Genomic DNA, 53,093 nt, shown 5'->3' with positions numbered 1-53,093 from the left:
GACAAGATGCTAAATCTAAAAAGGGGCGCTCTCAATGAGCGTCTCTCCAGTGGTCTAATCGGTTATAGGCTTTGCCAGAAATGGGTTAGGTGTCGATCAAAAGTCGACCGATCTAAAATAACATACTTTTCACGTGCTACCTTCCGCACCGTGATCAAACCCGCCTCCTGTAAAATTTTAAAATGGTACGAACCGGACGTCTTGCTAATCTGCATCGCCTGACTGATCTCACCACAAGAAACCTCGTGGGCCAGTTGACTCAGATACTTAACGATTTCCAAACGAATTGGATCAGCTAGTGCCTTAAAGACTTTGATGCTCTCTTCAGTTGTCTGCGCTTGTTTTTTCATAACCCTTATCCTACTAGACTTATTTTTTAACGCAAGTGGTTACTCGTGATTTTTGCGAATCACGACCTTCTCACTAGCATTCTCAACGCAAGCTGTGTAAATTTAACGTAAACCATCGACCAGAGGAGGGAATCACAATGTCACTCGGAACCACGCTCAAACGCGTTCGCAAGCAACAAGGCCGCTCGCAGAAAGATGTCGCAACTGGCATCTGTGCACAATCCATGCTATCGGCAATTGAAAATGATCGGTACACGCCCAATGCAAAATTGCTGGTCGCACTGTGCCGCCGATTAGCCATCTCACTCGATGAGATCAGCTTAGCTACAGACTTTGCCATCAGTGGAGATGACGACCTGAACACACGTATGCAGGCGCTCTGCAACCAACACTGTTATCAGGAGCTCCGGGACTTTCTATTCGCACCCGAAACGGTCGCCGCCGTGACCACAGCACAACAGACCCAGGCCTATTACTATTACCTTGGCGTGGCCCAGCTACACGTTGATGCCAAACTGGATGACGCCAAGCAGAACCTGCAATTTGCGATGACCATGACAGAAGAACGCATGCCCACAATGCTGCCCCGCCTAGCCATGGCATCGCTCGCCACCGTTCAAGCCAAACAGGGCCTCCGCCACAGCGCCACCCAATTGAGCGATCAGGCACTCGCCGCCATTGAACAAGCCCCCTACGAAGAGAACAGCAACATCATTTTCTACCTCGCCGCGTTAACCGCGTACTTTTTACAAAATGCCACGTTGGCTACCCAGCGACTATTAACAGGCATTGCCTACATCACTGCCCACAATTCTCATTATATGCTGGCCAACAGCTATCGCCTGCTGGCGGAAATTGCCGATCGTGCCGGACGGGAGAACGAAGCTACCGACGCACGTCAAAAGCAACAATTCTTAACGGATCTCTTTCACGAGCAAGTACCGAAAAAATTTTGAAAGTATCAGTATCCTGATTTTTAAAGCAAACAATTATCGGTTAAAGTAAGGCCATCCAATCAAGGAGGCCTTTTTATGTCAGAAATCCTATTTCAAAACCACGTACTCACCCGTGCACCCCAGCAGCGACTACAAACAATTCTTAGCAATCCAGAAACTTTGCGCCTTTGGGACAACGAGATTACGCAGATCGCCGCGGTAGGCAATGGCGTCGACATCACTCGGCAAGCACCCGCACTCAATACGCACGAACATCTGACTGTTACCGCGTCAGCCAACCAAGTCATTTACCACAGTCAGGACGGAAACCTCGCTTATCAGTTAACTTTCACGCTATCTGGGGTTGATAACCAGACAACCCTCACGGAAACGCTCACCGTACCCGCTACTGCTGGGAACCTTGTTCCACTCAACCTGCTAGCCCCCATTGCCAAACACGCTTTTGCACAAAAGCTAGCGGCATTGGTCGCCCTTGCCGAATCGGATTGGGAGGTGAGTGACTGATGCGCGCCATTACACAAACATCATATCAAGGTATCGATGCGCTAACCTTAACGTCATGCCCGATACCCCGACTAAATCCGCTGGCCGTTCGTATCGAAACGCGCTACACACCCATCATGCCCTACGACATTCTCACGGAGACGGGACAGCTAAAAGCCTTGCGCCCTGTCAAATTACCAATTGTCATCGGCTACGGCTTTGGTGGCATCGTTCGTGAGGTCGGCGGTCTACGCAATTCTCAGTTGCTAAATCGTCCCGTCATCGGCATCCAACCAACCGGCAGTCATCAGGAACAAGTCCTGTCGACGTTGCCACCACTCTTGTTTCCGGTTCCACAGAATGTCTCGCTGGCGGACGCGACCACCCTCATCGGTGGTGCGGATGCTGCCTACTTTGCCTTCAAGAAGAGTCAACTGCGAGCTGGTGAAACCACCTTAGTCACTGGCGCGAGCGGCAGCGTTGGCACTTACTTTCTACAACTGGCTCAGTTCTTTGGTGTGCACACCATCGCCATTGGCCATTCCAGCCGTCACAAGCTTTTGCAAACACTGGGGGCAGAACAGGTGCTCGACTATGATCTCCCACTCGACCAGCAGTTAGCTGAGGCACCTGCCGTTAGCCAAGTGATTGATCTGGCCGGTTCAACCGCACTGCTCGACCAACTGACGGCTGCGTTGGGACCAGTCAAAATTCTTTCATTGGCGCAGCAACAGTATCGCACACGACCGCAGCAGTCCTTTAGTTTCGTAAGTGGTGCCATTACTCCGAGTGATTACCGTTGGCTACTAACGCAACTCGCCCAACACAAACTCAGGGCGGTAATCCACGAGCAATTCCCGTTCACCGCTGTCAAGACAGCGCAACACCACCTGTTGTCGGAACACGCGGCCGGACGAATTCTATTAACCTACAATCAGGAGGCTTGACAAGAATGTTATTAACGATTGATTGGAATCACCTGTTACCACAACTTCTCTCACTATGGCTCATTGGCTGGGGCGTTCGCGCCCTATTAGTTGGGGTGATTGTCGGTGGCCTGTTCTGGCTGTTTAAGCGCAGTCACTGTCGGTGAACCCCAACTACTAGCACCTTGACACATCCGTCCAAAGGGTCAGGCCTTCGTTATACATGAAAACTAACCTTAACATTCCAGTCCTTTGGCGTGGCCTTACTTCAAAGGTAATGATACGATACGGACGTTAAATTGGGTGTACCTTTCGCTGAAATAAGTTATTTCTGGAGGGGATAATTATGCGTATGGTTCGACAAAACACAACCGCACAGTATCTTTTATTTGGATCCACGCTAATTTTGATGGGACTTACAATCGTCTTGTTTAAACCCGTTGCCTTGGCAGTCATCGGTTTCCTTTCCCTGGCAACGCTGACGTTTCACTTCGACCTCTTTGCCTCCACCCACGACCGACACTTTCTGAACGAAGCTGATTTCATTCTTCAACTCGTCTTAGTGGTAACCACATTGACCAAGCTCTTCTTGGTGGCACGACCACATTTAGTTTAGTCAAATATCTCATCAGACTGAATCTCAAGCGCCGACTTTTCCCAACCTTAACATGCCCGTGTCATCGCGACAATGGTTATCGTATATACCCACTTAGCTGTTGGCGTCCGAACTGGATTCGTCAATAATAGATTCGAAACAGAGATCTAATCTACACGAATAAAGGCTCATTCATCGCTCTAACAACGATGGATGAGCCTTATATATTTGAATTTCAGTCTAATTTATTTCGTAACAAGTCGCTGACGTGCGGCATCCAGAATTGGTTGCGCCAAACCTAAACGTTCGGCCAGCCAGATTGCTTCACTTGCGCCGACTTGATTCAGCAACAAGCGATACGTTGGCTCCAACGTCTGCGGATCGAAGGCCATCGTGGCCGTCATAAACGTCGGGCAATCAACGGCATATTCCTTGATCGCACTAAAGTGGGTCGTGGCAATGATGGTTGCCTTTCTTTGACGAAGATATTCGATGATCGAGATACTCAGTGCAGACCCTTCTTCCGGATCAGTCCCGCTCCCAATTTCATCCAATAAGACCAACGCGTTCTCCTTAATATTATCCGTCATATCAACCAGCGTCGTCATTTCAGCGGCAAACGTACTCAGTTGAGCCGTAATACTTTGGTTATCGCCAATGTCGACCCAAAACTGACTGAAGACTGCCATCTGGGTTCCAGCAGCAGTTGGTAACTCAAGGCCAACCTGAATCATCAGGGCAAATAGCGCGATAGTCTTCAAGACAACCGTCTTCCCACCCGAATTGGCTCCAGTGATCATCAGTCCCTGCTGCGGTGTCAGTTCAATATCGAGCGGTACGGCGTTCTTGAGCAAGGGATGACGACCCGCAACGATCTTAATGTGCTGATCCGTATTTAACTCGGGTAAACGACTAGCCGTTTCCAATCCATACTGACCACGTGCCATGATCTGGTCGAACTGGCTGAGTAGCTCCTGATTCTTAGTCAACGCGTCCCAGTTATCCAGTACGTCCCCAGTCAAAGTTACCAACAATTGGTAGACTTCGGCACTTTCATCGGCAATGAGTTCTGCGAGGACGGCGCCCTTCTTAGCTGCCGTGGCTGGCTCGAAGAAAATGGTTGAACCGGTCGCCGACTGATCGATGACCTGCCCCTTGAATCGGTTCTTTTCACCGGCCTTGAGCTGCACGCAGACCCGCTCATTTCGCGTGATCAGCCGGTTACTCTGCACGGAACGGGGATGCTTCTGAACGAACTGTGTCAGCGCCGTCTGAACCTGTTGGCGTTGCTTTACAACTTTCCCACGAATCTCGGCCAGTTCCGGCGTTGCGTTGTCGGCAATTTGGCCGTAGATGATCATATGCTCCAGCTCTTGTTGAAGACTTCCCAATTGCGCGGTGGATTGCATGAACGCTGCCAGATGTGGTGCTAACTGCTGGTGTGTGTGTAAGATGGCCTTTAGCCGCCGCAGATTAATCAAAAAGTGATTGATCTGGTCTAGCTGTTGCGCGTTCAACATGAGGCCCTGATCAAGCTTGGCCTGTAACGCCGCTAGTTGATCTAGGTCAAAATAAGTAAACGTCACATCATTGGCCAGTAGCCGGTGGGCTTCCGCCGTTAACGTTAATTGTGTGTGAACAGCCATCAATTCGGTTTGATTGGCCGTTTCCTGTAGTGCTTTGGCTGCCCGATCACTGTGCGTGTACGTGGCAACTGTTGCTAAAATTTGATCTAATTGGGTAATTTCCTTTAAATTCATTTACTCTCCTTGCAGCAAACAGCATGGAGAGACCTTCAGTTATTGGCTTGTCGGTCCTGCTATTTGCTATGACTTGCACGATCTCGTGCCGGACACTTCACGGCAATTTCGCACACTCATTAACGTCACTCCTCGTCCTTATTTACTGTGTTAACCGTAACATACGCCGAGTCTTTGAGCAAACGCAGGTCCACTAGTCTACGCGATACCAGAGTCATCACCCCGCTACCCGTTTCTAAATCTCTGCCTCATTCTCTTCGTTCAACTTGTCACAGTCGATGATCAGCTGGCAAACTTCCTTCTCTGGTGCTAACTTCATCGAATACTTGCGGCCGTATTCAATCATGGTGTGATGCGCCTGATGCAATTCTGCCGGATTCAAAACGCTGACAATCTTATTCTCCACCTGTAAAGGTGAGGCCGACTGCTCTACAAAATGAAGGCGCTTGGAAATAGCCGAGACGTGGGTATCCACGGCAAATGTCTCCTGACCAAAGACATCGCTCAAAACAACGTTGGCCGTTTTCCGGCCGGCACCGGGCAAAGCCATGATACCCTTACGATCAGTCGGCACCACGTCGTTTAAGTTCTCGTGAACGATGCGCGCGGTCTTGATGATATTCTTAGCCTTGTTGTGAAATAGACCAACGCTTTTAATAATCGTTTCAACGTCGCCCACATCTGCCACCATTAACGCCGCAGGATTCGGATACTTGGCGAACAAGGTTGGCGTCACCTTATTGACCGAGACGTCCGTAGCTTGTGCACTCAAAATAACGGACACCAAAAACTGGAAGGGCGTCCGAGCATCCAGTGACGACCCCACCGGTCCAATGTCGTCTTCCATTTGATGAATGGCCCAGACAATCTGTTCGTCTTTTAACATAAATAGCCTCCCGCTTCTATCGTTCTGTAGTTGTCCTCTTAATAGTACTGCAAAGGATCCGCATATAGTTATTTTGTTTGAATTTCGAGGCTTACCATCTTTGGGTAAATGACGATGGTCTCGTCATGCGGCAAGGCAACTGGCTAACGGTGGCCCTGTGGGTGGTCGGCATTGCTGGCTACCTTGTCGTCGACCGTCCGTGAACGGGTAGCTCAACGTGCTCCACCTGGACGCCTCCGCTGCTGCTTCAGCGAAGTTGCGTCTGGCTACTCGCTCGGCGCCAATACTCAGCAGGGACGCGGGCCAACGCAACCTTACAAGCCGAGAATCGTTATGATTGTCACGAACGCCAGCGAGCACTTCGCAACAAATAAAGCTAAATTTTGCAAAACAAAGGAGCTGTGACGGACGTCATGGCTCCTTTGTTTTCGTTAGTCGTATTTTAACTCATCCAACAGTTACTCATTGTATCAAATTATGCTGAATCGTTTGGCCCTGATGTGCCTGATTCAAAGATTCCTGTAACCAGCCACGATTAGCTGAATTTTCCAGTACATATTGATTTTCGCGCATATTGTGATAAGTCTCTGCTGACATGAGAACCGCATTTCGATGATTCTTACGTGCGATGGTTAAAGGTTCAAGATTTTCTGTCACCTGATCCAGATAGTGCTTCGGGTTCTTACAAAAATTACGATAGGTGATAACTTTCATACTCGTGTACGCCTCTCCTCGTCGTTGAGCTACCCAGTCTATCTCTAGCAGTCTCATTATGCGGCCATGTCTGCAATAAAACAACTATTCTCTACGACCATCCTTCAGACGTAACAGATAATGTTTTACTTTTCATTCTTAAATCGTGCCGTCAGCTTCTTCTCGCTCGCCTCAAGCAGGTCCTGTGCGTCAATATCGTAAAGGCTACTGAGCACTAGAACCAAGTCCAGCGTATCCGCCAGTTCTTCCTTCAAATTCGCCCGTTTCTCAGCAGACGTTGCGGCTTTTTCACCGGGATGGTCGCGGCCAATTTCGTTCGCACGAACTGCTCGTGAGACCTCACCCACTTCCTCCGTGAGAATCGCCACGTGAACAAAGGGGGAATACTGATACCAATTGCGATGTGTATAGAAATCGACAAGCCACTGTTGATGATCATTGATTGTCAAATTGTCTGTCTCCTTTAGTTTAAGAATTTGCTAATTATATTGGTTGCCACGCAATTAATCATTAAAACTTGAGCCCTAGTCAAATGGAAACATAATGCCATTTTTCTTCAAATATCTAAAGTAAGGCATTATGATTCCTTTTCCCTGTTAAAATGTCCATTTCAATCCCGAAACCAACTACTCTCCAGTCTCACCCAATCGTTTCAACTCCACCGTCAGTAACGCTCATTCCATTATCCGCAAGCTGGCTTCTTCGCCACCAACGCAAACGTCAGTGGAATCTTCGGCGCATCAGCCGGCAGTTCAAACCAACCGTCGCGTTGTACCAAATTTGGTAGCGCTGGCCACTCCGTTCGTGGATACTCACCTAGAAATTCAATGGTCAATCCCGCTGTCAGGAGGGCTGTGGTGATTTCTTGAAAATCATGATTCCAATTGTGATTTGTCGTATGTTGCACGCGATGAGTTGAGTGGTCGGTATATGAGCCATCCTGTTCGTAGGTCAACGTGCCGTCGTTGAAGTAATCGGCGTGAACGACCATCGACTCGAAATCTAAGGCATTTAGAAAAGGATGATCATCACGAATCATAAATGTGCCGCCAGCCTTCAGCAACGCCGCAATCGACTGGGCCCAGTCCGTCAGATTCGGCAACCATGTAATCGTCCCCATACTGGTGTCCACGACGTCAAACTTTCGTTGAATCCGCTGACTGGCAAAGCGGGCATCGCCCTGCACGTATGTAATTTCCGCCCGCGCTCGTTGTGCAATCTCTCTGGCATACGTCAGCGATTGTGATGAAAAATCCAAACCCGTGACGTGGGTAGCGCCGAGACGTTGCCAGGACAGCGTATCCGTTCCAATGTGACACTGCAGATGAAGCAGGTCGCAGCCCTTAATCGTGTTGTCAGGTAGCCATTTCCGCAGAACGGCATAGTCATGCTGAACGGTCACCGTCGTTTCGTCTGGGGTTGCCACCAAGTGATCGACATCGTAAAAGTCCGAGATCATGTGGACCTTAGCACGGTCGTTCCAATTGGCTTGATTGTCTCGCAACTCACTTTGATAATCTGACTGATCCATACCTGCCACCTCCTCAATTAATTTGTAGTTATCATACCACGCAGACAGAGTGCCAGCGACACCCGTCGTCCACTTTCTCAGTCGAAATCTCCCACGCCGTACACCGAAGCCGCGAAAGAATGTGCTGTTTCCTTGCCCAAAAACTTATGAATTTACTAAAGGGCCAAAGAAACCTTAAAAACCCTGGTATTTTTCCCACAGACACGTCATTCTGCGGTAGTCTAGGAACATGTTGAACGACACGTATAAATGGTTAGCATCTTTCGGAGGTGATTCGATGCGCTGGGAACCCCTATTAATTATCTTACTCATGACCTGCTTGAGCGGCCTGCTCATCGTCACAACCACACACAAACATCGATGGTTCGCCCTGCTGACTTTAGCCTACTTAACTGGCTTAGCAGCAATCCTATTTACCCCGATTTCTTTCTCTGGCACTGGCGTCTACATTATGCCCGTTGGCTTCGGCCGCGTGAACTTAACGAACCTAGATGCCTTTAATCTCGGCTTTGCGGAAAACATTCTTCTGACCCTGCCACTGGGTCTCCTACTAAAATGGCTCGTCCCGAAGCTTTCCATCTGGGGGGTTGGGGTACTGGGTCTCTTCACCGGTAGCAGCATCGAAACCATTCAGTATATTCTCTCACAACACTGGCTGATCAACCGGAGTAGTGATATCAACGATGTCCTCGCCAATGCCATCGGTATCGTGATTGGTGGCGTCCTGGTTGCCATCTATTACCGCGTTCGCGTTGGCCATCGCAACCGACAACGGCAGCGTGCAGTTGCCTAATGTGAAAGTTAAAGCCAAGTCCAATTCGGTTAATACCGAATCAGGGCTTGGCTTTTTGCTTAGCAAATGGTGTCCCTACTTACTACTAATGTAATTTTCGAAAAATCTGTCTCATCTTTTTTAGGAAAAATGGAAGAATCGTTTTAACGACATAATTATAAATTTGTTAGACTTTTACGTTGAGCATCTAATTCATCAATCAATTATCCCTACGGATTATCTAGACCGCAATAAGGACTAATCTTGTCGTCAAATGCATAGTTTGCCACAACTAGCTTAAAATACAAACTACTCTTCGTGCATCCATTCATCAAAATTCGGTGACTTTGTCGCATCATAATTGCCCGCCGCATCGAAATCAACGTGTTCAACTGGAATTCCAGCAATTAAGGCTTGCCAATCAAGAGCAGACAGGAGCTTTTCAAGGCACAATTTTCCTTCGGCATTCAGTGTGGCCTGCAAGTGATCGCCACTCGAAAGTCCCATCTTTTCTCTAAACGTAGCCGGTATAACTACTCGACCTTCACTAGACATTTTTATAATTTTAGCATCACTATTGGAATTCATAATAGGTCTCCTATTCTTTCAATCATTATTATCAATAATTCTAAAAAATCACGCCATCCATTCAGACAGCGTGATCTACTCATTTATTCATTCATTGACGATGAGGTTGCCTTGGTCTTGCGAAAGACGAACCATTTGCTGAAGAAGTAGTTTGCCAAGACAACAATAACTTGGTCAACCAACTTAGTCAGCATTTCATTTTGCGATAATAAGGATACCCCAATCCACATGATACCTTCATCCATAATCAGCGTGGCCGCTCTGACGGAGAAGAATGTAATGATCTCGCGCCACAGGGCTTCAAACGTGGTGAAATGGGAATGGAAGACCCATACCCGGTTCGTCACGTACGCAAATAGTACGGAAACAAACCACGCCATCGCCGTTGCGATTTGGTAGTTCCAGCCCCACATTGTCGCCGTCACGAAGAAGACGACCAGGTTAACTAGTGTGGTGAGCCCTCCGAAAAATAGGTACGCAATGACGCTCTTATACTTGTCATAGAGTTGCAGTAATTGCTTCATAAATATCCTCCCCGAAATGGCACCTCGTCAATCCTTGTTATAACTGAAAAAGCAACGGGAAACAAGGCAAATCCCCGATTCAATAGAAAAAGTTAAAGGTTCACGTACTTGACCATACATTCTCTAGGGACCAGTTTGGCTGTGGTGTGGGTTTAGCAAGTGAAATTGGTGTGGTGTTTTTTTTGAATAGACTAAGTTAAAGTAATTTATTTAATCTTGCCTATCTCGCCCCATACCAACTAAAAACACCATCCCAGTTTCTCAACCGAAATGGTGTCCGTTTTCTCTAAAGGTTTAAACGTTTTTGAATTAAGTTAACGATATGACTCTTGAATAGCGCATAGAGCAACACGACTTGAATCGGGGTCATAATCACCTGTTTTAAGAGCCGCACGGGGAATAGTCCCCAGAATGGGGTCTTATACATGATAGCCACCCACAACGTGTTCAGCAGCGCGTTAACCACCACTGAGATGATAACCTGTGCGATGATCAACCGCGGCCAGCTCACCGGCTTTCCATACAGGAACAGCGCATAAATCAGTGAACCCAATACCGCCGAGATCGTAAACCCGATAAAGAACGGGCCACCCGACATCAACGTACCAATCACATCGACCACTGCCGCCGTCATCATCCCCCACCAGGGGCCAAATAACCGGGCGACCAGTGCCGCGACCAGAAACGTGAAGCTAAACTTCAAGAATGCTGGTCCCACCGAAAAACTCTTGATCACCAATTGTAACGCCATCAATAGGCCCATCGTGACCAAACTCAACGTGCTCAGCTTAGGTAGCCGAGTCTCTACAGTCATCTTCAATTCAGACATCTCCTAAGGGAGTTGCCACATCGCTGCGGCCAATGCGGAAATAAAATCGCGGGCCAATTGCCCTTCGTCCGGTGTTCACATTGCGTTCCACCAGCACTTGACGCTTTATTTCCTACTCCGTAAATTTAATTACAGCGAATAGCTTACCATAACCGCATAGAAGATGCACGCTTTAAGCGCGATCGAAATCTTTTAACCAAGCTAAGGCCAAAGCCTTTTCCCCTAAGTGGGTCCCGATGACCGGTCCAAAGTACGACCGTTCCACCGGAATCTCGGGGTATTGCGTGGCAATCTTGTTAGCCCAAGCCTGCCCACCCTCGGGATCGTTAGCATCTAAAACTAACGCTCGGAGTGGATAGTCGACCTTGGACTGCGCCTCGACGAAGAGGTCCTCCACGCGGGCTAACGCCTTCTTACGCGACCGAACCTTTTCGAAGGCGACAATCTCGTGGGTCTCGTCGTCAAAGGTCAATAATGGCTTGATCCGTAGGACACTTCCGATGAACCCAGATGCGTTGGACAACCGTCCACCACGCACCAAGTTCTGCAGGTCATCAACCACGAAGTATTCGCCAATTGTTGACCGCAAGTCGTCGAGTCGGGCGATGATCTCGTCTGGCTCGGCACCCTTTGCGGCCATGCGTGACGCTTCAATCGCTAAGTAACCCATTAATTTAACGGTAATTTGTGAATCATATGGAATGACCTTGATGTTTTCAATCGTTGGTGCCAACGCCTTTAACTGGTTGACGAACCCAGAAATTGTGCTGGCCAAATGAATGCTGATAACCGCATCGTACCCCTCGTCAGCCAACTGATCATATAAGTTGATCATTTCACCTAATGGCGGTTGGGACGTGCTGGGGAAGGACTTGGAATTTCGTAATCGCTCGTAAAATTCGCTCGTGGTAATATCAACATCTTCATCATAGGAGCGACCATCAATGATCACCGGAATAGGTACGACGTGAATGTGATACCGCTCGACCTCTTCTGCGGACAAATAGCTGGTACTATCGGTGACCACAGCAATCTTCATGTTTGTACACCTACTTTATCTTTCGTTTAGGACTCATTTCCCCCACAATTAAACCGCACCATTAATCACTACTCAGTGAGCAGGATCAACTGGTACGGCCAGCAGAATAACAAAAAAACAGAAGTCCACTGGGGGTCAAAATTAAGTTTCAAAAACTAGAATACCATAATTTTGACGAGACGACTAGGATTTACCCGTCGCCGACCGTGGAATTGTGAGAAAAATTATCAGACCAATTACAAACAAGATCGACAGCGATGCCGCCCCAATACGGGATTGTCCCGTCATTTGGGTAATGACCCCAACCAAAATGGGGCCCAGCACTGCCGAAAACTTTCCCAAAATGTTATAGAAACCAAAGAACTCACTCGACCGCTCCTTAGGGACCAACCGACCGAAGTAGGACCGAGATAGGGCTTGAATCCCCCCTTGACTCGTCCCAACCAGCACGGCTAGAATCCAAAAGTCCGTAGTCGATTTTAGATTCAAGGCATCCACACAGATTACCAGGTAAACCATAATCGCAATGAGAATCCCCGTCCGCGTACTCGTCTTACCGGCTAGCCACCCGTAGAAGATGGAAAACGGAAAAGCCACCAGTTGGACGACCAGCAGTACCATGATCAACGTGGTACTGTTAATGCCAATGTCTAAGCCGATGGAGGTCGCCATGGTAAAGATGGTATCGACCCCATCGATATAACAGAAGTAAGCAATCAGGAACCAAGCTAAGTATTTATGTTGCCGCAGATGAATAATGGTCTGCCAGACGCGATGCCAGCTCTGCTTCAGTGGCGCTGACGCGACGTCTAAGGCGTGACGTTGGTGCACGTTACGCTGGAACGGGATGAAGAAGACGATCCACCACACGGCCGCTAAGGCGAACCCCCAGCGCGCAACAGCCAGACTCGACAGCTGACCAAAGCCATTGGTGAACTCGAGAACCATAAACAGGAGAAAGGCAATCACGCCCCCTAAATAGCCAAAGCCGTAACCCACGCTGGACAACCGGTCCATTTGCCGATCATCACTGACATCAGTCAAAAAGCTATCATAGAAAAGATTACCACCCGAATACCCTAAAATCGACAGAATATAGATCAACAGCAACCACTGCCACTGCGAGGACGGCAACAGGGCTAACCCCAATGTCATCACCATCCCCAGACTGGCAAATCCAGTCATCAGACGCTTCTTGAATCCCCGGTAGTCGGCCAACGCTCCCAGGAAGGGCGCCAAGATGGCCACGAGTAGCGTTCCAAAACTATTGGCATAACCCCAGTAGGCCGTGGCATTCGCCGCCGCAACCCCACTGCTCTCGGCAACACCCTTAAAGTAGATTGGCAGGACTGCCGTGGTCACGATGATGCCGTAACCAGAGTTGGCCCAGTCGTAGAAAACCCAACTCCACTGCTCCTTATTTAACGTCATCGTGGCCCTCCTTAAAGGCCGCGGTCAAAGCTTGGCCCGGTAATTTTTCAGGGAACTGCACATTCAGGAGTTTCGCAAAGGTTGGCGCCTCAGCGATCAGCCGTGCCTCATCAATGATTTGGTTAGGTTTAATCGCCGGTCCGTTCAGTACCAGCGTGGTAAAATAATCCGGCTTATCCGGATCATACCCGTGAACTCCGTGATAGCGGTCCGGTTGCCCGAGACTCTCTGGGTCAACCGCCTCCACCACATCAGGACGACCGGTCTCATCCGTAAAGTAATATCCAGCATCCGCCTCTACCATGAACCGGCAGTGCGGGTCGGCACCGCGTTTAGCTGCCGTGCGACCATCGATCACCCGGGCAACCCCGGGAGTCTCTTCGAGCACTTGTTGCAGGTGCTTGCTATCCGCAAAGTTGCGGGTATACACGTAAGTACTCCCATCGCAGGACTTGGCCCACACGTGCCAGTCGTTCTTAACCGTCCCGTTGGCTGTAGGCGTCAACCACCCACGTTTAGCAAAAGCCTGATTCAAGTGAATCATGTGATCCACGTTGATCTGGTAGTGATCGCCTAGAATGGCAAAGTTCGTAGCCGAGAAGGTTCCCGCCGCAATCGTCGCATCAATCAACTTGCCGACTCGAGCATCTAGACGTTTCAGAGCCGCCATCGCCTCTTCCGACCGAACCCCGTAACGATGGCGCATGCTATCCATATCGACCAGGTGAATCAGGGTCAACGTCGGCTTCTTATGGACCAGTGTGTCAATTGCACAGGCCGTGATAAAGTCATCCAGCTCTGGTTGTTGAATTCCCCGCCGCAAGTGACCGTAACGCTGATTCATCCGCAGCAGAAAGGCCGGACTGCTAGCCTTTAACGAAACGAGCACTTGATTCGTCCAGATTCGGTTGGGAAAGATCTCTGCTAGGTTATAAGTAATTTTACTTCCAGCCGTAACGGGCCACAAGAAAGCCGCGGTTTTCTCGTGCTTTTGTCGTACAAGATCATACAGCGTTGGCACCTTCACATCACGTTGATACCAGTACCAATCTGGTGACTGCCGTTGCGGCTGCATTTTGGTATTATTCACGATACCGTGAACCGCCGGGTACTGCCCGGTAATGATCGTGGTATGTGAGGGATAAGTCAATGTCGGATAAATGCCCCGCACCTTTCTAACTCGGGTTCCCGTGACCACCAGGCGCCGCAGGTTGGGCAACTCTTCTAAGTGTTCATCCAAGTCTCGACTCCCCATTGCATCTAAAGAAATCACAACTAATCTTTGCTGAATAATCATTCACTCCTTATGCTCAAACGTCCTCAAGGTTCCTTGACGGTACGTTGCCGGTCCATACTCTTATCGAGCCGGTTTAATAATATTTGTAATAAATTGCGTTCATCGGTTGACCAATGTTCAAAAACATCATCGGATAAGGTCTCAAACGCCGTATTGATTGTGGCGGCCGTTTCTGTACCGTTATCCGTTATTGTATATACCAACTGTCGTTTGTCTCGCCCAATGGCTTTCTTGGTGACCATGTCTTTGGCAACCAAGCCCTTCAGTTGACGACTCAAAGTCGAGGTATCCAACTTCGTTTGTTGGGCAAGAATTTCTTGGGTATTTTCACCGCCGCCAATGTGGTCGAGTAACTGCCACTCGGAAACGGTCAGGTGATGCTGCTTGGTCATCCGCTGCAGCAGCGTTTGCTGCACCTTATTGATGGCCATTAACGCGGCTAGACTGGATTTCATTTTGCCCTCACTCCTTTGCTTGTATTGTACAACGATTTGCTTGCTAACCACAAGTCAATTTGATGACGATTTTATCTTAATATTATTGGGATTATAAGGGATCTTCTTTGCACTTAATCCACCGGCCAGTTATACTTAAAGTTGCGTCATTTTTAGGAATCCATCTGTGACCGAACGCTTATCAGCTTCAACTTAGCTCACGAATAATCCTTCGCCATTATCCGGATTCTTATTCATCCGTGAGCCCGCACAGACAGCTCCCCCACCATCACAAATCTCTTTTAAAAATAAAATTTTCACTAGAAAGGTGTTGTTTCCATGTCATTTGACGGATCCTTTACCCACGCAATGGTTCAGGAACTCAGCCAAAATCTGACGACCGGCCGCGTTAGTAAGATTAACCAACCTTACGATAACGAAGTCGTCCTGACGATTCGCACCAACGGCCATAATTATCCGATCCTTCTTTCGGCTAATCCAACCTACGCGCGGATCCAAGTGACGCAGATTCCTTACGTCAACCCACCCATTCCCACCAACTTCACGATGATTCTCCGGAAATACCTGCAGGGAGCCATCGTCAAAGGCATCACCCAGGCCGCTAACGACCGGGTCGTTCACCTCCACTTTACGTCGCGTAACGAATTAGGGGATCAGCAGGAACTGCTCCTGATCATCGAAATCATGGCCCGGCACAGTAACGTCATTCTCGTCGACAGTGCCAGTGGTAAGATCCTAGACGCTATCAAGCACGTCGGCTCCGATCAGAACCGTTACCGGTTACTGCTCCCGGGTGCACAATACATCACCCCACCGAAGCAGGACCTCGACAACCCCTTCGATGGTCCCCGGGCCGATCTCGCCCAAACCTTACGCGACTTCCCCAACGAAGAGGTTCTCGCTCAAACCTTGCAACATCAATACCAGGGACTGGGCAAGGATACGGTCGCCGCACTGTCAACGGTTCTACACGAACCCGGCGACGCTGACCAACATTTCCGTGACTTCTTCGCTCGTTTCGACGCGCCACAACCCACGCTGACCATTTCGCCAAAGGGCAAGACCAGCTTTACCGCCTTTCCTTATCCGACGGCTGGCACGCAACACACCTCTGAAAGCCTGTCCGCGCTACTGGATGCCTATTATCAGGACAAGGCCGAACGGGACCGTGTTCAGCAACAAGGGAGCGTCTTGATTCGGGTCGTTCGTAATGAACTTAAGAAGAACCGCAACAAGCTCAAAAAATTACAGCGAACGCTAGCCGAGACAGAGAACGCCGATGACTACCGCATCAAGGGTGAAATCCTCACGACTTATCTCAACCAAGTTGACCGTGGTCAAACCGAAGTTTCCCTACCCAACTTTTACGATGAGAATAATCCACTGAAGATCAAGCTCAGCAATCAACTCTCTCCAAACCAAAATGCGCAAAAGTACTTCAAACGGTATCAAAAGGCTAAAAATGCGGTGATCTACGTTAACGAACAGCTTAAAATTACCCAGGCCGATGTGGACTACTTCTCTAACATCATGGCCCAGATCGAACTGGCCGCACCTAAGGACCTCGTCGACATTCGCTTGGAGCTCCAACAAGGTGGCTACCTCCGCGACCACGATCACCAAAAGAAGAACAAGAAGCAAAAACGGCAAAAGGTCAGCAAGCCAGATCGGTTCACTGCCAGCGATGGCACCAAGATCTCTGTTGGGAAGAACAACCTGCAAAATGATCAACTCAGCCTGCACACGGCTAAGCGAACCGACATCTGGTTGCACGTAAAGGATATGCCGGGGTCTCACGTCATCATTCACGACGATGACCCTAGTGAGGCAACCATCATGGAAGCCGCTAATCTAGCTGCTTACTTCTCCAAGGGGCGGGCCTCCAGCAACGTTCCCGTGGACTACCTGCCAGTCAAGCGTCTGCATAAGCCTAACGGTGCCAAACCCGGTTACGTGATCTTTACCGGCCAACGGACCGTTTACGTCACGCCTGAAAGTGACTTAGTCGAAAAGCTAGCAGATAATTAGCTTAATTGTACGATACAAATAATTTCCAAATAAAAAGTACGCCATCAATTAACGTTGATGGCGTACTTTTTGCTAGTTACAATTTCTTTTTTATTCCCGAAGAATACCGGCTGTTAAATCGTCCGGTTAATAATCTTATCGAGCTGTTCGGTATCGCTCAAATTACTCAGAGTTAAGGCCTCACTCGACCCAAAGGCAATTGTGGCCCCCATTTCCTGATCGGTCGTTCCCGGCCGGTTCAAGACGTGGAGCTGCTGGAATGGGAAGACGGCGTTCATTAAGGCGACACGCTTACTATTCAGGTCAATCTTAATGGCGGCCAGTTCCTTCTCGTCCAGCGTTCCGATGTGTTGTCGGGTGAGCATTCGTACCCAGTTGACGCCGGTGACTTTACTCAGAAAGGCCATCTCCGTCAAACGCGTCGGTCGGATGCCAACGACCGTCAGTTGTTGACTGTCCTTGCTCTTCGGTGCAAATAACACTTGCACCATCCCCGTCAGCTGATGCTCGCTAACGGCTTCCTTAGCTTGTTCGACCAACTTCAGTCGATCAGCTTTGGCCCGTTCAGCGGGCATCCGAAAGGCGGTGACTTGGGCGATATCCTGATTCATCCCCGGGGCAATCATGTCCATGACCCCCACCGCAATCTTGTGTTGCTTGTGGACGAACAGACTCACACTGATGGTCGCTGTCTTCGGTTGTGACTTACTACTCTCCTGATCTGGGGGCAGCACATGCAGATTCAAGTTCAGCTTACCCAGCTCACGTGTCAGGTAATGCCGATTTCCTGGAACAATGACGATGTCGGGGTGCTCGACCTTGATCACGTTGAGCACGTCACCCAGTTGAATGGGATCGACGTACTGCTTATCCGTGAATTCAGGGGCAATCCCGATGGCATTTGGATTGGTATTCATCAGGATCGTGTGATACCCCGCTCGCTTCAGCTGCTTGAGCATTTCAGTTGTGAAATACTCCGCTGCGGAGTTGGGACCGAGCTGATTACCACCACGTCCCAGTACCAATGCCGTCCGGTCGCCTAATGGTTTGCTTTCGTTCTCATACTCAAAGGTACTGTAGTAGCCACTAGCATGCTCGTCAAACTCCCCAGCGGTAGGCTCAATCATCTTGTAGGTCGGCTTGATATCCGCCTCGGCAGACAATCGCCGAATGGTTGCCGTATCCGTCTGCCAGATGCGGGCAATCATCCCATCCCCAAACCCGTAGTAGCGGGCATCCTTGAGTGTGTCCACGTCCAGGGGATTTTCCTTGATTTGTTTCTCGATTTTCAATAAATGTTGGAGCTTAACGAAGTAGAAGACATCGATCTTGGTCAGTTCACTCAGTTCATCGGGGGTGTACCCGCGCCGAAGTGCTTCAATCAGCACCAGAATCCGGTTAGCCAACGGATGAATCAATTGACTGATCATTTCCCCGTCGGTTAGGTTGCTGACGCTGGGTAGCACATCTCGAGGCGAGAACTGCGAACTCCGCACGGACTTTAACATAGCCTCTTCGACAGACCGGCCCACACCAACCGTGGACCCAACCGCCTTCATGACGGTATCCAAGTGTTGATCGGCATCGGGTACCTCCTGGAAGGGCCAGATTGGGATGCGCACGCTGACATGGTCGATGGTCGGCTCCATGATAGCGGTCTGCTTAACAAAGCGGCTCGGCAATTTGATGTCGACGAGTCGTTGACCGATCAGCAGAGCGCCGGTGACCAGCGCCAGTGGATAACCGGTCGTCCGCGCGGCCAAGGCCACCCCTCGCGTAAAGTACGGGGCAATCTTAGTCACGTAGAAATGCTGATTATTTGGATTCAACGCAAAGTGAATGTGGATGACTCCCACAATTCCCAGTTCGGTTGCAATCCGAAAGGTGGCGTCCCGCAGGTCTTGGTACTCCCGGTCATTCAACGTTTGTGGTGGCGTCACCACAATCGAGTCTCCCGAGTGAATCCCAACGGTGTCGATATTTTCCAACCCTGCGATCAGGATCTTGGTATCGGCCACATCGCGAACCGCAACCATTTCAATTTCCTTGTAACCAACGACACTGCGTTCCAGCGTACATTGGTCAAATCGTGACTGAGCGAACCCCTGATTCAGGGCGTCCAGCATGTCATCGACATTTTCACAGATTGTGCGGTTGGTATCCAAGCGTGGTGCCACCGGCTTTACAATCAGTGGAAAACCAATCGACTCAACCAACCCCAGAGCCTCGTCTTCTGTAGACACGACCTGTGCCTCGATGACTGGCTCGTGAATCTCCTTGAGCGTGGCGTTTAAGGCGGCTGGATTGTTAATCTGCCGTAGAGTCGCAGCGGGCATCCCTAAAATAGTGACGCCAAAACGACCAATATCACCATTTTCAATGAGCTCCTGAGTGATTCGAATACCCAGCAGGCCACCCAGCGTCGGTAAGATGGCATCCGGCTGGTCACGTTCAATGATGTGTCGCACGTTAGCGGTCGTCACCGCCTGGACGTACATGTTGGTTGGCTGAATTTCTTCCAGCGCCACGGAGAATGGATTGTTATCGATCACCAGCGTCCGGACGCCGTGTTTCTTGAAGCCCGTAATGATCTGGACGGTGGCACTGTCGAGCTCGGTCTCATGACCAATTTCCGTCGGACCACTCCCAATGATCAAAACTTTTTGTAAGTCATCCAAGTTCTGCAAACTTATCCCTCCCGCCGTGCTGTCATGGCTTCCATGAATTCATCAAACAGGTCCCGACTCTCATGAGGTCCCGGTGCACCATCCGCGAAGAACTGCACGGAGAATGCTGGGTAGTCACGGTGTCGCAGTCCCTGAACGGTGCCGTTGATCAGGTCCACGTAGGTGGTGATCAGCCGGTCACGGTCAATCGTCTTGGCGGTGACGGCGTATCCCTGACCCTGCGTGGCATAAATAATATCGTTCGTAATGATCCGGCGAATGGGATGGCTACTGCCGTGATACTCCACGGGCAGTGCCTCTAATTTCGCCCCATTAGCCAGCGCAAAGAGCTCGTGGCCCAAGCCAATAGCGAATAACGGAATCTCCGCTTGAACGGCTCTAATCATCTCTAAGACCCCTTCACCGAGGTCTAAGGGTGAACCAGGCCCCGTCGACAGGAGCACCCCATCCGGATCCAAGTTCAGCACGTCTTGAGCACTCGCTGTCCATGGTAGAACCGTGACGTTGCACCGGCGCTCGGACAACTGCCGTAAAATCCCGTGTTTCAGCCCAAAGTCGATCACGACCACGTTCTTACCGGTATCCGGGTTGGGATACGGTTTGGGCGTGGCGACCTGATCGACCTGGCGATTCGTCAGCACCGTGGCGTTGAGCTGATCAAAGGCGTGGGCGTCCGCAACGTCCACGATACTCCCCTTGACCGGCCCATCCATTTTGCGGAGCTTACGAATCAGGTGGCGGGTATCGATGCCACTGATCCCCGGAATGTTGTGTTGTTGTAAAAATTCATCAAGCGACAGCCGGGACAGGCGGTTGGTCGAGATGTTCGTGACATCGCGGACCACCATCCCCTTAGCCGTGGGCAGAATCGACTCGTAACTATCGTGGTTGATCCCCACGTTACCAATGGCTGGCTGCGCAAAAATGATGATTTGGTTGTGATAAATCTGATCGGTGATTGTTTCCTGATAGCCTAAGAGATTCAAGTTGGAAATGACTTCGCCACTCGTTGTCGCGCCGGCACCAAATCCTTCACCGGCGTAGGCCGAGCCGTCTTCTAAAATCAAATAGCGTTTTTCCATGCTAAATCGGCCCCTTCGTCAAGTCTATGCCTGTTGGATTTCCACGGCGTCGCGGTCGTCAATCTCACTGACGGAGACCTTGATCCGTTCGCGCTGAGAGCTAGGAATATTTTTGCCCACAAAGTCGGCCCGAATTGGCAGCTCCCGGTGTCCACGATCGACCAAGACGGCCAGGTTAATAGACTTCGGCCGGCCAAGATCCATGACGGCACTCATTGCGGCCCGAATGGTGCGACCCGTGTACAGAACGTCATCGACCAGAATTACTTTTTTGCCGGCGACTGAAAAGTTGATGTTCGCTGCAGATACCGTAGGATCGGTCGCAGCGTCGTGTTCGATATCGTCGCGATACGACGTAATGTCGAGGTCGCCGACTGGTACCGTCACGTTCTCCAGTTGTTGTAAGCGGCTGGCAATTCGTCGTGCTAAATACACGCCACGCGTCTTGATGCCTAGAATAACGAGGTCATCGACACCCTTGTTTCTTTCAATAATTTCATATGTGATTCGGGTCAGGGCCCGTTGCATTGCCATTGCGTCCACAACTACCTTTGCCATCTTAAATTCCTCCTTAAAGTTTCACGCGTTCATGTGCAGGAAACGGGCAGATCTCTTCGGCAAAATGGTGAAGAAACCCGCCCGCCTAGCTACCGGCAAACCCGCTTATCTCGTACATTTAGTTTAAAAAGCTTAGATTACTTTGTCAACCGGTAAACCGGCCTCGTGCCGTAGCTTATTGACGACCGCCATAAAGTGCGGCGGAACGGGCGCAGTGAAGTCTAACTGCTCACCCGTTGTCGGGTGGACGAACCCTAATTCGCGAGCGTGCAGGAACTGACCTTCACCCTTTAGCGTCTTCTTAGGGCCATACAACGGATCACCCGCAACCGGATGGTTAATGTACGCCATGTGCACGCGGATCTGATGGGTCCGACCGGTCTCCAAGCGACAGGAAACCAGCGTGTAGTTGCCGTAGCGTTCCAATACGCGGAAATGAGTCACGGCAGGGCGACCATCGGCCACGACGGCCTGCTTCTTACGGTCCTTAGGCGCCCGACCAAGTGGCGCGCGAATTACGCCCTCTTCTTCCTTGAAGTTACCGTGCACGATTGCCACGTACTCTCGGAGGTTGGTCTTGGCCTGCAGTTGCGCAGAGAGGCTCTGATGGGCGTGGTCGTTCTTGGCCACCATCAGTAAGCCCGATGTATCCTTATCAATGCGATGCACAATCCCCGGCCGCAACGTCCCATTGATGCTAGACAAGGGGCTATGATACAGGAGTGCGTTGACCAACGTGTGATTAGGATGCCCCGGTGCGGGATGAACGACCATCCCCTGCGGCTTGTTCACGACGATGACATCATCGTCTTCGTAAACGATATCCAGCGGAATGTTTTCCGGAGTGACATCGAGTGGCTGTGGGGCGGGCAATTCAATGTGAATTGTAGCCCCCACGGCCGGTTTATCCTTTGGCTTGGCCGGTTGGCCGTCTACCGTGATCTGTCCCGCTTCAATGGCGCCTTTGGCCTGTGAGCGAGAAATTGTGGTTACCGTTTCGGCAACGAGCTTATCCAGCCGCGCCGTCTCCGTTACCGTAAATTCATGTGTTTGCATTAATGTGCCTCCCGACGATCGGCGAGAAAGACCCCGATCGCAATAAATATCACACCGACCGTTAAACAACTGTCGGCAAAGTTAAAGATTGGAAAATTAATAAAGTCGAGTTGGAACATGTCGACGACGTAACCCTGTGTGAGCCGGTCGATGAAGTTCCCAATGGTTCCGGCCATCATTAGGGCGAGCCCCAATTCTTCCGGCCAGTGTTCACCACGATTGCGGTACTGCCAGAAGAAGTAGCCCATGACGCCCAACGCCACGATGGCGATGACGGCAAAGAACCACATTTGGCCCTGTAAGATACTCCAGGCGGCCCCATCGTTGCGCAAGTGGGTCAACGATACCAGCCCGGGGATGAAGCTCTGTTCGCCACCGAGGGGGATGTTGGCCACCACGGCGTATTTGATCCACTGGTCGAGCCCAACCAGCAGAATAATTAAGATGGTATCAGCAATCAGCATAACTTCTGGAGCACCTTTCCTATAAGTCGTTGTTGAAAATTATACCAGAAAAAGCCGGGCTCTGACGGTTTGGGCAAAATAAAAATTGGAGAACCATTTCATGGGGGTTATGGATTCAGGGGCAACAGAATTCTTGTTGGGGTGTGATGACGAGTGAACACGTGCCGAGTTTGGCGTTTAGCCGGAGTTTTGCCGATCGATCATCTCCGCAATGAATTGCGAATTAAAACAAATATTACAGCTATTTTGAAAAATTATGAGACTAAAATTGTGAAAATTACATTAGTAGTAAATGGAGAGTGTAAAAAAAGCGATGATTGTTCATCGCCTTAATCGTGTCATGTTCTTCTAACTATTTGGCTGCGTTTTTCCTCTGAGCTTATCCGAGACAGCTCAAACGGCATCTTTTTATTGGCGACAATCTGTTCACCGAATGACGTTAGTGCCGACTGAGAGACAATTCTAAGTATTCAGCTCAGCTGATTCAAGTTAAAAGCGGATCTAAAAAAAGCAGTCACCACCACTGATGACCGCCTCTCGGAAAAACTGACTATTGTTGAATGAGATAAATAATACCTTCTCCTGGGTCAATGCCTTCCAGCGCATCATCTAGCCCCGTGACACTACCACCAACGGACCACCCTTTGAAGTTCTTCCTGGTTGCCGCATCGTATCCCTGAGCAGTCAGGGCTTGGTCAATCGACTTCATACTAGCCGGATTTTTGCTGTAAAAATCGATATACTTCATCCTCTTGAATGACACGTATCTGGAAATCACCTGACTCATGCCTTCTTGGCTACGCAGTTCGTTAACGTCAGCGGAATCATCAATCGTTTCAAAGGAGTTTGCCGCATCCGTCAATTTTGAATTGTATGTAGACTTAGGAAACATGGTCCGAATCATAGTTTTACTATCGACAGTCACATCATCTGTGACCTGTGTCTTCGTCGTTTTGCCATTTCTAGCCTTCAGGTAACCACGCCAGATCCACCCCTGCAAGGATCCATCTGCGCTCTTCACGTGATAGTAAATGGCATTGTGTCCCGCGTACTTCTTATACAACATTTCATGGGCATCCGTGTACCACGTCACCTTCGCCGTCGTCTTATTGTTGCCATAACGGATGCTGAGGTGTTTCGAGAACCGTGAACCGGTCGTTGCCGTGTAAGCATGCCGTTTCATGGCCTTCCGCCAAACTAACCGTACCGAACTGGCACGCGAAGCCGAATACTGGCTACTTGCAGAAGCCGTCATACTGACAACACTTGAAAGGCCAATGCCAACACCGATAATCGTCATGATTTGAATCACTTTTTTCATACTAAATTCCTCCCACTATTGGCTAGTTTAGCACTGACGCACCGACTGTCAAAGTTCACATTAATTGCGCGACGATATAAAAAAACGGCCAACTCCGGTAGGTTGACCGTTCACAAAATAATTTTAATAATCGGATTCAGATAGTCTAGAACAGGCCCGTAATCTTCCCGTCAGCGTCAATATCCATATCCAACGCCGCTGGATGTTTAGGCAACCCCGGCATTGTCAAGACGTTTCCCGTCAAGGCAACCACGAAGCCGGCACCTAACCGTGGCGCGAACTCGCGGACGTGAATCGTAAAGTCCGTGGGCGCCCCGAGCTGGTGGGCATCATCAGTCAGTGAATACTGTGTCTTGGCCATGCAGACGGGCAGTTTGTCCCAACCATGCTTGGCAAAGGTCTTCAGTTGACGAGTCGCCTTGGTCGATAGTTCAACCTTAGCCCCACCGTAGATTTTCTGCGTAATGGCCGTCATCTGGGTGACCAGATCGGCATGTTCTGGCGTTAAACGGGTAAAGTGACTGGGCTGCTGCGTTGCCGCAACGACCTTGTCAGCCAGGTCCATAGCCCCGGCACCACCATCGGCCCACACCGTCGTCGTTGCAACGGGCACGTTCAGCGCTTCGATGTTGGCCGTCAGTGCAGCAATTTCGGCATCGGTATCGCTGGTGAAGCGATTGATGGCCACGACCACCGGCACGCCGTACTGTTGCATGCTGGCGATGTGCCGTTTCAGGTTGGCGCTTCCCGTCTGGAGAGCCGCCACGTTTTCCGTTTCCAAGTCAGCACGCTTGACACCACCGTTGTACTTCAGCGCCCGAACGGTAGCCACAATGACCACGGCATCCGGTGTCTTGCCGAGCACCGGTGTCTTAATATCCATGAACTTCTCACCACCGAGGTCGGCCCCGAAGCCGGCTTCAGTCACGGCGTAGTCGCCGAGTTGCAACGCGGTCTGCGTCGCCAAGACGGAGTTACACCCGTGGGCGATGTTAGCAAATGGCCCCCCATGAATAATGGCTGGGTTGTGTTCCAACGTCTGGACCAGGTTAGGCTTGATGGCATCCTTCAGTAACAGGGTAATTGCCCCGCCAACCTTCAGATCACCGACCGTGACCGGCTCCTTGTCCTCGTTGTAACCGATCAGAATACGGTTGACCCGGCGCTTTAAGTCGCTGAGGTCTTCACTCAAGCACAAGACCGCCATCAGTTCACTGGCAACCGTGATGTCAAAGCCATCCTGGCGTGGTACCCCAGACGTGCGACCACCGAGACCGATGACCGTTTGCCGCAGCTCACGGTCATTGATATCCAGCACCCGTTTCCACACGATACGCCGCGGATCGAGCCGTAATTCGTTGCCTTGTTGAATATGATTGTCAATCAACGCCGCCAAGGTATCGTGAGCCTCGGTCAAGGCGTGGAAGTCCCCCGTAAAATGCAGGTTGATATCTTCCATGGGCACTACCTGAGCATAGCCCCCACCGGTCGCGCCACCTTTGAGTCCCATGACGGGGCCCATTGAGGGTTCCCGCAGCGCCAGCACGGTCTTGTGGCCCGCACGGTTCATGGCATCCCCCAGGCCGACGACAACGGTCGATTTTCCCTCCCCAGCCGGAGTTGGGTTGATCGACGTGACCAAAACGAGTTTCCCCGTTTGATGATCGCCGGCCAGTGGCAGGTTGATCTTAGCCTTAGTGTGACCGTAGGGTTCGATTTGATCGGGCGTTAACCCCACCTTTGCCGCAATTTTTTCGATAGGTTCTAACGGTGTTCCCTGTGAAATTTCAATGTCGCTCAATTGATTTCCTCCTTCACTGTTCCCGGCATGGCAGCTTGAATCAGCCCAGCCAATTCAATGGCCGAGTTACGGGGCAGTAAAAATTGATAGATTTTACCCTGGGCAACGATCCCCATCCGATAACGCGAAACGCGGACCGCGCTGACGTGCGCCAGTGGAATGACCAGATGGCGATGGTTCAAGACGGTGCTAACCGTCAAGACACCATTGGCCATGGTGATATTACGATAGTGAACCTCCACCCAACATAAAATAGCAAAGGCCACGAAGAAGCCGAGCGTCCACCAGTTAAAGTGGGTCACTTCCAGCCAGAAGATGGCCCCAACCATCAGGACCATCAGCGTCCAACTCCAATTAATAATGCTGCTAACGGGGTTGGGTTGATACAAAAATCGCCGTTCTTGGGTTATCATAATTTACAACACCTCACGAAAAAGATTGGAGTGATTCTGTGTTTTCTTTGTATACCGATGCCGCAACACAACCACAAAGCGGCCTGAGTGCTGGGGGCATTCTGATCATTCACGACCACGAACAGACCCAACTCAAGAGCCGCCTGTCTGCCACCAACAATCACGCTGCCGAGTTCGAGATCGCCCGATTGGGATTTCAACGACTGGCAGAGATTGCCGGGGACGCTTGCGCAACGACTACCGTCTTATTCTATACCGATAGCCAGATTGTTAGCGATAGTTTACAGAAACATTATGCAAAACATTACCAAAACCTTGTGGACGCACTCCTAGCCGCTCAGGCACCCTTTCAGTTGGTGCTGACGCAATGGGTCCCTGAGAAACAGAACCAGGGCGCACACACGTTGGCCAATCAGGCCCTTCACTCCGCGGAGGAGGCTAAATAAGTCGTCAGTGGCTTCTCGTACTGGCTCCAGTCCGGTGTCCCGCCATACAATGCGGAACCCGCTAGAAACTTCCCGATCTGAGGACCAGTCGTCAACCCTGATGAGCCTAAACCGGACGCCACCAGGAAGTCCTCGTGTTCCGGAACCAGCCCAAAGAATGGGGCGAAGTCGCTGGTGTAGGCCCGTGTACCGACCCGCACACCGGTGAGACTATCCGCCGTAACACTCTTGACCAGTCGCTGGGCACTGCCCAACAGGTCGGCCGTCACTTCCGAATTGACGCTGATATCGAACTTGCCATCGTCTTCATGGGTGGCCCCAACGATCAGCTTCCCGTGACCAAATGGTACAAAGTCCCGTTCACCTTCAGGCATCACGACGGGCATGTGTTCTTGTAAGGGATAGTCTTTCACGGCGAGCTCAATCAGTTGACCCTTCTGTGGTCGAACGTCGGCGTTCACTCCCAATGGGGCAATCAATTCCTTGAGCCAGGCCCCGACAGCCAGGATGACGCGATCAAATTGACGCGCCCCCAGTGACGTGATGACTTGTCCCTGTGCATTGAGCTTGACGCGTTCGTGACTGACTTTCAGGTTGCGTTTGCTGGCACTCGCTAGCAGGCCGTTAACCAAGGCAGCACCATCGACCCGTGCCCCCCCGGTAATGACAACACCGGGTTGCGGATTAGTCAATAATGGCACCTGGTCCTGTACCTCTTGCGCCGTTAACGTGGCAACATCCCCCATGGTTGCGGCGGTCTTACGCCGATCTTGGGCCAATGCAAACAGTGTTTCCAGGTCCGCTTCATCCTCACGCGTCACGATGGTCCCCGTCTGTTGATAGACGTCGGTACCCAGCTGCGCATCGTGGATCAATTCCGGATAGAGATCGGCACCGGCCTTGGCCAGGCGGTACCACTGCTGATTCCGGCGCTTAGAGAGCCACGGTGAAATGATCCCCGCTGCGGCCTTTGACGCCTGGCCCACATCGTCATCAAACAGCGTGACCTTGATCTTTTCACTACCTGGTAATTTACTCAAATAATAAGCCGCGGTGGCACCAACGATACCGCCACCGATGATGGCAATTCTCTTTTGCATGCAAATTGACCTCCTAATCAAGTCACTACTTCACTAATTTTCATTTTAGCATAACTTGCGCCAGATAACGCTTAGTTAATCTACGATTATTGGGTTGCGTTTGGGTGCTAACCAGTCGATGCTATCCTTTGATAGGCCGATTGGTGACTAAAGCCTCACGTTCATGTGCACAGGCCCTCGGCACAAATCGAAGGCCATCAACAACCATCACGATCTCACCCATCATGCTCGGAGTGTCCCCTTAAAACAGAAGTTATGCCAAAAAATGGATCTTGCCCTTCTTCGGCAAAATCCATTTTGCATTAGCAGATTATTTAAAAACCCGGAAACGTTCGTCATCATCCATGTAGGTCTTAGTATCGGCCGGGGATTCAATGGACCCAAAGTCCATCTGTGCCCGTAACCGCCAGCTTGCTGGGACATTGAAAGCTTCACGGACAGCGTCGTCAATCAGAGGATTGTAGTGTTGGAGGTTCGCACCCAAGCCGTTTTCGGCGAGTGACGTCCACACGGCATACTGCGCGTTCCCTTGTGACTGTTCGGACCAATCTTGGAAGTTGTCCGCGTATAGTGGGAAGTTCTCTTCAAACTCTCTAACCGTCTTGGTTTCGGTAAAGTACAGGATGGTTCCATAGGCAGCCTTGAAGCCGTTGATCTTAGCCTGTGTCTTAGCGAAAGCAGCATCGTCCTTGACAACCTTACGCAGTGAACCGGCAACGATGTCCCAGAGTTTGTCGTGGGAATCATCAAATAAAATGATGGCCCGCGTCGTCTGGTTGTTAAAGGCAGAGGGTCCTTGCTTAATGCTGGCTTTAATCAGCTCGACCAATTCGTCCTGAGAGGAGGCAACGTTCTTGCCTAATGCGTAGATGCTGCGCCGTTGCTTAGCTAATTCAATAAACTTAGTTTCCATAATTTAAAAAACCTCACTTTTAAAGTTGTCATCATTTTAGAGCGATGAGTGGTGATTCAAACGCTGGCATTAAGTTTACCACTTACTTTTAGGAAGTAAAGCAATTATTTAGGAACCTGGTAGGCATTTTCAAAGGTTGCCGTCATCCAATCTAACCAATACTGCGGATTGAGGGCTTCCCCGGAAACCTGCTTGATCAAGGCCTGGGGCGTCAAACTAGCACCGAACCAGTGGATATTATCCTTACGCCACTGGGTAATCTGCGAATAGTCCCCACTGGCCAAGATATCGGTAACCGGCAATGCCTGGCTCATGGTGTGATAGAACTGAGCCGCGTAGATTTGGCCCAGCAGATACGTTGGGAAGTATCCCAGGTCGCCACCCGCCCAGTGAATGTCTTGGAGAATACCCTCCGTGTCGTTAGCGGGCGTGATCCCCAGGTATTCCTGGTACTTTTGCCGCCACAGTGCGGGTAACTCCGCTACCGTGGTGTCGCCATTAAACAACGCCTTCTCGAGCTCGTAGCGCACGACGATGTGGAGCGGATACGTCAACGGGTCGGCTTCCGTCCGGATCATGGTTGGCTTGGTTGCCATGAATCCCTGGTAGAAGGTCGCCTCGTCAATGTCCGCAAAGATATCGCCAGTTGTCTGCTGGAAGCGACCATATTCACCTTGCCAGAACGCCGCGTTACGACCGATAAAGATTTCATTGAACAATGACTGTGATTCATGCAACCCCATCGATGGCGCATCCGCCAGCGGCGTGTAGTCGTAATCGGGATTGAAGTTTTGCATGTACAGGCCATGACCCGCCTCGTGAATGCCACCAAGCAGGGCCATTTGAAAGTCGTGGACGCCGTAGCGGTTGGTGATCCGGGCATCCCCACGATTCAAAGCCACGGTGAAGGGATGCGTGCTCCGTGACAGGTTCCCCTTTTTGAAGTCGTAGCCCAGCCGCGAGACGGTCGCTCTAACCAACCGTTCTTGCACAGCCTCGGGAACCGCACGACTCATGAAGTCCGTTCTGGGCTGCGTGCCCCGCGTTGCTAAGGTCCGTTGAATCTTTTGAATGCCGGCCTTCAGGGTAGCCATGATAGGGTCCAATTGGACCACGGTCATCCCCGGTTCAAACTGATCGAGGAGCACGTCGTAATCGGTCGCTTGGCCTCGTTTCCAGTAAGGAATGAACTGCTTCTTGAATGCCACGATTTTTTCCAAATACGGTTGCAGCAAGCTGAAGTCTTGAGCCACGCGGGCCTGTTCCCAGACCTGTTGGGCATCGGAAACAACCTGCTGGTACGCTGCGTAGTCTTCGGCGGGGATGTCATGATTCAGATCATAATCCTTCTTGACCAGTCGCAAGACCTGCTGACCCTTCTCGTCGAGTGCCGTAGGGTGTGCCGCAAAGTAATCGAGGAATTGCCCCATTGCCGTCCCCGTCCGCAAAGCCAGCTCCTGTCCGCTGATGTAGCCGGTCAATTCACCCCGAAAACTTGCCCCGTCCTGCGGTAAGTTCGTGTGAGAATCCCAATCAATCAGCGTTAAATTCATATCTAATAGGTTGATTTGCTTAACCAATGCCAGAAAATCCTGTTCCTGTGTCGCCATGGCTATCCGCCTCCATTTTTTTAGTTAGATTAAGTCTAGCATGGTTGATTGTAAAAATCTCGTGAAATTCCTCATTGCTTTTTAATTTAGTGAACGGCGCTAGCATGGCAACCAGTAACCCCAGTCGGCATAGTAGCCAGTAAATTATTAACTAAACATTTTTACTGGCCATTTTGATTTTACTAAAACATTCAGGGCGGTAGTATTACTCACCGCCACTCCGAATTTAAATGCTTACCCTCCAAGCAACGCCAACAGATGAGCCGTCACCCACGCTTCATCAATCTCCGTAAATGGCAACCGCAGTAAGACGCCCAGTAAAAACGTCCAGATGGCCGGCGTGACCTGTTCAACCGGCGTCGTAACCTGTTGTTGGGCCGCCAGTAAGGTCACCACTGTCTGTAGGCTCTGTGGCACGGGTAATGGTCCGGTCAGGCTGAAGGCGACGGCGTTTGGATGTGCTCGCGCATAGTCCAGGAGATTGGTCACCATCCGTTGGAGCATGGCCTTGGCGTTGGCCGAATCCAAGACTCCTTCCCGCAAAGCAGCCGTGATCTCTGCCACGATATCCGTGCGGAGCTGGGCCAAGAGACTCGCTTTGTCCGGAAAATGTCGATAAACGGCAGCCGGCGTCACCGCCAAAAATCGGGCAATTTGACGCAGAGAAAGCTGGGTGGCTCCCTCATTTTCTAATTGAATTCGGGCCTGCTGCGCGATGGCCGCCGCTAAATTTTGACGATGGTACGGTTGTTTTGCCACAATTACTCACACTCCTCGAAAAGCGATGTTATCGCTATTTACGCCCTATGTTATCACTGTTCACATTATATGTAAACAGTGATAACATGTACTTTGAATTACGAATCCTTACAGAAGCTTTACACCGTTATCCCATTAAAAGCCTTATAATAAAACCAAACCTAATTTTAGAAAAGAGTGCCGTCTATGTCACGAACCATTTCCACCCGTCGCTTCACCTTTCAAGTTATCGGCTTTTGGCTAATCTGGTTAATTGTCCAGGTTGGGGTAAATTCCCCTATCGAACACCATCTGAATGGCTGGCCAGAGGAGCTAGCCCTCGATGCCACCAAACTGATCGTCTGGGTTGGCGCTGCCGCCTGGCTCCTTCACCAAGCCCATCCCGAAGAACTAGCCATCGGTCGCCGCGAGCAGTGGCGGCCCAACTGGCACTTTACGACCGGCTACATCGTTTGGGCAGCCATCGTGGTGTATCTCCTAGTTGAGTTTTGGGTCGTGCACCATGGCCTGCGCATTAGTCCCAGTTTCACCCCAGAATATTGGGGACGGTATTTCTTGGTCGTCGGTGTGGCGGAAGAATTTCTTTTTCGGGGATACTTCTTCAACGTCCTTCTAAAGAAGTTCAGTCTCACCCAAGCTAACCTGATTCAAGCACTGGCCTTTGCCAGTCTCCACATTCCACGCTACCTAACCACGGTACCAGCGATGAGTCCGATGACCTGGGTGGGTAACCTGATCACCGTCACTGCCCTCGGGGCCCTCTTCGGTTGGCTGTATGCCAAGAGCCGTTCACTGTGGCCCGGAATCATCGTCCACATGACTTGGGATATTTTAGTCACGTTATTTGCCTAATCGTCAGTAGACAAAAAATCTCGCCACCCGAAATGGGGGACGAGATTTTTTGATTAGCGGCTGATATAGCGTCGCAAGTAACCCAGCAGAATCGCCAGAAATGCCAGCGGCAACAAAAAGCTTAGCAAGGGTGTCACTAATGCCGAGGTCGTGGCAAACGTCACGCCGACGTCCAAAACTAACACCACCACACTGACAGCCAGCAAAGCTCGCCACCAGTCACGGGTGATCCGCGCTTCATACGTGAGGCCGTAGACCAATAGCGTTAACGCGGTCGTCAACAAGAGAGCCCGTTGAAGCAAAGTGACTCCTATGACCGCCGCCAACAGCAGTGCCACCGCACTGAGTACGATAAAGAAGTAACCGTACCAGCGTTGGGTTTCCTTAATGGATTTCACGATTATCGCTTCCTTTTGGATCTACCCTCAGTGTAGTGGCCCACGCGATTATTTTCAAATCATTTACAGTTGTTGACTCGCATCGACGTGAAGTTCGCCGTTCCATTCAGCACTAGTGACGGCCGGTACTTCGCTGCGAAAGACCCGTAGCAGTGTCAGTAGACTCTCAGCACTATTTTCGACAGTCAATTTCTGTGGCGCTAACCAGTAGATGGGTCCCTCTTCACTAGCCTTAATTTCACCGGTAAATTGGTCACCACGATACAAAAGGCCCAGCTTTCGTTGCTGCCGGTCGGTGCTGAACCATTCGCAGGTCCCACAGAAATCAACCGTCTTCAGTGACAATCCCGTTTCCTCGAAGACTTCGCGCATGGCCGCGGCCGCACAACTCTCGCCGACTTCTACGTGACCGCCCGGAAAACTGTAGCCAGCCTTCCAGGGAACGTTAACTTTATCTTCTACCAATACATTGCCCGTCCGTGGATCGGTCACCATCACCATTGTTACCAATTCTACCGGTTGCGTTCTTGCCATCTCGTCTTCCTCCATTTCAAAGCTTTATCTAGTAGTGCCGTGAATCCAAATGACCAACACCATGTTAATAGGTAGCAACTTGCAATTCCTAACAATACATGTTGACGTGTGAACGCCGCACCCCCTAGCAGCCAGATTAACTGTAGCCAAAAGACATTGGCTAAATACGAGGGGTACGCGTAACCCGCCAGCCGATGAATCACCGGTAGCCACCGGGAATGTCGTGACTGTTGATGACCGGCCAACGCCAAAATCAGCCCAATAATACTTAATATGTAAATCACCGTCGCCGGTAAATAATAGCTGGTATGGCTAAAGCTCACCGGCAAAGACCAGTCCAATAACGTACGGTCCTGTTCGACCAATGCCACAACGCCAATCACCAGCAACAGCCACCACCAACGACGCAATTGCCGCTGAACCGTGGACCAGCCATACCACGCCAAGATTCCCAAAATTGCGTATGGGAAGAACCCCAGAAAGATCCGATCCAAGAGATACCAATCTGTAAACTGAGCCGTGGGGTAAACCCGTAGCGTGTACCAAACCACCCACGCTAGATAACCAATCGCCGTCAATCCCAGCGTCCACCAGGCCGTCCAACGACTGTGAATCAACCGCCGAATTGCCCAGAAAAGAGGCATTAAGAAAATCATTTGCAACATCATCGTGTTATACCACAGATGCGGGGCAGCATTGCCATTCACAAATTGCCAGACAAAGCTTAGTCCATCGTGATAGGCCCGCTGTTGCTGCAAGCCTGGAAAAATCAGCATGTAGGCCAGTGTCCAGCAGATTGTCGGGAAAAACAGTGCCGACCACTGTTGCTTCAGGTAATACCGATAGGTTGGCTGTCGACGAGCCGTCGTTCGCATGGTCGTCAACAGGATGCCACAGATAAACGCCGGCGCCGTAAACTTCACCAGCAGATAGGCCCACGCCAAACCACGCTGAAGTGCAACCGGCTGTGTCAGCCCTAGAGCGAATCCTAGAACGGACTGTAGCATCACTGCCGTGCAGGCAAATACTTTCAGGTAGTCACCGCCATCCGCTACTGCATGCAATTCTTCATTCTTCACTTGTCGTCATCGCCTTTACCCTTTTCATTTTAGCAATCCGGCGACAGGTCTGTAAAGACAAAAAAAGAGGCTCACTGGCCTCTTTTATTTCTTCACTAAGCTTCGCGTTCGCGATTTTTGAATTTTTCAACTAAGCCATCAACGCTGTAGCAGACCGCTGCCAAACCGGCAAATGCCAGTGGAAAGACGATCCAAAGCGGTGACTTCATTAACACTAGCACCAGGCTTAAGAAGCCAACTGCTAGTATGACCAAGACTGTTAAAGCAACCATGTCTTTTGTCATTTTGCTCCCCCCAAGCTAAGTTATTTTCTGTGGCCCCTAACCACAATTCATAGTTTAGCAGGTCTCCACGAAAACGACAACGACTTTGACCAAGCTTAATAAAGTCACTAACTTTTGCAGCCTTTCCGCCTTAATTACCGCCGCTGTGATTCGACTGTGGTAGCGGGTGTTCCAAGTGCTGTAGTTGCCCACGAAATTCGGAAGCGTACCGCGCCTGATCCGGCTGGAACTCTGAAAGACGTTCACTCAGACCAACCGCATAGTCGGCCTGCTCGCCGTGTTCGCCCTGATCCAGGCCGAGCTCTTCTTCACCAGCTGTGACCCGCATGGGCATGAACCGCCGTAAAATGACAACTAGCAAGCAACCCATCACGGCAACGAAGGCAATCGTGAAAGCCGTTGCCAGAATCTGAACACCTAACAGGTGCCAGCCGCCACCATAGGCCAAGCCATTTTCTACAATCGTTGGGTTAACTGCCTTGGTCGCAAAGACACCGGTCAAGATACTCCCAACGATCCCGCTCACACCGTGACAGCCAAAGGCATCCAGCGCATCGTCCACACCCAGGCGTGGCTTCAGCAGGCGAATGAAGGCATAACTGGTCATCGTCGCAATCAAGCCAATGGCTACCGACCCCATAATCGTGACGTAGCCGGCCGCCGGCGTAATCGCAACCAAACCGCAGAGAGTCCCGGTACAAACACCGACCAGCGTTGGCTTACCCGTGGTCCAAATATCCAAGAACATCCAAGTCACCATAGCCATAGCCGTGGCCACCGTACTGGTGATGGCTGCTTGTAGAGCCACCCCGTTTACGGCTAAGGCACTGCCAGCGTTGAAGCCGTACCAACCAATCCAGAGAATCGCCGTTCCCAGCAAAACCCAAGGTAAGTTGTAATGCGGATTGTCCCGATTGCCCGACAACCGTGGCCCCAACCAAGCGGAGAGCACCAGTGCCGTAACCCCCGCGTTGATGTGAACGACGGTCCCACCGGCGAAGTCCAGTACACCCAGCTTGGCCAGCCACCCCAGCGGGCTCCAAACCAAGTGAACCATCGGGTAGTAAATGAAGATCGACCAAGCAATCAGGAAGATCAACAAGAACTTAAAGTGAATCCGGCCAACGACCGCTCCCACAAACAGTGCCGGGGTGATGATGGCAAACATCATTTGAAATAAAGAATAGGCCCCGACCGGAATGTGAGTCGCCGTCAAGCTAGCCAGGTTGACCCCAGCCATGAAGACGTGGTGTAAATTACCCACGATCCCCGCAATGTTCCCGGAAAATGCCAAGCTGTAGCCCAGGAAGATCCACAGCAGAATTGCCACACCAGTCATGATAAAGACCGACAGCATAGTGTTGACCACGTTCTTTTCCGAGACCAGTCCCCCATAGAAGAAAGCCAGTCCTGGAGTCATGAATAAGACCAAGATACTAGCGATTAAAACGAATGCAGTGTTTGCAAGATTCATCAACGACGCCCTCTTTATCTCTTAATGTCATAAATCCTAACATTAAAAATGGTCTACGTCCACCACTGACTTTGATTTGGCCTATTGTTTGCGGTTTTGACTTACTAACGAGGGTAATTCAAAGCTTTGGTCTAATTACGCTCCCACTAGACCGGCTTAACGTGTTATTTTTCCTAACATGTTTTATACAAAAATATAAATATCAGCTTCTATGCACAAAAAAGGCCATCCAGCGCTAAATAACGCTGAACGGCCTCTCGTTTTCATATTTCTCAGCTAGCCTTTACTTCAACCAGCCCTTAACGGCATGCGGAATCATCTTACGAATCCCGCCGCGTGGGTCCTTGACATCACCTTCATAGCGCGGAATCAGATGAATGTGCGCGTGCATCACGGTTTGCCCAGCCGCTGGATTGACGTTGATGCCAATATTATAACCGGCCGGGTGATAACGTTCATCCAAGAACGCCTTCGACGCCGTCAACAGATCATCTAATGCCTGCTTAGTCGTTGCCGGTACATCAAAGTACGTGGTGTAGTGTTGCTTGGGCACAATCAAGAGGTGCCCCTCGCGTACGGGATGAATATCCCAGAACGCCTTGGCTAGCTCATTTTCAAGCACGATATCCGTCTTTTGACAGAAAATGCAGTCCGTCTTGATCACGCCGATCTACTCCTTGTGTTGCCGTGGCTTACGCTTACCCCAGAATTGGAAGTAATCCGTCCGTAATGCCCCGTTATAAAGCTTCCGCGTTTTGGTGGCTTTTTGGCCATAGAAGTGTTCGAACTCCAGGTCAGCCGTCAAGATGTACTTGGACCAGTCCGTGTAAGGCTTGAAAACCTTGCCCATCTGCGTATACAGTTCCCGTACACTGGCTTGGTCGCTCAGCCGTTCCCCGTAAGGTGGGTTAGCGACGATGACCCCATGTTCCAAATCCGTCTTGAAATCTTGAACCGCCAACTGAGTGAACGTAATGTCTTGCGACAACCCAGCTTCTTCGGCGTTTTTCTTGGCAATGGCGACCATGTTTTCGTCAATGTCACTCCCAAAAATCTGCAGTGGCGTATCGTAGTCAGCCTTGGCATCCGCCTCATCACGCACCTTGTCACTGAGTTCTTGTGGTACCCAGTCCCAATGTTCGCAGGTGAAATCGCGGTTAAACCCAGGAGCTAGGTTGCGGCCAATCAGAGCGGCTTCGATCGGAATTGTCCCAGACCCACACACGGGATCCCAGAATGGCATGTCCTTGTGCCAGCTGGTTAAGGCAATCAAGGCTGCGGCCATGTTTTCCTTAATTGGCGCGCCACCTTTACCAACCCGGTAGCCCCGTTTAAAGAGACTTGGTCCGGTCGTATCCAGCGTCAGCATAACGTGATCCTTGTCGATCATGACTTCCAACGGATAGTTAGCCCCAGTTTCGGGCATCCGCGTCCGCCGGTGATAAACAGCAGCCAGCTTAGTAGCAACGGCCTTCTTCACGATGGCTTGAGCATCCGGCACACTATGTAACTGTGACTTCTTTGAACGCCCTTCAACCGGGAACGCCGCGTCCATAGGCAGCAGTTCATCCCAGGCAACGGCTTTCGTGGCTTCAAACAGTTCGTCAAAGGTCACAGCATCGAATTCAGCCACGATGATTCGGATGCGGTCAGCCGTCCGCAGCCAAAGGTTGGCCCGCAAGATGTCCTCAATCGTCCCATCGAACCGAACCCGACCGTTTTCAACCTGCGTCTCGTAGCCCAGATCGCGTAATTCCCGACCGGCCAAGGCTTCGATTCCGCTGGCAGTTGCGGCATATAAATGAAATTTCTTCATAAAATCCTCCTTATTTACACGTGTTAAATGAAGCAGTTAAAGGCTGAAAGGTGGCAACTAATCTTCTTAGCGCCAAACATCTTTCACTTCTCGACCTCAATGTTGATTCTGCAGTAAGATCCCATACACATTGATTTTACCACCAATCAGAGGGGGTTACCCCGTTTTAATGTCTAAAAAAAGGGCGGGAGCAAGCTCCCACCCAACCTGACATGGTGTAAATCCCTGTAAGCCATGTTTTGTACCACCCAACCGTTTCAGGCAAACGGCTGACTGGCAGTAATCATCTATCTCGAGAGTTTCCTCTCCCCCCACATTTCGTTCATTTCCATATGTGAAGCGCCCCTACCAAAAGTTTGGGTTGCCCGCTCGAGGGGTTTACCGCGTTCCACCGCCTAAGTTTCCTTAGACGTATCGTCACTGTGGCACTTTTCAGGGATACTAGGACATAGCCGAAGCCGTAGCCGTGTTTTCCCGCCGTAACGTTATTGCTAACGTCCCCCGGCTTATTTTTTCACCGAGCACGAACACTACAGACATCTCAGTCTGTGCGAGCATGGACTTTCCTCAGCCGACAAAAGCCGACCGCGATTACTCAGGATTTACACCAGTCTTTATAATTCTACAAACGATGTGATTCGTTTGGATCATTATCTAATTGTGAACCGAAAACGTGCCGTTCCAAATTGGAGAGCCGCTTCAAGATATCCATATTAGTGGCACTTGAAGTGGGTTGGCTGGTCGTCGAAGCTTGCCGTTGACTACCGCCCACTTGCACTTGCTTCGTGAGCTCATCAACTTTCGCCAACAACCGTTCGTTCTCGTCTTGAAGCCGCTGATTCTCCTTAACAAAGGTGTCATAGTCCTTAATGACGTTGTCTAAGAAACTATCAACATCATCTGGATCGTAACCACGCATCTTTTGTCGAAATTGCTTTTGCAAAATTTCCTTGGGAGTGAAATTAACGTTTTCCATTGATCTTTACACCTCGTTGTCTTATCAAACCGGCAATTAATATAATACCAGTTTTCATTCGATTTGGGAACCATTATTTAAATTTTCTTGATATTCATTGGCACTTTCTTGTAACCAATCCATATCGATTAGTGTTAGGGGGTAAGTATGTTGCTTCTGAAACTGCGTAACAGCGCGGTAATCATACTTCGGTTTCCCTTCAACCTCTAAATCATATACCATTACGGCCTCGTCTGTATGGGTCAACATAAATTCTTGATAGTTTCTTAACTGTTGGGGCCCATGATAGGGTTGCTCGCTAACGGATTGGTGAAAATCAACCTGACTGGCCAGGGTCGCATACTGAGCCTGATTGCCCTCATTCCAATTACCACCGAATTCGGCGAACGGCGTCATCATGGCGACCTTCAGCTCCGGATAATCCGCTTTGAGCTTCAGTCCCACCTCGGCAGCCCACTGCTCAACGCCTAATTGGCCACCGGTAATCAACCAATCCGTTCCTGATTCTACCTTATTGATCAACAATTTACGCAGGGTATCTTTGATGACCAGGAGTTTCGGGTCCTGATTCCCAAAAACACTCAGTTCATAGCTCCGATACCCCGTTAACCAAAGTCGACTCACCAAACTACCCCCTTTTTGACTGGTCTATTCAAGTGTAGCGAAAATTAGGGGTGGACGCAATTAAAATAGTTAAGTTATAGGAAAACAATTCTCAACCGAACGTTTGGGAGTTTTTATTTCACGGTCACCTTGGTATAATGTCAATAACTGGGCCACAAATGAAAGCCAGCTTTCAATAAGGAGTGAGGAGTCAATGACTATTCGGTATCCCAATGGGAATGCCTACCAAGCGCCAGTATCAGCTACGCGGCCCAAGTTTGCCAGCCACTACACCAACTATGGTAAACGGGGTATGACGCTGGAAGAGGAATTGAACCAGAGTAATACCTATTATCAGACGCATGGGCTCGCCGTCGTTCACAAGAAGCCGACCCCCATCCGTATCGTCAAGGTCGATTACCCCAAGCGAAGTGCGGCAGTCATCAAAGAAGCCTACTTCAGTACGGCATCGACCACCGACTACAACGGTGTCTACCAAGGACACTACCTGGACTTTGACGCCAAGGAAACGAAGAACAAGGGGTCATTTCCACTTAAAAATTTCCATCAACACCAGATTGATCATATGCGGGCCTGCACGGCTCAAGGCGGTATCTGTTTTGCCATTATCAAATTCGTTAGCCGCCAAGAGACCTACCTGTACCCCGCTGAAGATCTGTTTCACTTCTGGGATGACCAAGCTAACGGTGGGCGCAAGTCCATCCCCTACACGGAGATCGCCGCTAGCGGTATCAAGCTCACCGCGCAGCTTCAATTGCCGGTGCCCTATCTTAACGCCGTGGACCAGCTGCTAAAGCGGTAGCTGACACGTTTAAACGTAAAGGAGATTACCATGTCTAGTAACAATTCAACCAGAGAGACTCGGATGAGCCGCAACGCTGAGCGTAATCCGAGTCCAACCGGCAAATCCGGCGGGCCCAAACGACCGCGCAACGGTTGGCGGACCTTCCGCCGGGTACTTTTCGTCATCGTCGCCATTGGCGTCTTAGGAATTCTGTTCGGCGCCGGATTGTTCTTTTTCTACGCACAAAGCGCACCAAAGATCTCACAGTCCGCACTGTCCAGTGATGCTTCTACGCGGGTCTACGATGCCAACGGCGCCGTCATTTCGCGCTTAGGTGCCCAGAACAGAAGCTACGTGAAGTCCAGCAATATTCCGGACGGTCTGAAACAAGCCGTCGTCTCCACCGAAGACCGACGCTTCTACAAGAACAACGGGGTCGACCCCATCCGAATCGTCGGGGCCGCCCTCGCCAACGTCACCGGTTCCTCACTGGGGATGCAAGGTGGGAGTACCTTGACGCAACAGCTGGTCAAGCTCTCCGTCTTCTCCACAGCTGCCTCGGACCGAACGCTCAAGCGTAAGGCTCAAGAAGCCTGGTTAGCCTTAAAGGTCGATCACAACTACTCTAAGGATCAAATTCTGGAATACTACATTAACAAGGTCTACATGGGTAACGGGGTCTACGGGATGCAGACGGCCGCCCAGTACTACTACGGTAAGAACCTCAATAGCCTGGACTTGTCTCAACTCGCCATGCTGGCCGGGATGCCACAGTCCCCAACCAACTATGATCCCACTACCTACCCCGCACTAGCCAAGAAGCGACGGGATCTCGTGTTGGATGCCATGGCCAAGAACAACGCGATCACCTCGGCACAAGCCGCACAGGCCAAGGCTACCAGCATCAAAGCCGGCCTATCCAAGACCCACAAGTCAACGGCCGTGGCCAGTGCCAAGACCACCAAGGTCATCGACGCCTACCTTAAACAAGTTTATGCTGAACTTAAGTCCAAGGGCTATAACACCACTACCGGTGGCCTGAAAGTTTACACCAACCTCGATATGGGCGCCCAAAAGAAGCTCTACAACATCGTTAACGGCAGTAGTTACGTGAACTTCCCATCTAGCAAATTCCAAGTTGGCTCGACCATTGTTGATCCAAACAACGGGAAAGTCGTGGCCATGATTGGTGGCCGGAAGACTGGTAACGTGACCTTCGGGCTGAACCGGGCCGTCCAAACCGACCGGTCCAGTGCCTCAACCGCCAAGCCCCTGATGGACTACGGCCCTGCCATCGAATACCTCAAGTATCCGACGTATGAACCCGTGAAGGATACCGCGTTCACGTATCCCGGCACGACGAAAAACCTTTACGACTGGGACCGTCAGTATCAAGGGACCATCACCATGCGCAAGGCCCTTTACGAATCACGGAACATCCCCGCTATTCGGACTCTCCAAAACGTAGGCATCAAGAAAGCCACGACCTTCTTGGACGGTCTCGGGATGTCCTTTGATAAGACGTTAACCTTACAAAACGGGATTGGCCTGTACATCTCAACCGAGCAGGAAGCCGCGGCCTACGCCGCCTTCGCCAACGGTGGAACGTACTACAAGCCTTACCTGGTCTCTAAGATTGTTACCCAGGACGGCAAGGCTCACAACTACGCTTCGACTGGCAAACGTGCCATGAGCGCAGCGACCGCCTTCATGTTAACGGATATGATGAAGGATGTTATGACCAATGAAAATGGGTCTGGACGTTCCGCTGCCATTTCCGGCCTGTACCAAGCTGGGAAGACCGGGACGGACTCCTACCCTGACGACTACGCGGACAAGGTTCCAGATGGTGCCACGATGGACTCCTGGTTCACTGGTTACACCAAGAACTACGCCGTTTCCGTTTGGACCGGATACGATAAGCAGTTCCAGGCCGGTCACTACGTCAGCGAAACCCAGACTACGATTGCTCAAGAAATTTACAAGTACACCATGAGCTACCTGGCCACCAAGAGTACCAATACCGACTGGACTAAGCCAAGCACGGTCACCCAGACTTCACAGAACGGTAAGACCGAGTATTACGTTACCGGTCATCCGGGTACCGTTACCGACGCAACGGCAACTAGTCCGTATGGGTCCACGAACACCACGAGTTCTTCGGTCTACAGCAGCAATGGTCAAGTCACGACCAACTCCAGCAGCTCGAAGACTGAGTCATCCACCACTGAGTCCAGTACCAGCAAGGAATCTTCCAGTACGGAACAAACGCCTGGCGGTAACAATGGGAATGACGACAACGACACCACGACCAATTCAAGTTCCACGAACACGTCATCCGCAACAACTACGAAAAATAAGGATGATAATAAAGATTAACTGATTGTCAAACACAAAGGGCGCCACCATTCATCTCAAACGAGATTGATTGGTGGCGCCCTTTTTCAGTTAGCATAGCGTATCCTAGAAGTCAGTGATCAGTTAACTTAAAAATCGGCACGTCCGGAATATCATTACCCGGCGTTGCGGTTGGCTTCGATGATGGCCGCGGATTCTGACGTTCCTTATCACGCTGGACCTGGGCGGCCGTCTTCAAATTCTTCTTTTCCCAATTCAACAGAATTCGGTCCATATACTTGAGGCTATATGCCTGGCTCAGGACGGCCTCCTTCAGAGCCAGCTGAATCAACTCTGGTCGGTAGTGGTCGTCATCCAGCCACTGATTGATGCTCTCCATCTCGAGAGGCGATAGTGGTCGGCCAAACTCCGTTTCAATCTGATTGAACACAGTTGATCGGTCATTGGTGACTGCCGCCTTGACTTCCCTTTGCGTGGTCTGAACCGCCAGTTGGCTCAATTTTTCCGTTAACAGCCGGAAGTCATAGGCATCGCGTTTCTGCCCGTTGCCGTCTGGTACGCTGGTAATCACCATGAGTTTATTCGCAATCAGCTCGTGTAAGATCTGGTAGACGCGTTGCTTGTCCCACCCCAAGTGAGCCGCCATGACATCGGCTTCAGGCATCGATTGCCCCCGATCCATGTAGCGTCGTAGTTGGAGAAAGACCAACAGTTGGTCGGTCGTCATCCCCACTTCGCGAAAATGATCGAGCAAGTAGTTGGCAATGCTCGTCTGTCCGTCTTGAATGTAGCGCTGTGTAAAGTCTTCCATGAAAGGTCCCCCTGATTCTAAAACTTGTCGTTTGAATTTCGGCATTAATTAAGTTGACCGATTAAAGGCAAGAGACGACCGAACCCACTTACAGTTCGATCGTCTCACCAACTCCTCTAAAACACGTGTTAGTCCGTTTAGTCAAGCATTCATAAACGTCTTGAGCCGGTCTACCGCCGTCTGAAGCGTATCCAAATCCGTCGCGTAGCTCAGTCGGATATGTCCCGGCAAACCAAAAGCTTCACCAGTAACCGTGGCCACGTGTGCCTCATTCAGAATCAGCGTCACAAATTCTGCGGTCGAGGTCACACCCTTTAAGGCCATCGCGCCCGTCACATCGGGGAAGAAGTAAAAGGCCCCGGCCGGCTTGGCCAATTTAAACCCTGGTAAAGCCGCCAATTGTGGATAGATCACATCGCGCCGTTGCTTAAAACCGGCCTTCATCTGAACGACCGACTCCTGACTCCCCGTCAAAGCCGCTGTAGCCGCGGCTTGACTCACGGCCGCCGGATTTCCCGTCATGTGGGACAACACCGTCTTCAGTGCACCCACAATCGCTGTATTTGCCACGGCGTAGCCAATCCGCCACCCAGTCATCGCATAAGTCTTCGAGACCCCGTTGATCAACACGGTGTGGTCATCGATAGCCGCTGAGATGCCCAGCATGGAGGGCGCTGCCGTCGTTTGATCATACAGCAGTTCCCCGTAAATTTCATCGGCAACAACGATCAGATCATGAGCCACCGCGAAATCGCCAATCGCTTGTAGTTCAGGCTGCGTATAGGTCGTCCCACTCGGATTCTGTGGCGAATTCAAGACAATGGCCTTGGTTGCCGGCGTGAGTGCACCGGCTAACTGGTCGGGCGTGACTTTAAGGCTAGCCGTTGGCGCCACCTCGACTGGTTGGCCACCAGCCAGCTTGACCTGTTCGCTGTAGCTGACCCAGTATGGTGCCGGTAAGAGCACCTCATCGCCAGGATTCAATAGCACTTGAAACAGCGCATAGAGCGCCATCTTGGCGCCAGTCGTCACCACTACTTGGCTGGGATCGACCTGCACACCATGCAAGTCGGCTAGATTCGCCGCAATCGCTTGCCGTAAGGGTAAGACCCCTTCCGTTGCCGTGTACCCGTTGACTTGGTCGGCCTGAATCGCCATAACCGCTGCATCCTTGATGGTCTGTGGCGTGGCGTAGTCTGGTTGACCAACGCTTAAATTAATGACATCAATGCCCTGTGCTTGCAAGGCTTGGGCCCGCTGACCGGTCGCCAACGTTGCTGAGGGACTGACTGCTGAAGCTCGCTTAGACAATTGCATGTGAATCTGCCTCCGTTAAACGATTATGTAGGACCACCCGCACGACAGAGTTGTTGTGCGGGTGGCATTTATTCGATGGCCAAGCCGACGCTAACCGCCGCCTCGATCATCACAATTAGATATTAGAAATTTGTTGTAATACTTTACCATTACGATACTCGTACGTCAGGTAGCAGAGCTTGCCACTCTTATTCAAGTAGCTGATCTGCCAAGCCGGTTTGCCATTAAACATACTCAACGCCGCCGACAGAACCTTCTTCGGATTCCGATTCCAAACGCGTTGAAGGGCCGCATTCCGAGAAAGACCCTCGCTTTGTTTGAGCACCGTCACATTATCCCCTGACTTGGGCACAATGGCGTAGACAGCCTGCTTGGCCTTGTTCTTCCCAGCAACCGTGTAGTAAGTCGTATCCAGATTCGTCCAGTAGAACCCACTGGTGCTGGTCAGGTGGCCAGACTTCTTAGCGACCGACTCGGCCCGCGTTTGGTCTTGGCTGAGGGGTTTCGTGGCTTTATTGATCACGTAGCCCGCGCTCAGCAACAGCACGAGGATCACGATTAACACACTGAGTAACACCCAATGCCGTGGTCGCTGGCGCCGCTGATATTGTTGTCTCATCAATTTTCCATCGTACTCCCTTGTCAGAATTCAATCTTGTTCAATTATATCAAACTTCTGGCGGTGTCACCGGTTTGGCTGGCTTTTTTTCGAAAAAATTAACTAAACCTTGGGAAATAGCCGTAACATCCCCGGTCGTCCGCGGCAAATCAGCCGGCAGTGCGCGTAGGATGCTTTGACCGTAATGACGCTCAATCAGCCGCTGATCCAGAAGCACAATGGCACCACGGTCCGTCGGCGTCCGAATCAACCGGCCCACCCCTTGCCGAAGCTTCAGGGTAGCCGCGGGTAAGGCCGCGTTGTAGAATGGATTCTTTCCCGCCGCCTCTAACCGTGCATAATCGGCCTTCACGAAGACCCGGTCCGGTGAATCGAACGGCAACCGCGTCACAATCAGCAATTCTAGTTGTTCGGCGGGCAGATCAATGCCCTCCCAGAAACTAGCTGCCCCTAACAAGATGGCGCCGTGACTGGTGGCAAATCGTTTAGCAATTCGTTCCCGACTGCCGCTGATACCTTGGGCGAAGATCTCTCGTTGGGCAAACTCGGGTTGTTCGACCAACTGCTGGTAAACTTGTTCAATGACACTCAGGGAATTAAACAGAATCAGGGTTTGCTTATTGACGGCCCCCGCAATCTGACTGATCGCCGCGGTTAGGTAGACCACATAGTCTGCCGGTGCCACGCGACTCAGTTCGGGACCCGTGTTGGCAATGAATAACTGGGCTTGCTCGCTGTAGTCAAAGCTTGACCGCATTCGGTGAGTCACAGTCTCATCCCGGTCCAAATCAAACTGGTCCAGAATGTACTGGGAACGACCGGAAGAAAAGAGGGTTGCCCCCGTTAACAGAACCGGTTGGAAGTGCGCATAAATTTGGCGACGCAGGAAGCCCTCAGTTGCCAACAAGCCACTCGCAAACTGTAAACTGTTACGGTCACCCACATGATTGATGGTCACCCAAAAGAGGCTGGCCGTATGGGTCTTCGTCACCTGAGCAAAGATGTCTTGTAACTGTGAGACTTCGTCATCAAACTGATGAATTCGCGTATCGACCTGCTCGAATAAGTGGCGTTCGGATGCCGAAAAGCGGTCCTGCTGGCGATCGAAGCTCTGCCGTAGTCCGCCTAACTGGGCTAACAGATCGGTCGTGTCGCCCACAATCGTCGCAACCAGTGGATCGGTCTGCGGACGCAAGGCATCGAGCTCTTCAGTTGGAATTAACTTTTCAATCGTTTGGTTCTGATTGTTCCCTCGTTGGCGGGCGAGAAAGGCTAGGAACAACTGATTAACCAATTGATTCAGCGTTTCCTCTAGCTCTTCACTCAGTAGAACCAACCGATGTAACGTGTTGGTTGCTTGCGTATCACCGGTGAACAGCGCCAACAGGCTCGGACCGATCTCCCGGTTAATATCGCGTTGAATATGGTGCAACGCATTAGTCAGTTGGGCAAATTTAATCTGGGTTCGCCGCTGTCGCAAGGTATTCTCTGCCAGATGTTGGGCTTCATCGATGACCAGATATGGCCGATCGAGGCGCTCACCTAAGTCACTGGCATGCTCGCTAAGGTAGGCGTGATTGACGATGATTACTTGAGCCTGCGTCATCTGCTGATCCCGCCGTCGTAAGAAGTCGTCCTCATAAAACGGATTATCTTCACGAATCGTTCCCTCATGGACGACCTCTTGGAAGTACGGCGCCCGGTACGTAGCTAAATGCAACTCATCCAAATCACCGGTCGTGGTCATCGTCAACCAAACCAGCAGGCGGAGCTTCAGTAGCTGCGTTTGCTTCGAGGTTTCCGCCACTTTTAAGGTCGCCGCAAACTTCTGTAAGTCCAGGTAGTGGCGACTCCCCTTGACCAGCACCGCATTGATCTGAAACGGCACAATCTGATTGAGCAGTGGCAAAGTCTGATCCAATAGCTGTTCCTGCAGAAGCGTTGTCGCGGTACTGATCACCACCGTTGGCCCTTGCTGATTCAGGTAAGCCATTGGCAATAGGTAGCCCAGACTCTTCCCAATCCCAGTTGGCGCCTCGACGATCATCTGCTTGACGGGATGCTGGTCGCTGTTGGCATAATTATTGTAGATGTAATTCATCATTTTAGCCTGTTCCGGCCGCCATTCCAGGTTGTCCGGCATCAGCTTTTGCTTCTGTTTCTTGGTCTTAGGATACTTGACCGGTTCCGCCAAGGTCGTTGCCGGTAGCGCTGACGCGTGTCTCAGAGCCAAGCCATTCTTAATGTACAGATAGTCTGGCAGCTTCCGAGGCTTCTCATGATTCAGCCGCATTGCCACGTCAAAAAGTGCCGCCGTTTGTAGCGGTAGTTCAGGGTGCAAATCGATCATCTGTTGCAGTGTGACCAGCGGCAAGGCCCGCAACCGCCGAAAGAGGAAAATAAAGAGTTCTGCGGTAGCACTGGCATCGCTGTCCGCGGAGTGCGGATTGTCATGCTCAATGTTGAAGAGACTACTCAGGTCACGAAGACGGAAACTAGCCGCCGTAGGAAGTAAGATCTGACTGAGTGAGACCGTATCGAGGCCTTCAATCGTCAGTTCCGGATACCCCACCCGAGCAAATTCCGCATTGATAAAGGGTAAATCAAAGTTAACGTTGTGGGCCACGAAGACCGTATTGGTCAGCTGGCTGTACAACGTCGCGGCAACGTCGTCAAAGAGCGGCGCGTGACGGACTCGTTTGTTCGTAATTCCGGTCAACCGTGAAATCGACGCGGGAATCTCCCGCAACGGATTCACATCGGTCTCAAAGTGATTAATAATCCGATTATGTTGGACGAAGACGCACCCGATCTGGATAATGCGGTCGCCATCTGTCACACTGGTTCCGGTAGTCTCAATATCGACCACCGCGTAAACCGTGTCTTTATCCATAATATGCTCACCAATTTCTGCATAATTGCGTTAATAACTGGCACTATGATACACCACTTGAGCCAGTAGCGCTACTACGGTCTCGGTCTAAATATGGTCCAGGCAACACTGTCGCTGCACGCCGCCTCCGGATGCCCAGGGTTCCGCCTGCTGTGGGGACCGGTGAAAGCCTAAGAAGGCGGTCTTTCACCTTGACTTGAAGCCTTGCCAAAGTCCAGCAAGGCTTCAAGCTCATCCCATGCCGTAAGCACGGGTAAGACCAAGCGCCCGTCCTAACGGCATCGTCACGGCCGGCTACACCCTCGTCCTCCTATGGCTACAACAGTTTTCTCGCACCTCTTATCAATGTGCCACCATCATTATCTGATTTTCGATTTTTAAACAAAACTGCTGGAGGCCGGATGCTCTTCGATTTCATCTGGTCTCCAATAGCAACAAAGTTCCTAACTACCGTAAACAGCCACCAATTATCCGCACTTTCTACTAGATTTCGCCGTTTTTTGGGAAACTTTCTATAGAAAGGGTTAATTTTTCGTAGTTTTACGAATTTTCGACGGCAAAACTAGCGCAATACCAATCAGTAGAGTATGATATTCTGGTAGGAAATTTAATGAAGAAAGTGAGCGAGTGACCTTGGGTAGAACCGTCAGCGGACAAAGTAATGCCAAAATTATTCTTATTGGTGATCATAGCGTGGTCTATGGTCAGCCTGCGATTGCCCTGCCACTACCATCCGTAACGACTAACGTTGCGATGCGGTCAGTGACCGCCGGACAACGCCTGACTAGCCGGTATTTCGACGGTCCCATTTCCCAATTGGGTCAAAACCTGGCCGGCGTTGCCAAGCTGATTGACACCTTGCTCACCCGTTTTGACGGTCACGAAACACCGTTTGAAATGAATATCACCAGTGATTTACCGGCCGAACGTGGCATGGGATCTTCTGCGGCCGTCGCCGTGGCGATTACCCGGGCCATGTACGCTTTTTTTGACCGCCCGTTGAATCGCGATCTCTTGCTGGCCAATGCCGAGATTGCAGAGAAGATCACCCACGGGAATCCCAGTGGTATCGACGCCGCAACGGTCAGTTCGGACGTCCCCATCTGGTTTGTCCCCCACCAAGAAACGACGCAGATTCCTTTCGCCTTACGAGGATACTTAGTGATTGCCGATAGTGGCATCAAGGGGCAAACTGGTAAGGCCGTTTCTGCCGTGGCTCGGCGGAAGACGACGTTGCCCACCGAAACGGATTTACAAATTCAAACGTTGGGCCGCTTGAGTGGTGAAGCCCGAACGGCACTGGCTAAGCCCGACCTAACCCGTCTGGGAGCCATCATCAGTGAGGCGCAAACCCAGTTACGCGGTCTGGGCGTTAGTTCACCCGAACTGGACCATCTGACACAGGTCGCCACAGCTAACGGTGCACTAGGCGCCAAGCTCACTGGCGGCGGCATGGGTGGCTGCCTCATCGCCCTGTGTCCCGACGTGACCACCACCCAGCGCGTCCAGCAAAGCTTAGTCGCTGCCGGCGCCACGGCGACGTGGATCGAAGCCTTCAACTTAGAGGAGGAACCCGAATGAACGCACCCGTAACCGCAAGAGCCCACACCAACATTGCTCTAGTCAAGTATTGGGGCAAGGCCGACACCGAGTTGATGCTGCCCCAAACGAACAGTCTTTCACTGACTCTCGACCAGTTCTACACGGATACTACGGTCACATTCGATGACCAACTGACTGCCGATGAGGTGACTGTTAACGATCAGTTGCTCTCGCCGACAGCAGCTAAAAAAGTACATAACTTTCTCAACTTGGTGCGCCAACAAGCTTCGCGCACCTCTTTTGCGCGAGTAACTTCCGTGAATCACGTACCAACCGCTGCGGGATTGGCGTCCTCGGCCTCCGCTTTTGCGGCGTTAGCCGGTGCCGCCAGTAAGGCTGCCGGCATGAACCTCGACAAGACCGCCCTGTCACGACTTGCACGCCGTGGTTCCGGTTCCGCCACTCGCTCCATCTTTGGTGGCTTTGTCGAATGGGAAGCAGGTCATGATGACCTCAGTTCCCGTGCCGTTCCCCTGATTGAAGAGGTAACTTGGCCAATCGCCGTGGTGGCACTGGTCTTGGACCCTCACCACAAAAAAGTCAGTTCACGCCAAGGGATGCAGAGTAGTGTGACCACCTCACCGTTCTATCCGGCTTGGAAACAGGTGGTTGTCGATGACCTCGACGCCATCAAGCCCGCCATTCGGGCGCAGGACTTCACGACGATGGGGGAAACGCTGGAAACGAACGCCATGCGCATGCACGCCCTGACGCTCAGCGCCTGGCCACCCTTTAGCTACTTCAACGGCGACACCCTTATCGCCATGCAGATGGTCAAGGGTCTCCGAGCAGCTGGCTTAGAATGCTACTACACCCTAGATGCCGGTCCGAATCTGAAGGTCTTCTGCCAGACGGCGGACGTTCCCGCGATTCAAGACCGTTTCGCTCGCCAGTTTGGGAGCGACAACGTTATTGTGGCCCATCCAGGACCTGGTATTCAGTTTCTAAACGAAGCCTAATCGCTTCAGAACTTAAATCAATGACAAACCATAAAAAATATTAACTGTTACAGAAGGGACCTGATTTTTTGATTTCCGCGCAAGCACCCGGAAAACTCTATATTGCTGGTGAATACGCCGTGGTTGAGCCGGGCTATCCGGCCATTATTGTGGCCTTGAACCAATTTGTGACCGTCACAATTACCCCTAGCCACGACTATGGACGTATCGCCTCCAAACAATACCAAGAGAACTCCCTCTACTGGCAACGCCAGGGAACCGAGCTCGTTTTTGACAACCGGGATAACCCCTTCCACTATATTCTGTCGGCCATTCGCTTGACCGAACAGTACGCTCAAGCATTGGGCAAACCCTTAGCTATTTACCATTTGAACGTCAACAGTGACCTCGACAGCGCCGATGGTAAGAAATACGGGTTAGGATCTTCCGCTGCCGTCACTGTGGCGACCGTGAAGGCTCTGTGCCAATTCTACGACATCGAGATGCCTAAGGACCGGCTGTTCAAGCTAGCCGCCATCGCGCATCTAGACGTCCAAGGCAACGGCTCTTTGGGTGATATCGCCGCCTCCGTTTACGGCGGCTGGATCGCCTATCAAGCCTTCGACCGTGACTGGCTGGCTTCCGCACGCCGTGAGATTAGTCTGACCGACCTGTTGACGATGGATTGGCCTGGCCTGCAGATCGAGCTACTGACGCCACCAGAATCGTTACGCCTGATGATCGGCTGGACCGGTACACCGGCTTCCACCTCCCACCTCGTCGATAAGGTCGCCCTCTTTAAGGCCACCCGCCGTGACGACTATCACGCCTTTCTACGGGAAAGTAAAGCTTGTCTACAACGGATGATCGCCGGTTTCCACGACCAAGACCTCGATGCCATTCAAAAAGAAATTGCCGTCAACCGGCAACTGTTGAATCAACTGGCCAATTTGAGCCACGTTACCATTGAAACGAAACTACTGAGAACCATGTGCGATATCGCCGTTCATATCGGCGGTGCGGCTAAGTCTTCCGGTGCCGGTGGTGGTGACTGCGGTATTGTCATCATCAACGCTGCCAAAGACCTGGCCAGCCTGCTCAAAGAATGGGAGCACCGCGGTATCGAACCATTGAAACTAAACGTCCATCACGTGATTGAGTAAGGAGACCACTTATGGCACAACTATCCCGCCACGCCCACCGGAAGGACGAACACCTTTCGCTGGCTGAAAAATTTTATCAGGAACACGCCGCCAGTCAATTCGACCAGTTGCGGTTCGTGCACCAGAGTCTGCCAGAAATGGCGGTCAGTGATGTGAGCCTGCAAACTCAGCTCGGACCGTTAACGCTACCCGTGCCGTTGATGATTGAAGCCATGACCGGTGGGAGTCCACGGACGGGCAAGGTCAACGCTATGTTGGGTCGGATTGCCGCCGCTACGGGGATGCCCGTAGCCAGTGGCTCTCAGAGCATCGCACTCAAGAATGCCGCCGCTGTCCCCACCTTCACCGTGTTACGGGAAAACAATCCCGACGGTCTGGTCTTTGCCAACATTGGTGCCGGTCACTCGGTAGCCCAAGCCCGAGCAGCCGTGGCCATGCTGGCGGCAGATGCTCTGGAAGTCCACGTCAACGTGGCCCAAGAGTTGGTCATGCCCGAGGGTGATCGCGACTTTCACTGGTTGGATGAAATCGGTGAAATTGTGGCTGCACTCGACGTTCCAGTGATTGTCAAGGAAGTCGGCTTCGGAATGGCCCACGAGACGCTGGCACAGTTGGCCAATGTCGGCGTAAAGCTCGTTGATCTCGGCGGCCGTGGCGGGACGAACTTCGCGCAGATTGAAAACTTCCGCCGTCCAGAAAAGGAACTCAGCTACCTGGCCGGTTGGGGACAATCAACGGTCGAGTCCCTGTTGGAAACCCAACAGGCGCCAGATTTAACGGTCATCGCGACTGGTGGGGTTCGCCAACCGCTCGATGCAGCCAAAGCCTTATCCTTGGGCGCATCGGTGGTTGGAAGTGCCGGTCAAGTGTTACACAGCTTAATCAAGACCGATGAAGCCACGACCACGCAAATGCTGCTGGAGTGGCAAACCGGACTCAAAACGATCATGACGTTACTTGGTACTCGCAATTTGGCGGCACTCCGGGAACAGCAGCTTCTTTTGTCCCCCGAATTAGAGAGTTATTGCCGACAACGCGGCCTAACGCAGTAGCGCTTTTTGGCCCTTACAAACATTAGAATTTAGAAAATCCCCATAGCAGGACAAACGTGGTTGTTAACAGCCAGTGTTGCCGTGCTATGGGGATTTTTTTTAACCGTTTAAACCAACAAACGTAAGCACCTAATAACTGACCGTA

Annotated in this window: 53 protein-coding genes, 1 other RNA gene and 1 riboswitch; of the genes, 15 read left to right on the top strand and 39 right to left on the bottom strand. The window is 51.1% G+C overall.

Going from position 1 to position 53,093, the window contains the following annotated elements; translation table 11 throughout:
* Positions 1-62 precede the first annotated feature (62 nt).
* Entirely contained in the window at positions 63-350 is a 288-nt protein-coding gene (locus tag FD07_RS06420) for an ArsR/SmtB family transcription factor (RefSeq protein WP_020089317.1), read from the bottom strand.
* Positions 351-487: 137 nt separating this feature from the next.
* On the opposite strand from FD07_RS06420, the gene FD07_RS06415 reads away from it, so the two are divergent.
* From FD07_RS06415 to FD07_RS06400, 5 genes are all read left to right on the top strand, one after another.
* Complete coding sequence (locus tag FD07_RS06415; RefSeq protein WP_020089316.1) at positions 488-1,306, top strand: helix-turn-helix domain-containing protein; 819 nt, start codon at positions 488-490, stop codon at positions 1,304-1,306.
* Between the two features lie 75 nt (positions 1,307-1,381).
* Entirely contained in the window at positions 1,382-1,810 is a 429-nt protein-coding gene (locus FD07_RS06410) for a hypothetical protein (protein WP_020089315.1), read from the top strand.
* Positions 1,810-2,736: a quinone oxidoreductase family protein gene (locus FD07_RS06405; RefSeq protein WP_020089314.1), complete on the top strand. Its 927-nt coding sequence runs from the start codon at positions 1,810-1,812 to the stop codon at positions 2,734-2,736. Before FD07_RS06410 ends, FD07_RS06405 begins: the two co-directional genes overlap by 1 nt.
* 5 nt (positions 2,737-2,741) lie before the next feature.
* On the top strand, positions 2,742-2,882 hold the full coding sequence (locus FD07_RS12330; RefSeq protein WP_020089313.1) for a hypothetical protein: 141 nt from the start codon (positions 2,742-2,744) through the stop codon (positions 2,880-2,882).
* 179 nt (positions 2,883-3,061) lie between these two features.
* Positions 3,062-3,331 (top strand): hypothetical protein, encoded by a 270-nt coding sequence (locus tag FD07_RS06400; protein ID WP_020089312.1) that lies wholly within the window; start codon positions 3,062-3,064, stop codon positions 3,329-3,331.
* 224 nt (positions 3,332-3,555) lie between these two features.
* Here FD07_RS06400 and FD07_RS06395 read toward each other — a convergent pair whose 3' ends face one another.
* The 5 genes from FD07_RS06395 to FD07_RS06375 form a co-directional block, all read right to left on the bottom strand.
* Positions 3,556-5,070, bottom strand: coding sequence for an endonuclease MutS2 (locus FD07_RS06395; RefSeq protein ID WP_020089311.1), 1,515 nt, complete (start codon positions 5,068-5,070; stop codon positions 3,556-3,558).
* Positions 5,071-5,305: 235 nt separating this feature from the next.
* On the bottom strand, positions 5,306-5,956 hold the full coding sequence (locus tag FD07_RS06390; protein ID WP_020089310.1) for an endonuclease III domain-containing protein: 651 nt from the start codon (positions 5,954-5,956) through the stop codon (positions 5,306-5,308).
* A gap of 462 nt (positions 5,957-6,418) precedes the next feature.
* Positions 6,419-6,670: a type II toxin-antitoxin system Phd/YefM family antitoxin gene (locus FD07_RS06385; RefSeq protein WP_020089309.1), complete on the bottom strand. Its 252-nt coding sequence runs from the start codon at positions 6,668-6,670 to the stop codon at positions 6,419-6,421.
* A gap of 125 nt (positions 6,671-6,795) precedes the next feature.
* Complete coding sequence (locus FD07_RS06380) at positions 6,796-7,119, bottom strand: MazG nucleotide pyrophosphohydrolase domain-containing protein (RefSeq protein ID WP_020089308.1); 324 nt, start codon at positions 7,117-7,119, stop codon at positions 6,796-6,798.
* A gap of 233 nt (positions 7,120-7,352) precedes the next feature.
* Positions 7,353-8,201: a class I SAM-dependent methyltransferase gene (locus FD07_RS06375; protein ID WP_020089307.1), complete on the bottom strand. Its 849-nt coding sequence runs from the start codon at positions 8,199-8,201 to the stop codon at positions 7,353-7,355.
* Positions 8,202-8,478: 277 nt separating this feature from the next.
* Between FD07_RS06375 and FD07_RS06370 the strand changes: the two genes are divergently transcribed.
* On the top strand, positions 8,479-8,994 hold the full coding sequence (locus FD07_RS06370) for a VanZ family protein (protein ID WP_020089306.1): 516 nt from the start codon (positions 8,479-8,481) through the stop codon (positions 8,992-8,994).
* 288 nt (positions 8,995-9,282) lie between these two features.
* On the opposite strand, the gene FD07_RS06365 is transcribed toward FD07_RS06370, so the two are convergent.
* From FD07_RS06365 to FD07_RS06335, 7 genes are all read right to left on the bottom strand, one after another.
* Positions 9,283-9,561, bottom strand: coding sequence for an AbrB/MazE/SpoVT family DNA-binding domain-containing protein (locus FD07_RS06365; protein ID WP_020089305.1), 279 nt, complete (start codon positions 9,559-9,561; stop codon positions 9,283-9,285).
* An 83-nt stretch (positions 9,562-9,644) separates the two neighbouring features.
* Complete coding sequence (locus tag FD07_RS06360; protein ID WP_020089304.1) at positions 9,645-10,085, bottom strand: GtrA family protein; 441 nt, start codon at positions 10,083-10,085, stop codon at positions 9,645-9,647.
* Positions 10,086-10,371: 286 nt separating this feature from the next.
* A complete protein-coding gene (locus FD07_RS06355; protein ID WP_033388803.1) occupies positions 10,372-10,899 on the bottom strand; it encodes a folate family ECF transporter S component in 528 nt (175 codons plus the stop codon).
* A gap of 39 nt (positions 10,900-10,938) precedes the next feature.
* A riboswitch (THF riboswitch) is annotated at positions 10,939-11,036 on the bottom strand.
* 50 nt (positions 11,037-11,086) lie between these two features.
* Positions 11,087-11,953 carry a DegV family protein gene (locus FD07_RS06350; protein ID WP_020089302.1) on the bottom strand — a complete coding sequence of 289 codons (867 nt, stop codon included), beginning with the start codon at positions 11,951-11,953 and terminating at the stop codon, positions 11,087-11,089.
* A 183-nt stretch (positions 11,954-12,136) separates the two neighbouring features.
* Positions 12,137-13,384: an MFS transporter gene (locus tag FD07_RS06345; protein ID WP_020089301.1), complete on the bottom strand. Its 1,248-nt coding sequence runs from the start codon at positions 13,382-13,384 to the stop codon at positions 12,137-12,139.
* Positions 13,371-14,681 (bottom strand): alkaline phosphatase family protein, encoded by a 1,311-nt coding sequence (locus FD07_RS06340; protein WP_020089300.1) that lies wholly within the window; start codon positions 14,679-14,681, stop codon positions 13,371-13,373. Before FD07_RS06340 ends, FD07_RS06345 begins: the two co-directional genes overlap by 14 nt.
* 23 nt (positions 14,682-14,704) lie before the next feature.
* Entirely contained in the window at positions 14,705-15,136 is a 432-nt protein-coding gene (locus FD07_RS06335) for a MarR family winged helix-turn-helix transcriptional regulator (RefSeq protein WP_020089299.1), read from the bottom strand.
* Between the two features lie 318 nt (positions 15,137-15,454).
* Between FD07_RS06335 and FD07_RS06330 the strand changes: the two genes are divergently transcribed.
* Complete coding sequence (locus FD07_RS06330; protein ID WP_020089298.1) at positions 15,455-17,164, top strand: NFACT RNA binding domain-containing protein; 1,710 nt, start codon at positions 15,455-15,457, stop codon at positions 17,162-17,164.
* A gap of 113 nt (positions 17,165-17,277) precedes the next feature.
* Here the strand turns inward: FD07_RS06330 and FD07_RS06325 are convergent, their stop codons facing one another.
* The 8 genes from FD07_RS06325 to FD07_RS06290 form a co-directional block, all read right to left on the bottom strand.
* Positions 17,278-19,851 carry a carbamoyl phosphate synthase preATP-grasp domain-containing protein gene (locus tag FD07_RS06325; RefSeq protein WP_020089297.1) on the bottom strand — a complete coding sequence of 858 codons (2,574 nt, stop codon included), beginning with the start codon at positions 19,849-19,851 and terminating at the stop codon, positions 17,278-17,280.
* A gap of 2 nt (positions 19,852-19,853) precedes the next feature.
* The gene (locus FD07_RS06320; RefSeq protein ID WP_020089296.1) at positions 19,854-20,933 is read right to left on the bottom strand and encodes a carbamoyl phosphate synthase small subunit; all 1,080 of its coding nucleotides are present in this window, start codon (positions 20,931-20,933) and stop codon (positions 19,854-19,856) included.
* Between the two features lie 24 nt (positions 20,934-20,957).
* Positions 20,958-21,491, bottom strand: a complete 534-nt coding sequence (gene pyrR, locus FD07_RS06315) for a bifunctional pyr operon transcriptional regulator/uracil phosphoribosyltransferase PyrR (protein WP_020089295.1) — start codon at positions 21,489-21,491, stop codon at positions 20,958-20,960.
* Between the two features lie 132 nt (positions 21,492-21,623).
* Positions 21,624-22,547 carry an RluA family pseudouridine synthase gene (locus tag FD07_RS06310; protein ID WP_020089294.1) on the bottom strand — a complete coding sequence of 308 codons (924 nt, stop codon included), beginning with the start codon at positions 22,545-22,547 and terminating at the stop codon, positions 21,624-21,626.
* On the bottom strand, positions 22,547-23,011 hold the full coding sequence (gene lspA, locus FD07_RS06305) for a signal peptidase II (RefSeq protein WP_020089293.1): 465 nt from the start codon (positions 23,009-23,011) through the stop codon (positions 22,547-22,549). Before lspA ends, FD07_RS06310 begins: the two co-directional genes overlap by 1 nt.
* Positions 23,012-23,561: 550 nt before the next feature.
* Positions 23,562-24,332 (bottom strand): hypothetical protein, encoded by a 771-nt coding sequence (locus FD07_RS06300; protein WP_020089292.1) that lies wholly within the window; start codon positions 24,330-24,332, stop codon positions 23,562-23,564.
* 145 nt (positions 24,333-24,477) lie between these two features.
* Positions 24,478-26,133, bottom strand: a complete 1,656-nt coding sequence (locus FD07_RS06295; RefSeq protein ID WP_020089291.1) for a formate--tetrahydrofolate ligase — start codon at positions 26,131-26,133, stop codon at positions 24,478-24,480.
* Positions 26,130-26,546, bottom strand: a complete 417-nt coding sequence (locus FD07_RS06290; protein ID WP_020089290.1) for an EbsA family protein — start codon at positions 26,544-26,546, stop codon at positions 26,130-26,132. Before FD07_RS06290 ends, FD07_RS06295 begins: the two co-directional genes overlap by 4 nt.
* 38 nt (positions 26,547-26,584) lie before the next feature.
* Here FD07_RS06290 and FD07_RS06285 point away from each other — a divergent pair, with 38 nt between their 5' ends.
* Positions 26,585-26,992, top strand: a complete 408-nt coding sequence (locus FD07_RS06285) for a ribonuclease HI family protein (RefSeq protein ID WP_020089289.1) — start codon at positions 26,585-26,587, stop codon at positions 26,990-26,992.
* Here FD07_RS06285 and FD07_RS06280 read toward each other — a convergent pair.
* The 4 genes from FD07_RS06280 to FD07_RS06265 form a co-directional block, all read right to left on the bottom strand.
* Positions 26,968-28,092, bottom strand: coding sequence for an NAD(P)/FAD-dependent oxidoreductase (locus tag FD07_RS06280; protein ID WP_020089288.1), 1,125 nt, complete (start codon positions 28,090-28,092; stop codon positions 26,968-26,970). The two genes, FD07_RS06285 and FD07_RS06280, sit on opposite strands and share 25 nt — an antisense overlap.
* Positions 28,093-28,402: 310 nt before the next feature.
* Positions 28,403-29,005, bottom strand: a complete 603-nt coding sequence (locus FD07_RS06275; RefSeq protein ID WP_020089287.1) for a nitroreductase family protein — start codon at positions 29,003-29,005, stop codon at positions 28,403-28,405.
* A 104-nt stretch (positions 29,006-29,109) separates the two neighbouring features.
* On the bottom strand, positions 29,110-30,615 hold the full coding sequence (locus FD07_RS06270; protein WP_020089286.1) for a carboxypeptidase M32: 1,506 nt from the start codon (positions 30,613-30,615) through the stop codon (positions 29,110-29,112).
* Between the two features lie 234 nt (positions 30,616-30,849).
* Entirely contained in the window at positions 30,850-31,374 is a 525-nt protein-coding gene (locus FD07_RS06265) for a TetR/AcrR family transcriptional regulator (RefSeq protein ID WP_020089285.1), read from the bottom strand.
* 186 nt (positions 31,375-31,560) lie between these two features.
* On the opposite strand from FD07_RS06265, the gene FD07_RS06260 reads away from it, so the two are divergent.
* Entirely contained in the window at positions 31,561-32,226 is a 666-nt protein-coding gene (locus FD07_RS06260) for a CPBP family intramembrane glutamic endopeptidase (protein ID WP_020089284.1), read from the top strand.
* A gap of 53 nt (positions 32,227-32,279) precedes the next feature.
* On the opposite strand, the gene FD07_RS06255 is transcribed toward FD07_RS06260, so the two are convergent.
* The 10 genes from FD07_RS06255 to FD07_RS06215 all read right to left on the bottom strand — a co-directional run bounded on the left by FD07_RS06255 (position 32,280) and on the right by FD07_RS06215 (position 39,411).
* Positions 32,280-32,624: a hypothetical protein gene (locus FD07_RS06255; protein WP_020089283.1), complete on the bottom strand. Its 345-nt coding sequence runs from the start codon at positions 32,622-32,624 to the stop codon at positions 32,280-32,282.
* 63 nt (positions 32,625-32,687) lie between these two features.
* Positions 32,688-33,158: an 8-oxo-dGTP diphosphatase gene (locus FD07_RS06250; RefSeq protein ID WP_020089282.1), complete on the bottom strand. Its 471-nt coding sequence runs from the start codon at positions 33,156-33,158 to the stop codon at positions 32,688-32,690.
* A complete protein-coding gene (locus FD07_RS06245; protein ID WP_020089281.1) occupies positions 33,137-34,237 on the bottom strand; it encodes an acyltransferase family protein in 1,101 nt (366 codons plus the stop codon). The genes FD07_RS06250 and FD07_RS06245 overlap by 22 nt, the downstream gene beginning before the upstream one ends.
* Positions 34,238-34,332: 95 nt before the next feature.
* Complete coding sequence (locus FD07_RS06240; RefSeq protein WP_020089280.1) at positions 34,333-34,521, bottom strand: hypothetical protein; 189 nt, start codon at positions 34,519-34,521, stop codon at positions 34,333-34,335.
* 130 nt (positions 34,522-34,651) lie between these two features.
* Positions 34,652-35,995 (bottom strand): ammonium transporter, encoded by a 1,344-nt coding sequence (locus tag FD07_RS06235; RefSeq protein WP_020089279.1) that lies wholly within the window; start codon positions 35,993-35,995, stop codon positions 34,652-34,654.
* Positions 35,996-36,278: 283 nt separating this feature from the next.
* Positions 36,279-36,659, bottom strand: a complete 381-nt coding sequence (locus FD07_RS06230) for an HIT family protein (RefSeq protein ID WP_020089278.1) — start codon at positions 36,657-36,659, stop codon at positions 36,279-36,281.
* A 6-nt stretch (positions 36,660-36,665) separates the two neighbouring features.
* Complete coding sequence (locus FD07_RS06225) at positions 36,666-37,811, bottom strand: THUMP domain-containing class I SAM-dependent RNA methyltransferase (RefSeq protein ID WP_020089277.1); 1,146 nt, start codon at positions 37,809-37,811, stop codon at positions 36,666-36,668.
* Positions 37,812-38,034: 223 nt separating this feature from the next.
* An RNA gene (gene rnpB / locus FD07_RS12115) (RNase P RNA component class B) lies at positions 38,035-38,414 on the bottom strand.
* A 19-nt stretch (positions 38,415-38,433) separates the two neighbouring features.
* Positions 38,434-38,787 (bottom strand): cell division regulator GpsB, encoded by a 354-nt coding sequence (gene gpsB, locus FD07_RS06220; RefSeq protein ID WP_020089276.1) that lies wholly within the window; start codon positions 38,785-38,787, stop codon positions 38,434-38,436.
* Between the two features lie 54 nt (positions 38,788-38,841).
* On the bottom strand, positions 38,842-39,411 hold the full coding sequence (locus tag FD07_RS06215; RefSeq protein ID WP_020089275.1) for a DUF1273 domain-containing protein: 570 nt from the start codon (positions 39,409-39,411) through the stop codon (positions 38,842-38,844).
* Positions 39,412-39,604: 193 nt separating this feature from the next.
* Between FD07_RS06215 and recU the strand changes: the two genes are divergently transcribed.
* Together recU and FD07_RS06205 are read left to right on the top strand one after the other, a co-directional pair.
* Positions 39,605-40,213 (top strand): Holliday junction resolvase RecU, encoded by a 609-nt coding sequence (recU, locus tag FD07_RS06210; protein WP_020089274.1) that lies wholly within the window; start codon positions 39,605-39,607, stop codon positions 40,211-40,213.
* A gap of 30 nt (positions 40,214-40,243) precedes the next feature.
* Positions 40,244-42,574 (top strand): transglycosylase domain-containing protein, encoded by a 2,331-nt coding sequence (locus tag FD07_RS06205; RefSeq protein ID WP_020089273.1) that lies wholly within the window; start codon positions 40,244-40,246, stop codon positions 42,572-42,574.
* A gap of 91 nt (positions 42,575-42,665) precedes the next feature.
* On the opposite strand, the gene FD07_RS06200 is transcribed toward FD07_RS06205, so the two are convergent.
* The 4 genes from FD07_RS06200 to FD07_RS06185 all read right to left on the bottom strand — a co-directional run bounded on the left by FD07_RS06200 (position 42,666) and on the right by FD07_RS06185 (position 48,193).
* A complete protein-coding gene (locus tag FD07_RS06200) occupies positions 42,666-43,364 on the bottom strand; it encodes a DnaD domain-containing protein (RefSeq protein WP_020089272.1) in 699 nt (232 codons plus the stop codon).
* A gap of 141 nt (positions 43,365-43,505) precedes the next feature.
* A complete protein-coding gene (locus FD07_RS06195; RefSeq protein ID WP_020089271.1) occupies positions 43,506-44,681 on the bottom strand; it encodes a pyridoxal phosphate-dependent aminotransferase in 1,176 nt (391 codons plus the stop codon).
* 115 nt (positions 44,682-44,796) lie between these two features.
* The gene (locus tag FD07_RS06190) at positions 44,797-45,300 is read right to left on the bottom strand and encodes a cell wall elongation regulator TseB-like domain-containing protein (protein WP_020089270.1); all 504 of its coding nucleotides are present in this window, start codon (positions 45,298-45,300) and stop codon (positions 44,797-44,799) included.
* Between the two features lie 49 nt (positions 45,301-45,349).
* Entirely contained in the window at positions 45,350-48,193 is a 2,844-nt protein-coding gene (locus FD07_RS06185; protein ID WP_020089269.1) for a helicase C-terminal domain-containing protein, read from the bottom strand.
* Positions 48,194-48,826: 633 nt separating this feature from the next.
* Here FD07_RS06185 and mvk point away from each other — a divergent pair.
* From mvk to fni, 4 genes are all read left to right on the top strand, one after another.
* A complete protein-coding gene (gene mvk / locus FD07_RS06180; protein WP_033388800.1) occupies positions 48,827-49,774 on the top strand; it encodes a mevalonate kinase in 948 nt (315 codons plus the stop codon).
* Positions 49,771-50,754, top strand: coding sequence for a diphosphomevalonate decarboxylase (gene mvaD, locus FD07_RS06175; protein WP_020089267.1), 984 nt, complete (start codon positions 49,771-49,773; stop codon positions 50,752-50,754). The genes mvk and mvaD overlap by 4 nt, the downstream gene beginning before the upstream one ends.
* Before the next feature lie 68 nt (positions 50,755-50,822).
* On the top strand, positions 50,823-51,896 hold the full coding sequence (locus FD07_RS06170) for a phosphomevalonate kinase (protein ID WP_020089266.1): 1,074 nt from the start codon (positions 50,823-50,825) through the stop codon (positions 51,894-51,896).
* A gap of 11 nt (positions 51,897-51,907) precedes the next feature.
* Positions 51,908-52,948 (top strand): type 2 isopentenyl-diphosphate Delta-isomerase, encoded by a 1,041-nt coding sequence (fni, locus tag FD07_RS06165; protein WP_020089265.1) that lies wholly within the window; start codon positions 51,908-51,910, stop codon positions 52,946-52,948.
* The last annotated feature ends 145 nt before the right edge of the window (positions 52,949-53,093 follow it).

Origin of the sequence: Levilactobacillus parabrevis ATCC 53295 (assembly GCF_001434055.1) — a bacterium.
Lineage (GTDB): Bacteria > Bacillota > Bacilli > Lactobacillales > Lactobacillaceae > Levilactobacillus > Levilactobacillus parabrevis.
Note: the sequence above shows the minus strand (reverse complement) of the source record. Positions and strands in the feature narration are given on the sequence as shown.

What these genes read in the sequence shown, in the direction of transcription:
- FD07_RS06420 (WP_020089317.1), bottom strand. Translation starts at nt 350, where the DNA reads ATGAAAAAACAAGCGCAGACAACTGAAGAGAGCATCAAAGTCTTTAAG.
- FD07_RS06415 (WP_020089316.1), top strand. Translation starts at nt 488, where the DNA reads ATGTCACTCGGAACCACGCTCAAACGCGTTCGCAAGCAACAAGGCCGC.
- FD07_RS06410 (WP_020089315.1), top strand. Translation starts at nt 1,382, where the DNA reads ATGTCAGAAATCCTATTTCAAAACCACGTACTCACCCGTGCACCCCAG.
- FD07_RS06405 (WP_020089314.1), top strand. Translation starts at nt 1,810, where the DNA reads ATGCGCGCCATTACACAAACATCATATCAAGGTATCGATGCGCTAACC.
- FD07_RS12330 (WP_020089313.1), top strand. Translation starts at nt 2,742, where the DNA reads ATGTTATTAACGATTGATTGGAATCACCTGTTACCACAACTTCTCTCA.
- FD07_RS06400 (WP_020089312.1), top strand. Translation starts at nt 3,062, where the DNA reads ATGCGTATGGTTCGACAAAACACAACCGCACAGTATCTTTTATTTGGA.
- FD07_RS06395 (WP_020089311.1), bottom strand. Translation starts at nt 5,070, where the DNA reads ATGAATTTAAAGGAAATTACCCAATTAGATCAAATTTTAGCAACAGTT.
- FD07_RS06390 (WP_020089310.1), bottom strand. Translation starts at nt 5,956, where the DNA reads ATGTTAAAAGACGAACAGATTGTCTGGGCCATTCATCAAATGGAAGAC.
- FD07_RS06385 (WP_020089309.1), bottom strand. Translation starts at nt 6,670, where the DNA reads ATGAAAGTTATCACCTATCGTAATTTTTGTAAGAACCCGAAGCACTAT.
- FD07_RS06375 (WP_020089307.1), bottom strand. Translation starts at nt 8,201, where the DNA reads ATGGATCAGTCAGATTATCAAAGTGAGTTGCGAGACAATCAAGCCAAT.
- FD07_RS06370 (WP_020089306.1), top strand. Translation starts at nt 8,479, where the DNA reads ATGCGCTGGGAACCCCTATTAATTATCTTACTCATGACCTGCTTGAGC.
- FD07_RS06365 (WP_020089305.1), bottom strand. Translation starts at nt 9,561, where the DNA reads ATGAATTCCAATAGTGATGCTAAAATTATAAAAATGTCTAGTGAAGGT.
- FD07_RS06360 (WP_020089304.1), bottom strand. Translation starts at nt 10,085, where the DNA reads ATGAAGCAATTACTGCAACTCTATGACAAGTATAAGAGCGTCATTGCG.
- FD07_RS06355 (WP_033388803.1), bottom strand. Translation starts at nt 10,899, where the DNA reads ATGACTGTAGAGACTCGGCTACCTAAGCTGAGCACGTTGAGTTTGGTC.
- FD07_RS06350 (WP_020089302.1), bottom strand. Translation starts at nt 11,953, where the DNA reads ATGAAGATTGCTGTGGTCACCGATAGTACCAGCTATTTGTCCGCAGAA.
- FD07_RS06345 (WP_020089301.1), bottom strand. Translation starts at nt 13,384, where the DNA reads ATGACGTTAAATAAGGAGCAGTGGAGTTGGGTTTTCTACGACTGGGCC.
- FD07_RS06340 (WP_020089300.1), bottom strand. Translation starts at nt 14,681, where the DNA reads ATGATTATTCAGCAAAGATTAGTTGTGATTTCTTTAGATGCAATGGGG.
- FD07_RS06335 (WP_020089299.1), bottom strand. Translation starts at nt 15,136, where the DNA reads ATGAAATCCAGTCTAGCCGCGTTAATGGCCATCAATAAGGTGCAGCAA.
- FD07_RS06330 (WP_020089298.1), top strand. Translation starts at nt 15,455, where the DNA reads ATGTCATTTGACGGATCCTTTACCCACGCAATGGTTCAGGAACTCAGC.
- FD07_RS06320 (WP_020089296.1), bottom strand. Translation starts at nt 20,933, where the DNA reads ATGGAAAAACGCTATTTGATTTTAGAAGACGGCTCGGCCTACGCCGGT.
- pyrR (WP_020089295.1), bottom strand. Translation starts at nt 21,491, where the DNA reads ATGGCAAAGGTAGTTGTGGACGCAATGGCAATGCAACGGGCCCTGACC.
- FD07_RS06310 (WP_020089294.1), bottom strand. Translation starts at nt 22,547, where the DNA reads ATGCAAACACATGAATTTACGGTAACGGAGACGGCGCGGCTGGATAAG.
- lspA (WP_020089293.1), bottom strand. Translation starts at nt 23,011, where the DNA reads ATGCTGATTGCTGATACCATCTTAATTATTCTGCTGGTTGGGCTCGAC.
- FD07_RS06300 (WP_020089292.1), bottom strand. Translation starts at nt 24,332, where the DNA reads ATGAAAAAAGTGATTCAAATCATGACGATTATCGGTGTTGGCATTGGC.
- FD07_RS06290 (WP_020089290.1), bottom strand. Translation starts at nt 26,546, where the DNA reads ATGATAACCCAAGAACGGCGATTTTTGTATCAACCCAACCCCGTTAGC.
- FD07_RS06280 (WP_020089288.1), bottom strand. Translation starts at nt 28,092, where the DNA reads ATGCAAAAGAGAATTGCCATCATCGGTGGCGGTATCGTTGGTGCCACC.
- FD07_RS06275 (WP_020089287.1), bottom strand. Translation starts at nt 29,005, where the DNA reads ATGGAAACTAAGTTTATTGAATTAGCTAAGCAACGGCGCAGCATCTAC.
- FD07_RS06270 (WP_020089286.1), bottom strand. Translation starts at nt 30,615, where the DNA reads ATGGCGACACAGGAACAGGATTTTCTGGCATTGGTTAAGCAAATCAAC.
- FD07_RS06260 (WP_020089284.1), top strand. Translation starts at nt 31,561, where the DNA reads ATGTCACGAACCATTTCCACCCGTCGCTTCACCTTTCAAGTTATCGGC.
- FD07_RS06250 (WP_020089282.1), bottom strand. Translation starts at nt 33,158, where the DNA reads ATGGCAAGAACGCAACCGGTAGAATTGGTAACAATGGTGATGGTGACC.
- FD07_RS06240 (WP_020089280.1), bottom strand. Translation starts at nt 34,521, where the DNA reads ATGACAAAAGACATGGTTGCTTTAACAGTCTTGGTCATACTAGCAGTT.
- FD07_RS06235 (WP_020089279.1), bottom strand. Translation starts at nt 35,995, where the DNA reads ATGAATCTTGCAAACACTGCATTCGTTTTAATCGCTAGTATCTTGGTC.
- FD07_RS06225 (WP_020089277.1), bottom strand. Translation starts at nt 37,811, where the DNA reads ATGAAGAAATTTCATTTATATGCCGCAACTGCCAGCGGAATCGAAGCC.
- gpsB (WP_020089276.1), bottom strand. Translation starts at nt 38,787, where the DNA reads ATGGAAAACGTTAATTTCACTCCCAAGGAAATTTTGCAAAAGCAATTT.
- recU (WP_020089274.1), top strand. Translation starts at nt 39,605, where the DNA reads ATGACTATTCGGTATCCCAATGGGAATGCCTACCAAGCGCCAGTATCA.
- FD07_RS06205 (WP_020089273.1), top strand. Translation starts at nt 40,244, where the DNA reads ATGTCTAGTAACAATTCAACCAGAGAGACTCGGATGAGCCGCAACGCT.
- FD07_RS06200 (WP_020089272.1), bottom strand. Translation starts at nt 43,364, where the DNA reads ATGGAAGACTTTACACAGCGCTACATTCAAGACGGACAGACGAGCATT.
- FD07_RS06195 (WP_020089271.1), bottom strand. Translation starts at nt 44,681, where the DNA reads ATGCAATTGTCTAAGCGAGCTTCAGCAGTCAGTCCCTCAGCAACGTTG.
- FD07_RS06190 (WP_020089270.1), bottom strand. Translation starts at nt 45,300, where the DNA reads ATGAGACAACAATATCAGCGGCGCCAGCGACCACGGCATTGGGTGTTA.
- FD07_RS06185 (WP_020089269.1), bottom strand. Translation starts at nt 48,193, where the DNA reads ATGGATAAAGACACGGTTTACGCGGTGGTCGATATTGAGACTACCGGA.
- mvaD (WP_020089267.1), top strand. Translation starts at nt 49,771, where the DNA reads ATGAACGCACCCGTAACCGCAAGAGCCCACACCAACATTGCTCTAGTC.
- fni (WP_020089265.1), top strand. Translation starts at nt 51,908, where the DNA reads ATGGCACAACTATCCCGCCACGCCCACCGGAAGGACGAACACCTTTCG.